The sequence below is a fragment of the Tardiphaga sp. 862_B3_N4_1 genome, from assembly GCF_051811085.1.
Lineage (GTDB): Bacteria > Pseudomonadota > Alphaproteobacteria > Rhizobiales > Xanthobacteraceae > Tardiphaga > Tardiphaga robiniae.
Map to the genome: position 1 here is coordinate 856,495 of NZ_JBPWQB010000001.1, position 57,671 is coordinate 914,165.

50 protein-coding genes and 2 pseudogenes (2 of these 52 only partly in view) are annotated in these 57,671 nt (G+C 61.0%); 45 read left to right on the plus strand and 7 right to left on the minus strand.

Going from position 1 to position 57,671, the window contains the following annotated elements:
- The 11 genes from AB8B02_RS04000 to AB8B02_RS04050 form a co-directional block, all read left to right on the plus strand.
- Nucleotides 1–892, plus strand: partial view of an ABC transporter substrate-binding protein gene (locus AB8B02_RS04000; RefSeq protein WP_439063175.1) — the 3' portion only. It extends 662 nt beyond the left edge of the window; 892 of the gene's 1,554 nt are visible here — the last part of the coding sequence; its start codon lies off the left edge, out of view; its stop codon occupies nucleotides 890–892.
- A gap of 63 nt (nucleotides 893–955) precedes the next feature.
- Nucleotides 956–1,912 carry an ABC transporter permease gene (locus tag AB8B02_RS04005; RefSeq protein ID WP_068737345.1) on the plus strand — a complete coding sequence of 319 codons (957 nt, stop codon included), beginning with the start codon at nucleotides 956–958 and terminating at the stop codon, nucleotides 1,910–1,912.
- On the plus strand, nucleotides 1,909–2,784 hold the full coding sequence (locus tag AB8B02_RS04010; protein ID WP_120288836.1) for an ABC transporter permease: 876 nt from the start codon (nucleotides 1,909–1,911) through the stop codon (nucleotides 2,782–2,784). The genes AB8B02_RS04005 and AB8B02_RS04010 overlap by 4 nt, the downstream gene beginning before the upstream one ends.
- A gap of 27 nt (nucleotides 2,785–2,811) precedes the next feature.
- Nucleotides 2,812–4,527 (plus strand): AMP-binding protein, encoded by a 1,716-nt coding sequence (locus AB8B02_RS04015; RefSeq protein ID WP_439063176.1) that lies wholly within the window; start codon nucleotides 2,812–2,814, stop codon nucleotides 4,525–4,527.
- A gap of 73 nt (nucleotides 4,528–4,600) precedes the next feature.
- Nucleotides 4,601–7,912, plus strand: a complete 3,312-nt coding sequence (locus AB8B02_RS04020; RefSeq protein WP_439063177.1) for a carboxyl transferase domain-containing protein — start codon at nucleotides 4,601–4,603, stop codon at nucleotides 7,910–7,912.
- A 41-nt stretch (nucleotides 7,913–7,953) separates the two neighbouring features.
- A complete protein-coding gene (locus tag AB8B02_RS04025) occupies nucleotides 7,954–8,916 on the plus strand; it encodes a hypothetical protein (protein ID WP_439063178.1) in 963 nt (320 codons plus the stop codon).
- A gap of 146 nt (nucleotides 8,917–9,062) precedes the next feature.
- Entirely contained in the window at nucleotides 9,063–9,398 is a 336-nt protein-coding gene (locus AB8B02_RS04030) for a hypothetical protein (RefSeq protein WP_231077733.1), read from the plus strand.
- A 197-nt stretch (nucleotides 9,399–9,595) separates the two neighbouring features.
- Complete coding sequence (locus AB8B02_RS04035) at nucleotides 9,596–11,335, plus strand: adenylate/guanylate cyclase domain-containing protein (protein ID WP_231077732.1); 1,740 nt, start codon at nucleotides 9,596–9,598, stop codon at nucleotides 11,333–11,335.
- 27 nt (nucleotides 11,336–11,362) lie between these two features.
- Nucleotides 11,363–12,538 carry a phosphatase PAP2 family protein gene (locus tag AB8B02_RS04040; protein ID WP_439063179.1) on the plus strand — a complete coding sequence of 392 codons (1,176 nt, stop codon included), beginning with the start codon at nucleotides 11,363–11,365 and terminating at the stop codon, nucleotides 12,536–12,538.
- A gap of 47 nt (nucleotides 12,539–12,585) precedes the next feature.
- Nucleotides 12,586–14,580, plus strand: a complete 1,995-nt coding sequence (locus AB8B02_RS04045; protein WP_439063180.1) for a S8 family serine peptidase — start codon at nucleotides 12,586–12,588, stop codon at nucleotides 14,578–14,580.
- An 85-nt stretch (nucleotides 14,581–14,665) separates the two neighbouring features.
- A complete protein-coding gene (locus AB8B02_RS04050) occupies nucleotides 14,666–15,319 on the plus strand; it encodes a Crp/Fnr family transcriptional regulator (protein ID WP_439063181.1) in 654 nt (217 codons plus the stop codon).
- A 211-nt stretch (nucleotides 15,320–15,530) separates the two neighbouring features.
- Here AB8B02_RS04050 and nadC read toward each other — a convergent pair whose 3' ends face one another.
- From nadC to AB8B02_RS04070, 4 genes are read right to left on the minus strand one after another with little or no spacing between them, the layout of a single operon-like run.
- The gene (gene nadC / locus AB8B02_RS04055; RefSeq protein ID WP_439063182.1) at nucleotides 15,531–16,397 is read right to left on the minus strand and encodes a carboxylating nicotinate-nucleotide diphosphorylase; all 867 of its coding nucleotides are present in this window, start codon (nucleotides 16,395–16,397) and stop codon (nucleotides 15,531–15,533) included.
- A gap of 14 nt (nucleotides 16,398–16,411) precedes the next feature.
- Entirely contained in the window at nucleotides 16,412–17,941 is a 1,530-nt protein-coding gene (locus tag AB8B02_RS04060) for an L-aspartate oxidase (protein WP_439063183.1), read from the minus strand.
- A complete protein-coding gene (nadA, locus tag AB8B02_RS04065; protein ID WP_439064582.1) occupies nucleotides 17,938–18,921 on the minus strand; it encodes a quinolinate synthase NadA in 984 nt (327 codons plus the stop codon). Before nadA ends, AB8B02_RS04060 begins: the two co-directional genes overlap by 4 nt.
- Before the next feature lie 52 nt (nucleotides 18,922–18,973).
- Nucleotides 18,974–19,969, minus strand: a complete 996-nt coding sequence (locus AB8B02_RS04070; RefSeq protein WP_439063184.1) for an NUDIX hydrolase — start codon at nucleotides 19,967–19,969, stop codon at nucleotides 18,974–18,976.
- A 612-nt stretch (nucleotides 19,970–20,581) separates the two neighbouring features.
- Here AB8B02_RS04070 and AB8B02_RS04075 point away from each other — a divergent pair.
- From AB8B02_RS04075 to AB8B02_RS04165, 19 genes and pseudogenes are all read left to right on the plus strand, one after another.
- Nucleotides 20,582–21,913: a tyrosine-type recombinase/integrase gene (locus AB8B02_RS04075; RefSeq protein ID WP_175368201.1), complete on the plus strand. Its 1,332-nt coding sequence runs from the start codon at nucleotides 20,582–20,584 to the stop codon at nucleotides 21,911–21,913.
- Nucleotides 21,914–22,425: 512 nt separating this feature from the next.
- Nucleotides 22,426–22,826: pseudogene (locus tag AB8B02_RS04080) on the plus strand (DUF2840 domain-containing protein).
- Nucleotides 22,823–23,335, plus strand: coding sequence for a S26 family signal peptidase (locus AB8B02_RS04085; RefSeq protein ID WP_439063185.1), 513 nt, complete (start codon nucleotides 22,823–22,825; stop codon nucleotides 23,333–23,335). The pseudogene AB8B02_RS04080 and the gene AB8B02_RS04085 overlap by 4 nt, the downstream one beginning before the upstream one ends.
- Before the next feature lie 209 nt (nucleotides 23,336–23,544).
- Nucleotides 23,545–24,243, plus strand: a complete 699-nt coding sequence (locus AB8B02_RS04090) for a lytic transglycosylase domain-containing protein (RefSeq protein ID WP_439064583.1) — start codon at nucleotides 23,545–23,547, stop codon at nucleotides 24,241–24,243.
- A gap of 250 nt (nucleotides 24,244–24,493) precedes the next feature.
- Complete coding sequence (locus tag AB8B02_RS04095; protein ID WP_439063186.1) at nucleotides 24,494–25,339, plus strand: type IV secretory system conjugative DNA transfer family protein; 846 nt, start codon at nucleotides 24,494–24,496, stop codon at nucleotides 25,337–25,339.
- Nucleotides 25,320–25,757, plus strand: coding sequence for a type IV secretory system conjugative DNA transfer family protein (locus tag AB8B02_RS04100; protein WP_439063187.1), 438 nt, complete (start codon nucleotides 25,320–25,322; stop codon nucleotides 25,755–25,757). The genes AB8B02_RS04095 and AB8B02_RS04100 overlap by 20 nt, the downstream gene beginning before the upstream one ends.
- A gap of 4 nt (nucleotides 25,758–25,761) precedes the next feature.
- A pseudogene (locus AB8B02_RS04105) lies at nucleotides 25,762–26,089 on the plus strand (CopG family transcriptional regulator); the annotation flags it as partial.
- Between the two features lie 276 nt (nucleotides 26,090–26,365).
- Nucleotides 26,366–26,962 carry a tyrosine-type recombinase/integrase gene (locus AB8B02_RS04110; RefSeq protein ID WP_439063188.1) on the plus strand — a complete coding sequence of 199 codons (597 nt, stop codon included), beginning with the start codon at nucleotides 26,366–26,368 and terminating at the stop codon, nucleotides 26,960–26,962.
- Nucleotides 26,963–27,398: 436 nt separating this feature from the next.
- Nucleotides 27,399–28,046 (plus strand): hydrolase, encoded by a 648-nt coding sequence (locus AB8B02_RS04115; RefSeq protein ID WP_089267975.1) that lies wholly within the window; start codon nucleotides 27,399–27,401, stop codon nucleotides 28,044–28,046.
- A gap of 31 nt (nucleotides 28,047–28,077) precedes the next feature.
- The gene (locus AB8B02_RS04120; protein WP_089267974.1) at nucleotides 28,078–28,368 is read left to right on the plus strand and encodes a XapX domain-containing protein; all 291 of its coding nucleotides are present in this window, start codon (nucleotides 28,078–28,080) and stop codon (nucleotides 28,366–28,368) included.
- A gap of 63 nt (nucleotides 28,369–28,431) precedes the next feature.
- Nucleotides 28,432–30,318: an amidohydrolase gene (locus AB8B02_RS04125; protein ID WP_439063189.1), complete on the plus strand. Its 1,887-nt coding sequence runs from the start codon at nucleotides 28,432–28,434 to the stop codon at nucleotides 30,316–30,318.
- On the plus strand, nucleotides 30,315–30,737 hold the full coding sequence (locus AB8B02_RS04130; RefSeq protein WP_439062584.1) for a DoxX family protein: 423 nt from the start codon (nucleotides 30,315–30,317) through the stop codon (nucleotides 30,735–30,737). Before AB8B02_RS04125 ends, AB8B02_RS04130 begins: the two co-directional genes overlap by 4 nt.
- On the plus strand, nucleotides 30,734–32,368 hold the full coding sequence (locus AB8B02_RS04135) for an MFS transporter (protein WP_439063190.1): 1,635 nt from the start codon (nucleotides 30,734–30,736) through the stop codon (nucleotides 32,366–32,368). The genes AB8B02_RS04130 and AB8B02_RS04135 overlap by 4 nt, the downstream gene beginning before the upstream one ends.
- A gap of 20 nt (nucleotides 32,369–32,388) precedes the next feature.
- Nucleotides 32,389–33,294 (plus strand): glyoxalase, encoded by a 906-nt coding sequence (locus tag AB8B02_RS04140; protein WP_439063191.1) that lies wholly within the window; start codon nucleotides 32,389–32,391, stop codon nucleotides 33,292–33,294.
- Nucleotides 33,260–34,690, plus strand: coding sequence for an alginate export family protein (locus AB8B02_RS04145; RefSeq protein WP_439063192.1), 1,431 nt, complete (start codon nucleotides 33,260–33,262; stop codon nucleotides 34,688–34,690). The genes AB8B02_RS04140 and AB8B02_RS04145 overlap by 35 nt, the downstream gene beginning before the upstream one ends.
- A 125-nt stretch (nucleotides 34,691–34,815) precedes the next feature.
- The gene (locus AB8B02_RS04150; RefSeq protein WP_439063193.1) at nucleotides 34,816–35,970 is read left to right on the plus strand and encodes a sensor histidine kinase; all 1,155 of its coding nucleotides are present in this window, start codon (nucleotides 34,816–34,818) and stop codon (nucleotides 35,968–35,970) included.
- Nucleotides 35,967–37,109, plus strand: coding sequence for a sensor histidine kinase (locus AB8B02_RS04155; protein ID WP_439063194.1), 1,143 nt, complete (start codon nucleotides 35,967–35,969; stop codon nucleotides 37,107–37,109). Before AB8B02_RS04150 ends, AB8B02_RS04155 begins: the two co-directional genes overlap by 4 nt.
- Nucleotides 37,106–37,747 (plus strand): response regulator transcription factor, encoded by a 642-nt coding sequence (locus AB8B02_RS04160; RefSeq protein WP_439063195.1) that lies wholly within the window; start codon nucleotides 37,106–37,108, stop codon nucleotides 37,745–37,747. Before AB8B02_RS04155 ends, AB8B02_RS04160 begins: the two co-directional genes overlap by 4 nt.
- Before the next feature lie 235 nt (nucleotides 37,748–37,982).
- Nucleotides 37,983–38,933 carry a helix-turn-helix domain-containing protein gene (locus AB8B02_RS04165; RefSeq protein ID WP_439063196.1) on the plus strand — a complete coding sequence of 317 codons (951 nt, stop codon included), beginning with the start codon at nucleotides 37,983–37,985 and terminating at the stop codon, nucleotides 38,931–38,933.
- Nucleotides 38,934–39,452: 519 nt separating this feature from the next.
- Here AB8B02_RS04165 and AB8B02_RS04170 read toward each other — a convergent pair.
- Nucleotides 39,453–40,877 carry an NAD-dependent succinate-semialdehyde dehydrogenase gene (locus tag AB8B02_RS04170; protein WP_439063197.1) on the minus strand — a complete coding sequence of 475 codons (1,425 nt, stop codon included), beginning with the start codon at nucleotides 40,875–40,877 and terminating at the stop codon, nucleotides 39,453–39,455.
- A gap of 269 nt (nucleotides 40,878–41,146) precedes the next feature.
- Between AB8B02_RS04170 and AB8B02_RS04175 the strand changes: the two genes are divergently transcribed.
- The 8 genes from AB8B02_RS04175 to tcuB all read left to right on the plus strand — a co-directional run bounded on the left by AB8B02_RS04175 (nucleotide 41,147) and on the right by tcuB (nucleotide 49,028).
- Nucleotides 41,147–42,145, plus strand: a complete 999-nt coding sequence (locus AB8B02_RS04175) for a Bug family tripartite tricarboxylate transporter substrate binding protein (protein ID WP_439063198.1) — start codon at nucleotides 41,147–41,149, stop codon at nucleotides 42,143–42,145.
- Nucleotides 42,132–42,527, plus strand: coding sequence for a hypothetical protein (locus AB8B02_RS04180; protein WP_439063199.1), 396 nt, complete (start codon nucleotides 42,132–42,134; stop codon nucleotides 42,525–42,527). Before AB8B02_RS04175 ends, AB8B02_RS04180 begins: the two co-directional genes overlap by 14 nt.
- Complete coding sequence (locus tag AB8B02_RS04185) at nucleotides 42,524–43,369, plus strand: alpha/beta fold hydrolase (RefSeq protein ID WP_439063200.1); 846 nt, start codon at nucleotides 42,524–42,526, stop codon at nucleotides 43,367–43,369. Before AB8B02_RS04180 ends, AB8B02_RS04185 begins: the two co-directional genes overlap by 4 nt.
- Nucleotides 43,370–43,395: 26 nt before the next feature.
- On the plus strand, nucleotides 43,396–44,607 hold the full coding sequence (locus tag AB8B02_RS04190) for an ABC transporter substrate-binding protein (RefSeq protein WP_439063201.1): 1,212 nt from the start codon (nucleotides 43,396–43,398) through the stop codon (nucleotides 44,605–44,607).
- An 80-nt stretch (nucleotides 44,608–44,687) separates the two neighbouring features.
- Complete coding sequence (locus tag AB8B02_RS04195) at nucleotides 44,688–45,575, plus strand: NAD(P)-dependent oxidoreductase (RefSeq protein WP_439063202.1); 888 nt, start codon at nucleotides 44,688–44,690, stop codon at nucleotides 45,573–45,575.
- A gap of 12 nt (nucleotides 45,576–45,587) precedes the next feature.
- Nucleotides 45,588–46,340: an IclR family transcriptional regulator gene (locus tag AB8B02_RS04200; RefSeq protein WP_439063203.1), complete on the plus strand. Its 753-nt coding sequence runs from the start codon at nucleotides 45,588–45,590 to the stop codon at nucleotides 46,338–46,340.
- Between the two features lie 44 nt (nucleotides 46,341–46,384).
- A complete protein-coding gene (tcuA, locus tag AB8B02_RS04205; RefSeq protein ID WP_439063204.1) occupies nucleotides 46,385–47,833 on the plus strand; it encodes an FAD-dependent tricarballylate dehydrogenase TcuA in 1,449 nt (482 codons plus the stop codon).
- Nucleotides 47,817–49,028 carry a tricarballylate utilization 4Fe-4S protein TcuB gene (gene tcuB / locus AB8B02_RS04210; protein WP_439063205.1) on the plus strand — a complete coding sequence of 404 codons (1,212 nt, stop codon included), beginning with the start codon at nucleotides 47,817–47,819 and terminating at the stop codon, nucleotides 49,026–49,028. Before tcuA ends, tcuB begins: the two co-directional genes overlap by 17 nt.
- A 155-nt stretch (nucleotides 49,029–49,183) precedes the next feature.
- On the opposite strand, the gene AB8B02_RS04215 is transcribed toward tcuB, so the two are convergent.
- Together AB8B02_RS04215 and AB8B02_RS04220 are read right to left on the minus strand one after the other, a co-directional pair.
- Nucleotides 49,184–49,984, minus strand: coding sequence for an SDR family NAD(P)-dependent oxidoreductase (locus tag AB8B02_RS04215; RefSeq protein WP_439063206.1), 801 nt, complete (start codon nucleotides 49,982–49,984; stop codon nucleotides 49,184–49,186).
- Between the two features lie 44 nt (nucleotides 49,985–50,028).
- Entirely contained in the window at nucleotides 50,029–50,871 is an 843-nt protein-coding gene (locus AB8B02_RS04220) for a MurR/RpiR family transcriptional regulator (RefSeq protein ID WP_439063207.1), read from the minus strand.
- Between the two features lie 133 nt (nucleotides 50,872–51,004).
- Between AB8B02_RS04220 and AB8B02_RS04225 the strand changes: the two genes are divergently transcribed.
- The 7 genes from AB8B02_RS04225 to AB8B02_RS04255 form a co-directional block, all read left to right on the plus strand.
- The gene (locus tag AB8B02_RS04225; RefSeq protein WP_439063208.1) at nucleotides 51,005–52,300 is read left to right on the plus strand and encodes an ABC transporter substrate-binding protein; all 1,296 of its coding nucleotides are present in this window, start codon (nucleotides 51,005–51,007) and stop codon (nucleotides 52,298–52,300) included.
- Nucleotides 52,301–52,369: 69 nt separating this feature from the next.
- Nucleotides 52,370–53,296 carry a branched-chain amino acid ABC transporter permease gene (locus AB8B02_RS04230; RefSeq protein WP_439063209.1) on the plus strand — a complete coding sequence of 309 codons (927 nt, stop codon included), beginning with the start codon at nucleotides 52,370–52,372 and terminating at the stop codon, nucleotides 53,294–53,296.
- Nucleotide 53,297: 1 nt separating this feature from the next.
- Nucleotides 53,298–54,311, plus strand: a complete 1,014-nt coding sequence (locus tag AB8B02_RS04235; protein ID WP_439063210.1) for a branched-chain amino acid ABC transporter permease — start codon at nucleotides 53,298–53,300, stop codon at nucleotides 54,309–54,311.
- Between the two features lie 3 nt (nucleotides 54,312–54,314).
- Nucleotides 54,315–55,058 (plus strand): ABC transporter ATP-binding protein, encoded by a 744-nt coding sequence (locus tag AB8B02_RS04240; protein WP_439063211.1) that lies wholly within the window; start codon nucleotides 54,315–54,317, stop codon nucleotides 55,056–55,058.
- Nucleotides 55,058–55,756, plus strand: coding sequence for an ABC transporter ATP-binding protein (locus AB8B02_RS04245; RefSeq protein WP_439063212.1), 699 nt, complete (start codon nucleotides 55,058–55,060; stop codon nucleotides 55,754–55,756). The genes AB8B02_RS04240 and AB8B02_RS04245 overlap by 1 nt, the downstream gene beginning before the upstream one ends.
- Complete coding sequence (locus AB8B02_RS04250) at nucleotides 55,756–56,376, plus strand: ATP-binding cassette domain-containing protein (RefSeq protein ID WP_439063213.1); 621 nt, start codon at nucleotides 55,756–55,758, stop codon at nucleotides 56,374–56,376. The genes AB8B02_RS04245 and AB8B02_RS04250 overlap by 1 nt, the downstream gene beginning before the upstream one ends.
- Before the next feature lie 50 nt (nucleotides 56,377–56,426).
- A protein-coding gene (locus AB8B02_RS04255) for an NAD-dependent succinate-semialdehyde dehydrogenase (protein ID WP_439063214.1) crosses the window boundary here: on the plus strand, nucleotides 56,427–57,671 show its 5' portion. The gene runs 198 nt beyond the window's last position; the window shows 1,245 of its 1,443 coding nt (coding positions 1–1,245); it begins with the start codon at nucleotides 56,427–56,429; the stop codon falls past the right edge of the window.

The window sequence follows — 57,671 nt, forward strand, 5'->3', positions numbered from 1 at the left end:
CCAGGGGCGGCCCTATCTGGACGGCATCGAATTCAACATCATTCCGGAAAACGCTACCGCTTTGCGTTCGGTCGTCGCCGGCCAGAACGATATGGCGTTCCAGCTGCCGGCGCGATTGAAGCCGGTGATCGAGCGCGCCAAGAATCTGGAAACCGTCAGCTCGCCGACATTGTATTGCATTCAGGTCTACTTCAATTACGGCCGCGCGCCGCTCGACAACGTCAAGGTCCGTCAGGCGATCAACTTCGCGCTCGACCGCGATGCTTTCGTCAAGGCGGCGCTCAACGGCCTTGGCGAACCGGCGCGCATGACGCTGCCGAGCTCGCACTGGGCATTCAACAAGGACGTCGCGGGGATGTATCCCAACAATACGGAGAAAGCGAAGCAGCTGCTCGCCGAGGCCGGCTACAAGGATGGTCTCGAACTGACCATAGGCGGCTATATGGATCAGGATTCCGTGCGGCGTGGCGAGGTGATCCAGGATCAGCTCGGCAAGGCTGGTATCCGCCTGAAATTCACCCGCGGCACCATCGCCGAAATCAGCGCGCAGTTCTTTGCCACCGAGAAAAAGTTCGACCTTCTTGTCTCGGCATGGACCGGGCGTCCGGATCCGAGCATGACCTACGGGCTGAGCTTCGACAAAGGCGCTTATTACAATGCGGGCCGCAGCGGTGAGCCGGAGTTGTCGAAGTTGATCCAGGAGAGCCGTGTCAGCGAAGATCTCGCCAAGCGCGCCGATGTGTTCGCCAAGATCCAGAAATTCACGGTGGAGAACGCCCTGTCGGCACCGCTCGCATTCCAGTTTGAACTCGATGCGCTGTCCGCCAAGGTGAAGGGCTTCAAGCCCAATCTGCTCGGCAAGCCGAAATTCGAAAACATCTCGCTCGGCTAATCCGTCCGACACAGCAACCGGCGCCGCGATCATCGCGGCGTCCCTAACTGGTGTGAATTGCGCATGTTGAATTCCGGACGTCTCCGCATCATCGGTCGTCGCCTGCTGCAGGCAATCCCGGTGGTGGTGCTGTCGACCTTCATCGTGTTCGGCCTGCTCAAACTGGTGCCGGGCGATGTTGCGGTGACGCTTGCTGGCGACAATGCGTCGGAGCAGCGGATCGCCGAAATCCGCGAGCTCTATGGCCTGAACCAGCCGTTCCTGCTGCAATATGGCTCATGGCTCTGGAAGGCGGCGCATGGCGATCTCTCCAGCTCGCTGATTTCCAACGAAGCGGTGCTGACCTCGATCCAGCGCTGCCTGCCGCATACGCTGCTGATCGTCGCACTCGCGCTGTTCATGGCGATGTTGGTCGGCATCCCCCTGGGCATTGCCGCGGCAACCAAGCCCGGCTCGTGGATCGACGGCTTCGTCATGGCGATTGCCTCACTCGGTGTCGCCGTGCCGAATTTCTGGCTCGGCATGCTGCTGGTGGCGTTCTTCTCGCTGCAGCTCAATTGGCTGCCGGCCACGGGTGCGGTATCGCTCATGAAAGATCCGTGGGCGTCGCTCAGTCATGCCATCCTGCCGGCGGTAGCGCTCGCGTCCGGAGGCATTGCCGAGGTGGCGCGGCAATTGCGGTCGTCACTCGTCGAGATACTGTCGTCGCAACAGGTTCGCACGCTGCACGCCAAGGGGTTGCCGCCATCGTCGATCCTGTGGCGTCACGGCTTGAAGAATGTCAGCGTCAACCTGCTCACCGTCGTCAGCCTGCTCGCGAACCGCCTGCTCGCGGCGACCGTCGTGGTCGAGGCCGTGTTCGCGATTCCCGGCATGGGCGGGTTGATCGTCAACGGCGCGATGAACCGCGATTTCCCCGTGGTGCAGGGCGTGGTGTTCACCATGGTCCTGATTGTCGTCACGCTCAATCTGCTCACAGACATTCTGTACAGCGTCCTCGATCCGAGGATTTCATCATGACGGATGCTGTGATGGCGCCCGAGCGCCGGCCGGGACGTTTCTCGGGTTTTGTACGCTGGTTCGTCAGTGATCTACGCGGCGCTTTCAGCCTGACTTTCCTCGTCGCGCTGTTCACGATCTCGGTCCTCGGCCCGTGGATCTCGCCATACGCGCCGGCCGCACAGGATCTCGACGCGGCGTTGGCGACCATGTCGACTCAACATTGGCTGGGCGCCGACGATCTCGGTCGCGATACGCTCAGCCGCCTGATCTATGGCGGTATGGCGTCGCTCTATGCGAGCTTCCTTGCGGTCACGATCGCCGTTCTGATCGGCGTGCCTGTCGGCATTCTCGCCGGCTATCTTGGCGGCTGGGTCGATACGGTGATCAGCCGTGTTATCGACAGCTTCCTGTCGTTCCCGGCCATCGTGCTGGCGATCGCCGTGACAGGTGCGCTCGGCATCGGCCTCACGAACGGCATGATCTCGGTTGGCATCGTGTTTTCGCCGCAACTGGCGCGCCTCGTCCGGGCGCGCACGCTGGTGGTGCGCAATGAGCTTTATGTCGATGCCGCGCGTTGCTTCGGCGGATCAACGCCACGCATTCTTTGGCGTCACGTGCTGCCGAACGCGATCCAGCCCGTCATCGTGCAGGTCACGCTGTTGCTGGCCGCGGCGCTGCTGGCGGAAGCGAGCCTCAGTTTCCTCGGCCTCGGCATCCAGCCGCCGGATCCGAGCTGGGGCTCGATGCTGGCGCGCGCCTATCAGAACATGGAAATCGCGCCCGAGCAGATGTATCCGCCCGGCCTCGCCATCCTGTTCACCGCACTGGCCTTCAACACACTGGGTGAATCGCTGCGCGTAGCGCTCGACCCGACCATGAAACGTAATTGACCAAGACCAAGAACAAGGAAGACGGTGATGACCGCAAGCGCCAAAGAAACTGAATATCTCGCCATGCTGCACGAGCTGTGGGCTAAGGCCTGGCCGAAGGGCACGCCGGACAAGCCGCAATATCTGCATGGCGAGGTGGCGCTCACCGAATATTTGCGCGCGTGGGCCAAGCGTAATCCTGAAAAGCCTGCGGTGATCTTTTACGGTCACGTCACCACCTATGCCGAACTCGACGCGCAGAGTGATCGCTTCGCAGCGTTGCTGATGGAGAAGGGCGTCCGCAAGGGCGACCGTGTCGCGGTGTTCCTGCCGAACTGCCCGCAATTCCATATCGTGTTCTTCGGCATCCTCAAGCTCGGCGCCATTCATGTGCCAGTGAGCCCGCTGTCACGCGCGTTCGAATTGTCCTACGAGTTGAATGATACCGACGCCGAGGTCATCGTGGCGCTGGATCAATTGGCGCCTGTGGTCGACCAGGTGCGGAGCGAGTCCAAGCTGCGCGAAGTGATCGTTACCAGTTTTGCGGATGTGCTTCCGGCCAGGCCGACCATTCCCGTTCCAGACTCGATCAGTGCGCCGCGCATTGCCATCTCAGGTGCGACCGATCTGTTACCGGCGCTGGCTGCGCTGCCCGCGCCAAAGCCGCTGCCGCCCGCCGGGCTCGATGATATCGCTGCGCTGAATTACACCGGTGGCACCACCGGCATGCCGAAGGGCTGCGTGCACACCCAGCGCGATATGGTCTATACGGCCGCCGCCAATCACGGCATCTCTGTCGTTGCCAATGAAGATAGCGTCTTTCTGTCGTTCTTCCCGGAGTTCTGGATTGCGGGCGAGAATTTCGGCCTGATCTTCCCGATGTTTACGGGCGCAACGCTTGTCCTGCTGGCGCGCTGGGATGCGATCGGGGCACTGTCGGCAATCGATCGCTACAAGGTCAATGTCACTGCGATGCCGGTGGATGGCGCCGTCGAGCTGATGGATCATCCGCGGTTCGGGGAATTCGACCTGTCGTCGCTTAATCAGGTGCGTGTCGTATCCTTCGTGAAGAAGCTCAATCCGGCCTATCGCAAGCGCTGGAAGGATCTCACGGGCACGATCCTTACGGAGGCTTCGTGGGGAATGACGGAGACCCATACATCCAACACCCTCACGGCCGGCTTCCAGGATGATGATTTCGATCTGCTGTCGCAGCCGATCTTCGTTGGGCTCCCGGTGCCCGGCGCGGAGTTCAAGATCACCGATTTCGAGACAGGTGAACTCGTGCCGCTCGGCGGCGAGGGCGAGATTCGCGTTCGCACGCCGTCGCTGCTGAAGAGCTACTGGAATAAGCCGGAAGCAACAGCGGAGTCGTTGATCGATGGCTGGCTGCGCACCGGTGATATCGGCACCATCGATACCGACGGCTTCCTGCATTTCCTCGGTCGTCGCAAAGAGATGCTGAAGGTCAAGGGTATGAGCGTATTCCCGCCGGAGATCGAGGCGCTGCTCGGTCAGCATCCGAAGGTTCTCGGATCGGGCGTGGTCGGTCGCGAAGACGCCAGCAAGGGGCAAGTGCCGGTCGCCTTCATCCAGCTCAAGCCAGAAGAGAGGGGCACCATTACGGCAGCCGAACTGCAGGCGTGGTGTGCCGAACGGATGGCCGTCTACAAGGTGCCTGAGATCCGCATTATCGACGCGCTGCCGATGACCGGCACCGGCAAGGTGAAGAAGCAGGAACTCGACGCCAACGCGCCGCAGTAAATCGAAACGTTACATGGCCCCGGGTGTGGATGATGCCACCCCGGATCGCGTCTATTGTTCACGGAGAGTTTTGATGCCCTTTCGCAAGTTGCTGATTGCCAATCGCGGCGAGATCGCCATTCGTATCGCGCGCGCCGCGGCGGACGCCGGCCTTGCCACCGTCGCGATGTATCCGGCCGATGACGCGCTTTCGCTGCATGTACGGATCGCTGACGAGTCCACGGAAATCCCCGGCCGTGGTGCGCGTGCTTATCTCGATATCGAAGGTGTGATTGGTGCCGCGAAAGCCACCGGCTGTGACGCGCTGCATCCGGGCTACGGCTTTCTCAGCGAGAACGCCGATCTGGCCCGCCGCTGCGCCGAAGAGGGCATTACCTTTGTCGGCCCGTCACCCGCGGCATTGCAGCTGTTCGGCGACAAGGTCGCGGCCAAGCAACTCGCCAAGCGCTGTGGTGTGCCGATCATCGCGGGCACCATGGGCCCCTCGACGCTTGATGAGGTGAAAGCGTTTTTCACATCGCTGGGTAGCAATGCCGCCGTGATGATCAAGGCGATGGCTGGCGGCGGCGGCCGCGGTATGCGCGTTGTCGAGCGCGCGGAGGATCTCGACGACGCCTATGCGCGTTGCCAGTCCGAAGCCACGGCTGCCTTCGGCAGCGACGGCGTCTATGTCGAGCGTCTCATTCGCAATGCCCGTCATATCGAAGTGCAAATCATCGGTGATCGGCACGGCGATATCAGTCAGCTCTGGGAGCGTGAATGCACCATCCAGCGCCGCAATCAGAAGCTGGTCGAAGTTGCGCCGAGTCCGTCGGTGTCACATAAATTGCGCAGCCGCATCGTTGAAGCTGCCAAAAATCTTGCGGCGGAGGCGAAGTATGACAGCCTCGGCACGTTCGAATTCCTGGTCGATGGCGAGGCTGGCGAGGGCGATGGCGCCTTCGCCTTCATCGAGGCCAATCCGCGGCTGCAAGTCGAACACACCGTGACCGAGGAAGTGCTGTCGGTCGATCTGGTGCGGTCGCAGCTCGCCGTTGCCGGTGGCGCCACGCTGGCGTCGCTCGGTCTCGATCAGGCGTCGGTGCCGAGTCCGCGCGGCTTCGCCATGCAGCTCCGCATCAATATGGAGACCATGGATGCCACCGGCGCCACCAAGCCGACCGGCGGCACGCTCGCGATTTTCGAGCCACCGTCAGGCCCGGGCGTGCGTGTCGATACGTTCGGTTATGCCGGTTACAAGACCAGTGCGGCCTTCGACTCGTTGCTGGCCAAGGTGATCGTCCACACGCCGTCGTCGAAATGGGCCGACGCCATCGCCAAGGGCACGCGGGCGTTACGCGAATTCCGCATCGAGGGCGTCGCCACCAATATCCCGTTGATGCAGGCGATCCTGGCCAACGCCGATTTCCAGGCCAATCGGATCAACACCAGCTTCATCGATCGCAACGTCTCCGATCTGGTCGCTGCCACACTGACAGCGGGCAAGCCGCTATTCGCCGCCAGCGGATCAATCGGTGATGCACGGACCTCCGCCGGCGTCGTACAGCCCGCGCCGGAAGGATCGATCCCGGTCGCGGCGCCGCTGCAGGGCACGGTCGTGTCCATTCCGGTGGCCGAAGGCGATGTTGTCAGGCCCGGCCAGCAACTCGCCATCATCGAATCCATGAAGATGGAGCATCTGGTGACTGCGGAGCAGGGCGGTCGCGTCACCCGGATCGCGGCATCCGATGGCGTCACGTTGATGCAGGGCGAGCCCATACTTTACATCGAACCGCAGGACGTGGCCGGCGACCTCGCCACGCAAGAAGCCGATATCGATCTCGACCACATTCGTCCCGACCTTGCCGAACTGATCGCTCGCCAGGGGATCACGCTCGATGAAAACCGGCCCTCTTCGGTCGAGCGCCGGCGCAAGACCAATCAGCGCACCGCGCGCGAGAATATTGCGCAACTGGTCGATGACGGCTCGTTCATGGAATATGGCAGCCTCGCCATCGCCGGCCAGCGGCGCCGCCGCGCGGTCGATGATCTCATCAAGAACACGCCGGCCGATGGTCTGGTCGCCGGCGTCGCGACCGTCAATGCCGCCAAGTTCGGCGAGCATGAGGCTCGCTGCATGGTGATTTCCTATGATTACACCGTGCTGGCGGGTACCCAGGGCCATATGAATCACAAGAAGATCGACCGCATGCTGTCGCTGGTCGAGCAGTGGAAAATGCCGCTGGTGTTCTATGCCGAAGGCGGCGGTGGTCGTCCCGGCGATACCGATCGGCTCGGCATGACGGGTCTCGACGGGCCGTCTTTCGTGCAATTCGCGAAACTTTCGGGTCTCGTCCCGGTGGTCGGCGTGGTGTCTGGCTATTGCTTCGCGGGCAATGCTGCGATGCTCGGTTGTTGTGACGTTATCATCGCCACGAAGAACGCCTCGATCGGCATGGGGGGTCCTGCGATGATCGAAGGCGGGGGTCTCGGCGTCTATCATCCGGCCGAAGTCGGACCCGTCTCTTTCCAGTCACCGAACGGCGTCATCGATATTCTCGTCGAGGACGAAGAGGAAGCGACACGGGCCGCGCAGAAATATCTGTCCTACTTCCAGGGCGCCGTCACCGAATGGCGTGCGCCTGACCAGCGCCTGCTGCGGCGTGCGATTCCGGAGAACCGGTTGCGCGTCTATGACATCCGCGTGGTGATCGATCTGATCGCTGATGAGGATTCCGTGCTCGAAATCCGGCGCGATTTCGGCGTCGGCATGATCACTGCGTTCATTCGTATCGAAGGCAAGCCATTCGGCCTGATTGCCAACAATCCGAAACATCTCGGCGGCGCCATCGACGCCGCGGCCGGCGACAAGGCCGCGCGCTTCTTGCAGCTCTGCGATGCATTCGACATTCCGATCGTGTCACTCTGCGATACGCCGGGCTTCATGGTTGGGCCGGAGGCGGAGAAGACCGCGATCGTGCGCCATGTCGCGCGTATGTTTGTCACCGGCGCGAGCATCACAGTGCCGTTGTTCGGCATCGTGCTGCGCAAGGGCTATGGGCTCGGTGCCCAGTCGATGATCGGCGGCGGTTTTCATGCCTCGTTCTTCACCGCGGCGTGGCCGACCGGCGAATTCGGCGGCATGGGGCTGGAAGGCTACGTCCGGCTCGGCTTCCGCAAGGAAATGGAGGCAATCGCCGATCCGGTGGAGCGCGAGACCTATTACAAGAACAAGGTCGCCGAACTCTATGCCAACGGGAAGGCGACCTCGATCGCCTCGGTGTTCGAGATCGACAATGTCATCGACCCCGCCGAGACGCGCCGCTGGGTGATGGCCGGCCTGCGTTCGGTGCCGAAGCCGCCGCAACGCGAGGGTCGCAAGCGCCCCTGTGTCGATACCTGGTAGCCACAACGAACCGACGGCTCGCATTCCCGGAGGAGTTTCCAATGATATCAAAAGCATTCGATACGGTGATTGAGGACGCCGGAAATGCACTGATCGGTCCGTGGCGACAGCCCCGACAGATGCTCCATGCGCAGACTTACGACTCTCACGCATCCATCCATGACGATGCCACCGCGCAGAAGCTCGGCTTCAAGGGCGGGACCATCGAGGGCCCGACCCATTTCAGCCAGTTTGCACCGCTCTGCGAACGACTGTGGGGCAAGGACTGGTTCGAGACGGGCTGTATCTCGGCGCATTATCGTGCTGCCGCCTTTGAGGGCGAGGAAGTACAGGCCATTGTCGAAAAGCCGATTGGTGACGGGCATTATTGCACGATCAGGATGGCGAAGCGTGATGGCACCGAAGTGTTGCGCGGCAGTGCATCGATCGGCAGTGACGCGCCGGCCTCCGCCCTGGATATCCGACTCACTGAGCTGAAGCCGCTGAGTGATGCCGTAATCCTGCGCGACATCAAGCTCGGCATGACCACCGCATCGCAGACGGTTCGGATGGATTTCGATCAGAATATGGGCGAGCTCTATCCATTCTCGCTTGAACAGAAGCTCAAGGTCATCACCGAGCCGTCGCCATATTACGCGCCCGAGAGCGCAGGCAATTCGCCATGGGGACGCGCGATCATTCCGATGGAAATGCTCAGCGTGTTGTTTCAGCACGGCAGCAAGAAGGATCGTCTGCCGGTCAAGGGGCCGGCAGTCGGGCTGTTCGCTGATCAGGAAATCCGGTTACTGCGAGGTCCGCTGTTCGTTGGGGAAGACTACCGCATAGACCGAAAGGTCGTCGCGATGTCCGGCAGCAAACGCACCGAGAGTCTGTGGGTGCGCACCGAAGTCTTCAATAGCTCGAACGCGCTGGTCGCGACGATGCTGCTCAATCTGGCGACGCTCAAGGAATCCTACGCCAGCTACGACCAAGAATTCGCTGCGCTTCCTCGAAGCCGCGCGTAGCTTGATACGCTATCTTTGGTTCAAGGGGCGGCCAGGCCGGGACAAAGAGCGTCGGCAATCAGAAAAAATCATCCCGGGATGTGACACTCGTCACATCCACCTCCAGCGGGACGCAGTAAGGCTATGTGCCTTATCTGGAGGCAATCATGAGTGCGTCGGAAGATAAACTGGAGCAGTCCTATCGTCGATTATACCATCGCTTGATGATCGGGGCCGGAGTGATTTGCGCCGTCCTCATGTGTGCGATCGTGGTTGGGAAAACCGCCGCAGTCCCTGCCATCATGAAGCAAATCGTTTCAGGCTTTAACGATGTACATCCGTCGTCAGGGGCGGAGGCGCCGTCGCTACGCGCAGGTCGCAGTTGCCGGCTGAAGAACTCCTGGTCTATGATCGAGATAGCACCATTCGGTCCGGCGGCAGGTATCGATGATTACGGCTGGCGTATCAAAGTCGAGTCGCGTGGCGACGTGGTTGCAATCTAGTCGTCAGGAGCGGCGTCCTGAAATCGCCGTTGTTCAAGTCTAGCTAACAAGTTCTTGGCGGGCAAAATTGAGTGTGATCCGTCCGCGATACCGAGTTTGTGCGCATTAGTGCACAAGAGTGCGGATCAGAACAGTGACCAGCGTGGCTGATGGCTAGATCAAGCGCTTCACTCGCATTCGAGAATCCGGAATGGGTGGTGCGCACACTGCTCTTCGTGGACGTGGTCGAGTCCGTGCGACTGATGGAAGAGAACGAGGCCAGCACCGTACAGCGATGGCGTAAACTCGTTAAAACGATAGATGAAGATGTCCTGCCGCGGTTCGAGGGGCGGCTTGTAAAGAGCCTTGGGGATGGGCTCCTGATGGAATTCCCTCAATCTCCCCTCGCGGTGAGAGCTGCCTTTGCAGTCCAGAATGCGTGTGCGGTTATCAATGAAGGCGTTCCGCAAGATCAGTATATCCTCGTCCGTGAAGGAGCTCACGTCGGTCATCTTCTTGCGGACGAGCACGATGTTTACGGGGCTGACGTTAACCTTGCAGCCCGGCTCACAGGTTTAGCGGGGCCAGGGGAAATTGTTGTATCGGCCGATGTTCGCGACCAACTCGTGCCTGTATTGGATGCCGACGTCGAGGATTTGGGAGCTTGTTACCTTAAACATGTGCATGAACCCGTTCGAGCGTATCGTGTCGGCCCACCAGGGCCGCGACCCGTGATCGAGCCAGGTACTGTATCAATGCCGAAGTTGCGCGCCACTGTCGCGGTCGTACCTTTTACCGGGCTGGATGATGGTCCGGAACATCGGGTCATTGGCGAAGTGCTCGCCGACGAAATCATATCCGCGCTTTCGCGTTCATCGGAGCTGAACGTCATCTCGCGCCTGTCGACGTCTGTCTTTCGCGGGCGGGATAGTTCGGTCGAGGAGATCAGTAGCTATTTGACGGCGAACTACGTTCTGTCGGGCTCTTACCGCAAGGCCGGAAGTAAGTTGCGGGTGAACCTCGAACTGGCATCGTCGTCGAATCTGACAATCGTTTGGTCTGACTCGTTCGTTTGTAGCGCGACAGCTTTGATCAGCGGAAAGGACGGTGCTGTCGCGGGTATTGTGACGGCGGTCAGCTTGGCGATCATGGCGCGCGAGCTTGAACGCGCGCAGTCGCAATCACTCCCGACCGTCGAGAGCTACACGTTGTTGATGGGGGCGATCGCGCTCATGCATCGTCTTTCGGTGCAGGATTTTGACAGGTCGCGCCAGATGCTCCAGGTCTTGACCGAGCGCATGCCCCGACAGGCCGTACCATGGGCATGGATGGCCAAGTGGCACATATTGCGGGTCCAGCAGGGATGGACCGATGACTGGAGTGCGGATACGCAACTGGCGCTCGATTGCGGGCGGCGAGCACTGAGTGCCGACCCGCGGTGTTCCCTCGCGCTGGTGGTTATGGGCTTTGCTCATACCAATCTGCTGAAACAATTTGACGTCGCGCAGGAGCAGTATGACCTCGCGCTGCGCGTCAATCCTAACGATGGGATGGCGTGGCTGCTAAAGGGAACGCTTCTCGCCTTCAAGGATGCAGGAAAGTCGGCAGTCGAACACACCGAGCACGCGCTGAAACTGTCGCCGCTCGACCCTCACAGATACTTCTACGATTCCCTGGCCGCAACGGCTGCTCTCTCCGCCGGGCAATACAAGCGCGCCATCGATCTTGCCAACCGTTCGTTGCGCGCCAATCGCACGCATACATCCACGTTTCGCGCGCTGGCGATCGCGCAATGGCAGCTCGGCCTTCAGCAAGAGGCGCGCAAGACGGTGACCGAACTGATGAAACTCGAGCCGGGCCTGACGGTCGCGAAATATCGCGAGCGTCACCCCAGTGGGGGATATGAAACTGGCCGCATTTGGTCGAGCGCATTGCAGGGAGCTGGCGTACCGAATTAGCAGAACGGGAGCAAAAACATGTGCACGATGGGTCCTGAAGGCGGCGCAGGAGGTGCGGGGGGCGCAGGCGGCGCCGGTGGTGCTGGGGGAGCGGGCGGTGCCGGAGGCGCAGGCGGTGCTGGAGCTGGGCCCTACGGCAGTTACGGGTCGCCGCTGGTTGCCGATGCACTCGTCAAGCACCGCGACGGTATCGTCGGAAGCTGGCTCGGTCAGACCGTCAATCGGTCGCCACGTGCGCTGGACGACAAGAAGAACCTCGCGCTCTGGGAGCCGTGGGTGCGGGCGGCGGTCATAGACTTCGAACTGCTGTCGCACCTCCATTTTACAAGCCACTCAGAGAAATTCAGCTACAAGCATCAGGGCAAGAACGTCTCCCGGACACCGAGCGAGAAGTCGGTCACGGTCTGGCAGTTCCACGTTCAAACCACGGCGGCCGATCCCTCTCCCAAAGCGAAATCGAGCCGGATTGCGACTTTGATCCGCCCGCCGGCCGAGACTTTCAAAGGCCAGCTGGATTTTCTGGATCAATATTCCGATCTTCGCGAGGATCGTGTTTCGGAAATCGTGACCCAGCTCGGCCCTCAATATGCGTTCTGGAGTTCGGTCGTGAACCTCCATCCGGATCGTACCAAGAAGACGATCGAGCTGCTTGATGCTGCTCTTCGGTTTGCAACCGCGGTGGAAATGCGCATCAAGCATGCTCTGGCGTGCTGGCGACCATATGAACTGTCGTCTCAGGTTCAACCGATCATTCTGACGCCAGGCCACGGGACATTTCCGAGCGGTCATTCCACCGAAAATCATATGATTGCGCGCATCCTGTGGGAGCTGTACGGGCGCGAGCCTAAACTTGGTGAGCAGTTGATGCGACAGGCGGCGCGGATCGCGGTCAACCGCACAGTGGCAGGTGTCCATTTCCCGGTCGACACTGCGGCCGGTCAGGTGCTTGGACTGTCACTTGCCCGCTATTTCATTCTGCGGGCGAAAGGTGGGCCGAGATTCAACGCCTGGCGTTTTGACGGCGGGCGATACGGAGCTACTCAGGACTTCAATTTCCATGATTTCTACAATCCAGCAAACGGACAGGAAAAGCTGAGCCCCCTGATTGATCCGCCCTATGTCGATTTTCTCGCCTCCACGCCGCCAGTTGTGTCGCCGATTGTGAAGTGGCTGTGGGATGCTGCGCTTGCAGAGGTGAAGTAGCTGCTGGGAAATGGCGGTAGGGCGATCGCATTCGCAAGGTGTGCGTTATGGCAGAACAACGGAAGCGGGTTTCACCTTATCTCGAATGGGCAGTGCTGACGGAGTTCGCTTATCTCCCGGGTGAGTGGTTCTGGGTCTTGTTGGAGCTTGATGAACCAGTGGAAGCCCTTGCCCGTTCCGTCGTGCGCTCGGGGCTGGATCAGTTCATTCGAATTCCCGCGGTCTATCAGGAGGCGCCACCCTCTCTGAGAGGTGCCGATCTAACATGCTGTATGGCGATTGCGAGACGCGAGGCTCTTTCCGCATTTGTTTCCGGCAAGGTATCGCGCGGTGACGCCAAACAGTTTGCGCCCCTGCTGTCCTCGATCAATCGAATCGAGCTTGGAACGCCGACGACGAATCTGTTCGAGAAGACTGAACCGATCGAGCAGCAGTTGCTTGCCACGAGTCCGTCGCGGCGGGCAATTGTCGCGATCATCGATGACGGATTGGCGTTCGCCCATGAGAGATTCCGCTTTCAGGATGGCCGATCGCGGGTGAAGTATTTCTGGAACCAGGACGATCACACAAATACAGGCCGGCCGGCCGGATTCGGCTGGGGGCGGGAGCTGCAGGAGAACGAGATCAATCAGCTTCTGGCGTCCTGCACGCATACTGGATTGCTGGATGAGGATGAGTTCTATCGGTTGGCCGGTCAGAAGCTGGCTGCTCGCCGCGCCAAGCACGGTACGCACGTCATGGACATTGCTTGCGGGCTCGACCCGAAACATGCGGTTCCCGAAGATCCCAACCTTCCCTATATCATCGGCGTTCAATTGCCGAAGTGGGTGACAGAGGAGACGTCGGGCGCATTCCTGACTCCGAATGTCTACGCCGCCATCTCCTATGTGCTCAGTCGTGCGGATCAGATCTCGGCCGCCGAAGGAACGGGGCCGATCCCAGTGGTCATCAATTTGAGTTATGGGACCATTGCCGGCCCGCACGATGGTACGTCACAGCTGGAAGCTGCGATCGATCAGTTGATAGCGTCACGCACCGCACCGCTCAGGGTCGTTCTGCCAGCCGGAAATCACTATCTGGCGCGATGTCATGCCTTGGTCGAACTGTCTCAGGCATCAATCCCTGGCCAATCGCCCAAGCGCTTGCGGTGGCGCGTGCAGCCCGACGATAAGGCCAACAGCTTTATGGAGCTCTGGCTGCCCAAACAGGCAACAGAGAAGTCCCAACCCGAAATCGCCATAAGGATTACCACCCCGACCAACCAGCGCAGTCCTTGGATTGGGGCTAACCAGAACTGGCAGTGGCGCATATCAGGCCAGCTCCGGTTTTTCGGGAAATACTATACTGCAGTCGGGGAGCGATCGCAGATATTCCTTGCTATGGCGCCCACGGCTGATCTCGCAATGCCCTCGCTGACTGCGCCGTCCGGGACGTGGTTGATCGAACTCAAAAACAAGGGAGCAGCCACGACAGTCGATGTCTGGGTTCAGCGCGGCGACACGCCATTTGGCTATCCGTTGTCAGGGCGGCAATCTCGGCTTGAAGACGAGAATTACGTGCGCTTCGATCTTGCCGGGCGACTGGAGCAAGATGACAAGGGCTCCAGCCCGGTCCGGCGAGAAAGTACGATCAACGCATTGGCGACAGGGACGCGCGCAATCGTCGTGGGTGCTTATCTTCGCAGCGACAAGGCCGTCAGCGAGTATTCGGGGGCCGGAGGGCGCGCGACATCAGATGGCGCATCCCCAATCCGAAGCCCCGATGTGTCGGCAGTTGGAGACGAGTCGCCAGTACACAGGAATCTGCTTGCCGCCGGTACGCGCAGCGGTTCCGTTGTGACGATGAATGGGACAAGTGTCGCGGCTCCGCAGGTGACACGATTGATCTCGGAATTGATGATCTCGCAGCTTGCTTGCGATCGTCCGGACGTACAGCGCATCGCGAAAACAGGAGACACAAAGGCGCCAGGTCCCGGCTCACCATTGGCTGTGCGGATCGGGGCTGGCCGGCTGGATCGGTGCGGACGTCCAAACAGACCTTGATTTGGGACCGGTGCGGAGCACAGGGAACATCGCGGTGTCGAAAGCGAAGCCAGCGAGATCAGCGGGCCGTCAGGCGGCCATACGTATGAACGCGATCTTCAGCGACCTCGCGCCCGAGACGGTTGCCCAGCTGTTTCATCGCGCGTCTTTTCAGACCTTCGAACGGGGAGACTACATTTTTCGACGCGGAGACCCTGGGACGTGCCTGTTCGGAGTTGTGGAAGGCTCGGTGAGGATGTGTGCATCCTCCCCTGACGGTAAGAGCGCGGTGTTAAATCTGATCAGTGCCGGTCAGACATTTGGCGAGATTGCTGTTTTGGATGGCCTCGACCGAACAACGGATGCAATCGCGAATAGCGATTGTGAGATCTGGGGAATTGCGCGGCGCGATCTGATCCCCCTGGTTAGAACCGAGCCGGCTTTGGCTGCAAAGTTCATTGACTTGTTATGCGCGCGCCTGAGATGGACGAGCGAGCATCTGGAAGAGGTGATCCTTCACGGTCTCGAGGCTCGTCTTGCCCATATCATCGTAAAATTTGCGGAGCCGAATCTGCGAATGGGTGGATCCCCTGTGGTGAATATGACGCAACAGAGTGTTAGCGAGATGGTAGGCATTTCGCGGGAGCGCGCAAATAAAATCATATCCGCTTGGGCCGAGCGCGGCTGGGTTCTGGTCAAGAATCGTACACTTGTCCTTCTCGATGCTCAGGCGTTGAGAAACATCGCCACGCGAAGTTAGTACGTGACGGTGCTTTACCGATCGGATGTGCATTTTTGCGCCGACCAGTGAAAAGATCTGATGCTTTCGATCTCCCGAGAGAAGCGGGCTAGAGGACGAAGATCGCGCGACGCGGGATCGACGAAGCTACTGGTACAAAGTTGCAATCGGGATAATTGCTGAGGCGTTCTGTTGATATTGAGTTCGATCACAACAACATCAATAGCCTGACTCACATCTTCAAATCGTCCGGTTTGAAATCGAGCCCGATGTCGAGAACGCCGACGCTATGGGTGAGCCATCCGATTGAGATCAGATCGACGCCGGTCGCAGCGATGCGTGGCGCTGTCGCGGGCGTGATGCGGCCGGAGGCTTCGGTTACCGCCCGACCTGCGACCATCGCGACAGCTTCCGTGAGCGTCGCTGCATCCATATTGTCGAGAAGCACGGCGTCTACACCGTGATCGAGCGCTTCGCGCAGCTGATCGAGCGTATCGACTTCGAGTTCGATCTTGACCAGATGCCCGACACCGGTTTTCGCCCGCTTCAACGCCTCGGTTACGCTGCCGGCGATGGCGACGTGATTGTCCTTGATGAGCACGGCATCGTCGAGGCCGAACCGATGATTGCTGCCACCGCCAACGCGGATCGCATATTTTTCGATGGCGCGCAGCCCTGGCGTTGTCTTGCGCGTGCAGACAATTTTCGTCTGGTAGTCTCGGACCGCTGCAACCACAGATGCCGTTGCCGTCGCGATTCCGCTCAGGCGGCACAGGAAATTCAAAGCAACCCGTTCAGCGGTCAAAATACCTCGCGCCGGGCCGGTGATTGTGGCGATCACGTCGCCGGGCGCCAGGACTGCGCCGTCGCTGCGCTCGATATGCACCTCGATCGCAGGATCGATCAGTTGAAAGGCGAGTCGAGCGAGGTCGAGCCCGGCCACCACGCCGGGCTGGCGCGCAACAAGAAGTGTTGTGGCGCGTCGGTCGGCTGGCACGATCGCATCGGTCGTGAGATCGCCGGCTCGTCCGAGATCTTCGAGCAATGCCATGCGAACCAATGGCTCGATCATGACATGGGGGAGCGGTGAGGGCGTCATGGCGATCCTTTGGGTTAGGCGACGAGTTCCGGGATGTCGTCTCGCGCGGCTTGAAGCGCGTCATCAAGGCGCAGCGTCGAACGCTGTGCCAGACTTATGTGCTTCGGGAAGTCCGTGCGTGCATGCGCGCCGCGGCTTTCCTGGCGGCGCAAGGCAGCGATCACGATCATCAGGCCGACAATTGCGGGGTCGCTTGCAGCTTGCTGCGAGATCGCGAGGGGATAGAGCGCGCGGGCGGCGGCACGCAGGCCTTCGCCATCGCGTAATACGCCTGCGGCATGCGACAGAATAGGGCGCACCAAACTTGGGTCGCTGTCTGTTACTCCACCGGGCAACATTGGCTGCCGCCGCCGGATGGAGGTCGTTGCGGCAATATTCTGGGCAACCCAGCCGCCACACACGGCCGCCTCGAGGAGTGAATTACTGGCAAGCCGGTTTGCACCATGCAGGCCGGTGCAGGCAGCTTCGCCGCAGGCCCACAGACCGTCGACGGAGGTCCGCCCGGTCCGGTCAACCAGTATGCCGCCCATGTGGTAGTGCGCAGCGGGACGGACTGGGATTGGCTGCGTAACCGGATCGATTCCTGCATCGCGACAAAGTGCCGTGATGGCCGGGAACCGCCGCGCAAAGTCGAGTCCCTTCACGCCCCTTGCGTCGAGAAAAACTCGATGCCCCGCCGCCATGTGCCGCCAGACGGCACGTGCCACGACATCGCGGGACGCAAGCTCGGCGCCTGGGACACCGGCCATGAAGCGATCGCCATTCCCATCGACCAGGATCGCGCCTTCTCCGCGTACGGCCTCACTAATGAGCTTCAGTGGAGAGGACTTGCTGTCGAGCGCCGTCGGATGAAATTGGATAAATTCAAGATCGGCCATGACGGCGCCGGCGCGTGCTGCGAGCGCGAGGCCCTGGCCAAAGGATCCAGCCGGATTTGTCCCATGCAGAAACAGACCTCCGATGCCACCGGTCGCGATGACGACACGATCGGTGGCAAAGAGCACGGGTCCCGGGCCGGTATGGCCGAGAAGACCCACCACTGCATTGTCTTCGACGACCAGGCGCCGTGCCGTGGCTCCCTCGATCACCGTGATCGCAGGCGTCTCGCGGACCTTGCGGACCAGGGCTCGAATAACGTCCCGGCCTGTTGCATCACCCCCGGCATGGACGATCCGGCGGCGCGAATGCGCGGCCTCGAGGCCGAGGATGATCTTGCCGCAGGCATCCCGATCGAAAAGGACGCCGAGCCGCGCCAACTGTTCGATCGCGGCGGGCGCTGCGGCGAGGATTGAGGCCGCGATGGTTTTGTCGCACAAACCGTCACCGGCGGCGAGTGTGTCTGCCAGATGCAGCGAAGCACTATCATCCGCCCCGATACTGGCAGCGATACCACCTTGCGCAAGCGCACTCGACGATTCCGAGCCGAGCGGCGCGCCGGTCAGGAGCAGCACCGGTTGCGGTGCTAGCGCCAGAGCAGTCATGAGGCCGGCGATGCCGCCGCCGATGATGACGGGAGCGCCGTTCGTATCGTGCAACGCTGTCATGTGACGGCCAGCATTCGTTCGACCGCGAGGCGTGCGCGCGCTGCGACACTGTCGTCGATCGTGACCTCGTGCTGCATCGTCTCCAACGCGTGACGGATGTTGCCGAGCGTGATCGTCTTCATGTGCGGACAAAGATTGCACGGACGAATGAATTCGAGGTCCGGGTATTGGATGGCGACATTGTCGCTCATCGAGCATTCCGTCAGAAGCACGACTCGCGGTGGTCGTTTGCTTGCGACGTAGGACGACATGGCGGCCGTCGAGCCGGCGAAATCGGCCTCCGCCAGGACGTCCGGCGGGCATTCCGGGTGCGCCAGTACGACGACACCAGGGTGGTTCTCGCGCAATTGGCGCACCTCTTCGGCGCTGAAGCGCTCGTGCACCTCGCAATGACCGGTCCAGGTAATCACTTTAACCTTGGTCTCGGCGGCGATGTTCCTGGCCAGATATTCGTCCGGCAGCATGATCACGCGTTCAACGCTAAGCGACTCGATCACCGCCTTGGCATTGCCTGAGGTGCAGCAGATATCCGACTCGGCTTTCACCGCTGCCGAGGTGTTCACATAAGTCACGATCGGGACGCCAGGATACTTTTGCCGCAACAGCCTCACGTCCTCAGGCGTGATGGAGTCGGCTAGCGAGCAGCCGGCACCGCGATCGGGAATCAGCACGGTCTTCGACGGATTGAGTAATTTGGCCGTCTCGGCCATGAAGTGAACACCGGCGAGAACGATGACGTCGGCTTCCACGTGCATGGCTTCACGCGCCAAAGCGAGGCTGTCGCCGACAATGTCCGCGACGCAGTGGAAGATGTCCGGTGTCTGATAATTGTGGGCAAGGATGACGGCGTTGCGGCTTTTCTTCAACGCGATGATAGCGTCGATATCTTTTGACAGCATCGACCATTCGATCGCGGGAATCGCGTGGCGCACTTTCGCATAGAGATGTTCCGAAGGACGCAGTTCGGGTATCGACAACATGATATATACTCTCGTTGAGCATATGTTATACTGTAATCGAGTATAAGGCTTGTCAAGCCCCCGAGACGGGAAGTTTGGTTCCGGCAATGGCGCGTTCCGCAAGGACGGCACGGCGAAAGCGGAAGAGCTTTGCAGGACGTCCGCCGGTGTCCTGGCTGGTTTCGCCAGTTTCCTCAACGAGTTCCTGCTGCTCGATCAGGCGGCGGAAATTCGGCTTGTGCACTTGCCGTCCCGCCAGCGCCTCAACACAGCGTTGCAATTGCAGCAGCGTGAATGTGTCCGGCATCAATTCAAATACGACAGGATGGTATTTGATCTTGGCCCTGAGTCTTGCAATTCCGGTGGCCAGAATCCGGCGATGGTCCAGGATCATGGGGTGACCCGGCGTGTTCGATAAAGCCGCACGGGTCGACGTGGATGTCGAGGAATTTCCGCGTGTCGCCTCCGGGATCAGTCTCGCCTCATATAATAATTCGTATCGCTGCAGAACCAGTTCCTCGTTCCAGCCGTGCTCTTCGAAACCGAAGAGCATGGCGGCGCGCTGCCGACGAGCGCGCTGTGCCGCCCGATCGGAAGCTGCAGAAGCCCAGGCTTTGAGCCCCGGCTGCAGAGCTTTCTCCATCAGCGGCGGCGGGCCGTCACGATGATCCTCCCAGGGGAAGTAATCATACCAGCCGCGCCATCTGGCCTCGTGTTCGCCGAATGCCGGTTGTTCTCGTGTCAGGCCAAGATAGCTGATCGAGATGACATGCTGGCCGGTGGCGCCAGCACGATCACGATCCGCAAAGGTGTAGAGTTGTTCGACATAACCGAGCGGCAGCCGTGTCTGCCGTTCGACCCAGGCCCGTAGCCCCGATTGCAGCGAACGATGGGCGAGTTCGAAAGGCCCGGAGGGCAGGGCGCGCTGGTCCTGGATCGTTAGAACGCGAGGCTCGCCCGAGGTCACGGATACCAGCACGGCAACGAGATCAGCCGCAATTCCTTGCGGTGATGACTGCGTTGCCAGACGCGCGTCTGTCCTGGAATTGGGGCTGTCAAGCGGGTCCATGAGCTCGTCTGCTTAAGTGTTCATAGGGGGCAGGGTGAAAGGCTGCATCGCGAATCCACGTTGATATTTTAACATGAGGCTGCAACGCGACGCGCACGGCAAGGGCGGGCGCCCTTCACGCTGACCATTTGCTAATTCATGTCGGAATGCAGTCTGACCACAACACCGACTTGCCTGAGCCCGAAAGCGGCAGTTGGGTGGGCGCGGTGGCCGAGTCATTTTTGGCAACCGTGTCGTACCAATGTGCCGCACTGTGCCCCCGCTCTTCTGGGGCACACCGCAAGGGAATTGGACCGTTAAGTCATTGAATTCGACGAAGACATGGTGGGCGCACAAGGGATCGAACCTTGGACCTCTCCCGTGTGAACCACAATCTGTAGGCCCTGGCCAGCCAGACCTAACCATAGTAAATTTGCATAATGGCCTGTTAATTATGGTGTTTTTGTAGTGTGTGACCATAGTTGACCATGGTGGGCCATAGCACATCTTGTGTGCCCCTGTTGTGCCCCCCGCGAATTTTCCCTTGGGGCACACAGTCGAGGGAAGGTCTGAGACCCGGTTCTTGCCGGTCCGATCATTCCCGCGTGGGCACAAGACGGAAGGGCAGGGACCGTGGGAGAGCCGATCAACTATTTGACACTGACCGACACGGTCATCCGCGACACGACAATGCCACCGGGCAAGGCGCAGCATTACCTCCACGACGACAAGCTGCCCGGTCTGGCGCTGCGCATGCGCGCGACGGGCGGCCGGACCTGGGTTTACCTGTTCACCAAGCCGGGAGTGAGAGGCACTCAGCGCAAGACCCTCGGGGCCTGGCCAAGGTTCAATGAGCGGGCGGCTCGGAAGGCCGCCACCATCGCCGCTAGTGAGGTGGTCACAGGGGTCGATCCGAACGACGCCAAACGAGAAGCCAAGCGCCGGCAACTGGCCGAGATGCAGCGCACTACGCTGGTGGCCTTGATCAGTGAAGACGGCCCTTATCAGACATCCCTGACCGGACGCCAAGTCGTGAACTGGAGGCCTGCGATGTCGGCGCTGCGGCGCGGTCTCAAGGATCATTTCGATCTCGCCATCGGCGAATTGACGCGCCGGCAAATCATGGCGGCAGTGGACAAGACCGCCAAGACCGGTAAGCGCGGTGCAGCCAGGGACTTGCGCAAGCACACCCACACATTCCTCGAGTGGTGTGTCGGCGAAGGTTACGTCGAGCACAACGTGCTTGCCGGCTATCGCGCGCCGAAAGAGACCCGTGCGCAGAGGGTCGGGCGCCGAACGAAGGGCCGCGCGCTGATGGATGAGGAGATCATCAAGGTCTGGCACGCATCCGGCAAGCTCGGGGCTTTTGGACAATTAGCACGCATGTGCCTGCTCGGCGGTCCGCGCCGCAGCGAGCCAACCATCATTGAGTGGCGAAAGCACATCATGGATGACCGCATCACCTTCGATGCGGCGTGGACCAAGATGGGCCTGCATCACGACGTGCCGCGCACTCATCTCGTTGACGAGGTGCTCACAGCTGCGAAGCATTTCCAGCGCGCAACGTCCGACTACGTCTTCCCGTCACCAAAGACCGGCGGCCAGTTGTCGGGCTTCACCAAGATGGTGAACCGTTTGGTTAAGGAAGCGGGTGTCGCCAGGTTCACCATGCACGATTTGAGGCGCAGCTTGCGCACCGTTATGTCACGGTGCGGCTACGACAACGAAATCCAGCGGTTATGTGTCGGGCAAAAGCCGCGCGGAATCGATCAGGTCTACAATCACGACGAACAGTGGATCATCCGCAAGATGGCGTTCGAAGCTGCTCATGACTACATCGCGCAGTTGGTCGGTGCGCAACGGGTCGGAGGGGTCGTGCGCCTGCAACGGACGAATCCACTTGACCCCATCAAGGCTGAGCTGCTCGGTCGTCTTCGCGAGCATTATGCGGCGGAGGCGTCTTAGTGGCTTTATCGCATCTGGCTAGATAGTCGCGCACCGCATCGACCCGATAGAGCGGGCGACCATCGACATGGCGCCATTTCAGGGGATGGTTCCGATCGCGCCGCCACTGCTCCAGCGCTCCGGGCGTGCGCCGGATGACCGCGGCCGCTTCCAATGCCGTCAAATTCGAGCTGCCCGGCAGCGTATCGATATCGAACGTCGCTGGCGGCGGCATGCCACGTTTCTTGCGAGGGCGCTTCGTGGCACGCGGCATTTTCCCCCTACCTGGCGACGCAAATGCCTCGATCCGAGTCTTTTCGTTCTTGCCGCCCATGCCTCCGCCCCGAACCACCATCGGTCTCAGACAATAAGATCGTAGGCTTCTCCAGCAAAGAAATATAAAGCGCTGGTATGGCTGCTGTGTAGTTGTGGCGTACAAATAGGACGAATCGCCCCCTTTTGCCGCGAAGTTGACGAGCAACTGTGAATCGTAGGGGGCGATCGGCATCCTAATTGTCTGATGGACCTGGCATCTGTGGGGGCACTGTTCGGAGCCGATCCTAGATCGCCGTCGGCGCGTTGTGTCGTTCACACCCGGCAGCTCTTCGCGTTCGTCCGCTGGACCTCAAATGACTTTGGCACGGTCATCTCGCGGATCGACATCTTGCGGGCAGTCGCGGCCGGTCAGCGTTGCACCACGGTGCCCTATGTGACGCCCGGCGGCGATATTCTGTTGCGGTTGTCGGGCTGGCCCAAGGTCGAGCGAGTGCTGCAACTGATCGATGCGATCGAAGCGCTTGGCATCGATCCCGCGGACGCTGCACTTGATTGTTGGCATCACGTCCATAACCGCCTCTCCGTTAATGAAGCTCCGCGAACCTACACCAAGTCGCGTCACCAAGCTTGGCTTCACAGGCGGAGGATTATGCCATGAATGGCCGGTTCTCGACGCTCGCAGTCATGCTTGTTGGGGTCGCCGTTCTCGTTGCACCGGTCGTCGCGGAGCCGGTTCCACTCTACCTGTGGAATGCTTCCGAAAGTGTACCGCTTGGCCTCTATCGCTTACGGCCCGCAGACAGACTGTTTGTCACCGAACTCGTCGCCATCAAGCCACCAGAGCCGCTGGCGAGTTTTCTTAACATGAACGGCTATCTGCCGGTCGGCATTCCCATGTTGAAGCGCGTGCTGGCGCTGCCCAGGCAAACGGTTTGCAGAAGCGGACACACTATCTCGGTCGATGCGATCGACATGGGAGAGGCGCGCGAGCGAGACAGTCGCGGCCGGCCGCTGCCAGTCTGGCACGGCTGTCGTGTTGTCGGCGAAGACGAACTCTTTCTCATGAACTGGCAGTCCAGGGACTCGCTGGACGGTCGCTACTTCGGGCCGATCGCGGCATCCGCAGTTGTTGGCCGTGCATTCCCTGTCTGGACCAAGGAGGAGTGATGGTGCGCATCTCTCTTTCTCGATCTGCCATTCCTCTGTTCGACCGGATGCTGCACCATTCCTCCGTCCCGACCAACATTCGCAAAGCCGCCGGGCGCGGCGGCGGTCCAGGGCGGCCGCAAGGCCGGCGCGAAGCAGCTTTACCCTGGACGGGCGTGAGCACGGCGGCATGCTTGGGTCGTTTAAAGACGGCAGCTTGTACCGTCGTAATGGTGTTGTCGTTTGCGATCGTGCTGGTGCATGCCGCACAAGCTGATAACGCATCAACCGGACGTCCGCCGAGCGCACGGCCTGCCGGGTCGTTTGCGATTCTCATCGAAGAGGCCTCACGTCGCTTCGGCGTGCCGGCGCGTTGGATACGCACCGTCATGACCCTCGAAAGTGCAGGTGACGTGTGGGCCAGATCGCCAAAAGGTGCGATGGGGTTGATGCAGATCATGCCCGCGACCTGGGCAGACCTGCGCATACGTCATCGCTTTGGCGACAATCCATACGATCCGCGCGACAACATTCTGGCAGGCGCAGCGTATCTCCACGAACTACACGACCGCTATGGCTCGCCCGGTTTCCTTGCGGCGTATAACGCGGGACCAGGCCGCTACGAACAGTATCTCGCGGGCCGTCCATTGCCGGCCGAGACCCGCGCTTATGCGGCAACGCTTGCTCCCCTGTTCGGTGGCGCCGAACTCGCCAGTCCGCTCTCCGTCGCAGTAGTTCACGCGAAGTCATGGACCGAGGCGCCGTTGTTCATCGCGCGACCCGAACGCGCAACCGCTGCCGATCAGGTGTCGGCTGAGCGTCGATCGAACCGCGCTTCGGCGAGCGATCTGTCGCGCAATATCTCTGCGTTCGTGCCGCAAGCGGGCAGTCTGTTCGTTGCACGATCCAGTGCGGGAGACCTGCAATGACGGGATGTGCAGTCTGGCGTGCCATGGCGTGCTCCGGGATAGAATGGCTGGGAAGGCCAAGGCAACGGGGAAACACGACAGCGGGACGGCGAGATAAAAGCGGCTCGCCGCTCGAACCACAAGCCATTGGAATGGCTAGGGTTCGGCCGTGCCGGTCGGTCGGGGCGCGTGCCGCGCCTCAGGCTTTCGCCAATGAACTCAAGAATGTTTTCGGCACTGTCCGTTCTTGCTTGCTCGCGGAGCCATTGCAGTGAGCGCAGGCGACAGCGATTTACGAGTCCGGCCTGGCCGCATCCGCGGCACGCGAGCGCCAAAGCCCAAGAGCTTCATCAACCGGGTGCTGCGCGCGGCGAAGAAGGCCGGTCACAGCTCCAGTCTTGCAGCTGCGGGCAAGCGTTCCTCGAGCTACGGGCGCTCGACCTTCGGGCGCGGCCGGATCAGGTTTAGCCGCAGCCGCCTGTTCAGCCCGGCGCGGCGCGTGGTGGTGAAGGCGCGCGTCGTTCGTCACCAGGGACGATCCTTCCGTTCCGCGCCGCTGACCGCTCATCTCTCGTACCTCAAACGCGACGGCGTCACCCGTAACAGCGAGAAGGCGGTGATGTTCGATGCCGGCAGTGACCGCGCTGACGATGCCGCCTTCGCGGATCGCTGCAAGGACGACCGGCATCATTTCCGCTTCATCGCCTGGCCCGAGGACGCCGGCGAGATGACCGATCTCAAAGCCTTCACGCGCGATCTCGCCCGGCAAATGGAAGTCGATCTCGGCACCCGGCTCGCGCTCGGCCGGCTCGACTTCTTAGAATCCGCGCTGGCCTTCATGGCAGGTTACGGCATCAAAAGCCTCCTGATCGCGCAGTCGCTGAATCAGATCGAGAAAGCCTACGGGCCCAACAACGCGATCCTCGACAACTGCCATGGACGAGCGCACGGCGAAGCGTGTCTCCGATGCGCTGAGGACAGCAACCGAGATGCGCGCCATGAAGAACTATGCCGGTCACCGGCTGAATCCGTGGCTTGGTCACCTCATGGTCTCGCGGCAGGAGACGGCAAGGCCGCTGCTCACGCCGGGCGAGGTGATGCAGCTCCCGCCCACTGACGAGATCGTCATGGTTGCCGGCACGCCCCCGATCCGGGCGAAGAAAGCTCGCTATTACGAGGATCACCGTTTCACCGAACGGGTGCTGACGCCGCCCGATCCGGCGAAGTCTGGCCGGTCGTCACGGACGGATGGGTGGTCAGCTCTAACGCCGCAGGCACCGGACGCCGTGTTGCTTGGTGAGATCCAGAAGGCGGAACAGGATGCCGCCAATAGCGGCTTGCGTCGCGAACCCGAGCTTCCCGACCATGTCGCCATTGCCAAGGAGGCGACTGATCCGAGGCCTGCGGAAGAGTTCGCCGCTGTGCTCGACGACGAGTCGGACGATGCAGCCCGTCAGGCTCGCATCCTGCACCAGCAGATGCGTGGCATCGCCCGCCAGGTCTCGCTCGACCCGAATGACGGTATGGAGTTGTGAGACCATGCGCGACCGGATGAACGTGTATTTCCCGCCGGACCTTCTGAAGCAGATCGCCGATCTTGCCGACCGCAAGAAGCTTTCCCGATCGGCGATCGTGGAAGCGGCGGTCACCTCGTTTCTGTCTCCGGATGGGGAGGATCGGCGCGAGGCGGCGTTCGCGCGCCGTCTCGACCGGCTGTCGCGCCAAGTCCAACGTCTCGAACGCGATCTTGGGGTTACCCGCGGAAACGCTGGCCCTGTTCGTCCGCTTCTGGCTGACGATCACGCCGCCCTTGCCGAACGATGCGCAGGCTGCCGCCCAGATCAAGGGCCGCGAGCGGTTTGGCGGCACCTGCTTTTAAAGAGTCTTTTTGTAGTAACGTTGCACAGATAGCGGCTGCCACGCCGAGACGATCTGACCAAAATAGCGGTTCCGTCTTCCGGAGGCATTCGTAACGGGGGACAGACACCGAAAGAACTCACGGCCCGCTTATATCTCGTCAATCGGAGAATTACATACACTTGGCGGCCGCTTATGGCGCTAAGGCGCCATTTAGCCCTATAGCGTAGATTCCTCTTGCTCGATGGGAGTGGTGGGGCTGGGACGGGTGGCATGGAGTCTTGCTATGCCTGTCTGGAATAAGGGGCAGATCGTTGGTCAAAAACTTCCGTTAAAACCGAAAGAAGTCTGGGGAATACGAACCAGATTGGAGGTTGCCTCGAATCTCCGAGAGCTTGCTCTCTTCAACCTTGCGATCGACAGTAAGCTTCGCGCTTGCGATTTGACGTCGATCAAAGTGAGCAATTTGACGATATCGGGCGTCCTACGCGATCGGGCGACGGTCATCCAAAGAAAGACCGGACGGCCGGTCCAGTTCGAGCTCTCCGAGCACACAAGGTCCGCATTGGAGAAATGGATCGTTGAACGAGAACTGACATCGGCAGACCACCTGTTTCCGAGTCGGATGTGCTCAAAACTTCATTTGTCCGCCCGACAATACGGGAGAATCGTAGATCGATGGGTCACCAGTATCGGGTTGGACCGAAGACGCTATGGGACGCATTCGATGCGTCGGACAAAAGCATCTCAGATTTATAAGAAAACCGGAAATCTTCGAGCGGTGCAATTGCTCTTAGGCCACACAAAACTCGAAAGTACGGTGCGGTATCTTGGAATTGAGGTAGATGATGCACTTGTCATGTCTGAGCAGGTGGACCTCTAAAGCGATCTAAGGCGCATCATGCAGTGACGCGCTTTTTTTGGCGCGAAGCAGCCACTACGAAATAGTCGCTTGTGAATCAAGACGGGGATGCAGCTCAATCCGTCTTGAATTCATTTGAAAGGAAGCGGAGGCCTCGGCGCGAGGTTCGAGCTATCCTGGAGTTGGCACAACTTTGGTCGGTAATTGTTCGCGCGGTTTGGCGAGACACGATAGACCGCAGTAAGTCACCTACGACATAGTGCCGTGACCGATCATTCAAAGTCGATGACTTCCAGACAAGACGCTGTCCGCCATTCTCGCGCACATAGCGTGGAGACTTCGCGGTCCAGACCGGTCGCTCGTAAAACCAGAAGTAGCGCCCGTCATCAGCTGAAGAAAATTCGCCTGCGGCGTGCGCGAGTTTGAAATCGTCACAATCCTTTCACGGAGAACCAGAATGTCATTTCAGGAAATGCTGACCCCGCAGAATAGCGCCATCGCGCTGATCGATTTTCAGCCTGCGATGTTCCAGGGCGTCCAGTCGCACGATCGCCTTGTCACATTGAACAACGTCCAGATTCTTGCAAAAGCCGCGAAGCTCTTCAAGATTCCGACCGTTCTGACAACCGTTGCGGCAGAGTCGTTTTCCGGCCCGTTCATCCCCGAGGTGGTGTCGCTGTTTCCAGGACAGGAGATCATTGATCGCACCTCAATGAATTCGTGGCTCGATCCGAACTTCCGCAAAGCCGTCGCCGCCACCGGCCGCAAGAAATTCGTGATCGCCGGTCTGTGGACCGAAGCCTGTGTGATCTTCCCGACCCTAGACATGCTGCGCGAAGGCTTTGAAATCTACATTGCTGCCGACGCCTGCGGCGATCTCTCGCCGGAAGCGCATGAGCGTGCCATGCAGCGCGCCATCCAGGCTGGCGCGGTGCCGATCACGTCCTCGCAATATGCGTATGAGCTGCAGCAGGATTGGGCGCGCAGCGAGACCTATGAGGGCATGATGGACATCCAGCGCGCGCATTCGCCTTACGGCATCCAGATCCGCTTCTCGAAGTGGGCGCTCGGCGAGCACGCTTCCGAAGGCGGCCCGGCCAAGTAGGCCGTCACGTCACACAACCGAGGACAACGACATGAAAGCGCACATGATCTCCCTTGGCGCAGGCCTGCTGGTGGGCGTCATCTACAGTCTGATCAATGTGCGCTCTCCGGCGCCACCGGTGGTGGCGCTGGTCGGCCTGCTCGGCATTCTCGTCGGCGAGCAATTGCCGCCGTTGGTACGCAGCCTCTGGCAGAAGGAGCCGGTGGTGCAGTCCTGGCTCGAACAGGTGAAGCCACACATGTTCGGCCATCTGCCGAAGGGCCAGCGCTCCGATACGCGTGTCGTGGCCGAGAAGGCGCCGCAGCCGCCCGCCGGCGGTTAGTCTCCGGCACCCGCCTCACGATCACATTGCCTGTTCAATTCACTATCGCCGAAGGAACTCCCCATGACCGAGCCGCAGACCTCCGATCTCATTCTCCATCGTGGCCTGTTCACGACGCTCGATCGCTCCAATCCCGTCGCCAGCGCGGTGGCCATCAAGGATGGTCGCTTCACCCATGTCGGCCATAACGCGGACATTCTGCCCCTGGCGGGACCGAAGACGAAGGTCGTCGACCTCAAGGGCAAGCGCGTGCTGCCCGGCCTGATCGACAATCACTTGCACATCATTCGCGGCGGCCTGAACTTCAACATGGAGCTACGCTGGGATGGCGTGCGCTCGCTTTCCGACGCCATGAACATGCTGAAACGTCAGGTCGCCATCACCCCGCCGCCGCAATGGGTGCGCGTTGTCGGTGGCTTCACCGAGCATCAGTTCGTCGAGAAGCGGTTGCCGACAATCGATGAGTTGAATGCCGTCGCGCCGGATACACCGGTATTCCTGCTGCATCTCTATGATCGCGCACTGCTCAATGGCGCCGCGCTGCGCGCCGTCGGCTATACGAAGGACACGCCAAACCCGCCAGGCGGTGAGATCATTCGCGACGCTAACGGCAATCCGAACGGGCTGCTGCTGGCCAAGCCCAATGCCGGCATTCTCTATGCGACGCTGGCCAAGGGGCCGAAGCTGCCATTCGACTATCAGGTCAACTCCACCCGCCATTTCATGCGCGAGCTCAACCGCCTCGGTGTCACCGGCGCCATCGATGCCGGCGGCGGTTTCCAGAACTATCCCGAGGATTATGCCGTCATCCAGAAGCTGCATGACGAGAATCAGTTGACGATCCGTCTCGCCTATAACCTCTTCACCCAAAAGCCGAAGGGCGAGAAGGACGACTTCCTGAACTGGACCAAGACGTCCAAATACAAGCAGGGCGACGACTATTTCCGCCATAACGGCGCTGGCGAAATGCTGGTGTTCTCTGCTGCCGATTTCGAGGATTTCCGCCAGCCGCGCCCGGATATGGAGCCGGAAATGGAAGGCGAGCTCGAGGATGTTGTGCGCGTTCTGGTCCAGAACAAATGGCCGTGGCGTATGCACGCGACCTATGACGAGACCATCAGCCGTGCGCTGGATGTGTTCGAGCGCGTCAATCAGGAGATGCCGCTGGAAGGGCTAAACTGGTTCTTCGACCACGCTGAAACGATTTCGGATCAGTCGATCGACCGTATCGCCGCCCTTGGTGGCGGCATCGCCGTGCAGCACCGCATGGCCTATCAGGGCGAATATTTCGTCGAGCGCTACGGCCATGGCGCCGCAGAAGCGACGCCCCCGGTGTCGAAGATGCTCGCCAAGGGCGTCAAGGTTTCCGCCGGCACTGATGCCACGCGCGTGGCCTCCTATAATCCGTGGGTGTCGCTGTCCTGGCTGGTCACCGGCCGTACCGTCGGCGGCATGCAGCTCTATCCGCAGCGCAACTGCCTCGACCGCGAAACGGCGTTGCGCATGTGGACCGAAAACGTAACGTGGTTCTCGAACGAAGAAGGCAAGAAGGGCCGCATCCAGGTTGGCCAGCTCGCCGATATCGTCGTACCCGATCGTGACTTCTTCTCCTGCGCGGAGAACGAGATTGCCGACACGAGCGCAGTGCTGACAATCGTCGGCGGAAAGGTTGTCTATGCCGTCGGTGATTTCGCCAAGCTCGACGAGAATGCGCCGCCGCCGGCGATGCCGGACTGGTCACCTGTACGCACCTTCGGCGGCTACGGCGCATGGGCTGCACCCGATGCGAATGGACAGGTCGTCGCGCAGAAGATGGCGATGACCTGCGGCTGCGCCAATTCCTGCGGCGTGCACGGCCACGATCACGCGACAGCGTGGTCCAGCAGGCTGCCCATCGCCGATCTCAAAAGCTTCTGGGGCGCAATCGGCTGCGCGTGCTGGGCGGTATGATCACGAATCTCGCACGTCGCGTGATCGGGGCACCCGTTATGCATTGGCTGGGTTTGCTCTGCCTGTGTGCGGCCTATCTGCAGGGCGGGCTCGTCAAGGCGTTCGACCTTCCGGGGGCGATTGCCGAGATGAACCATTTCGGACTGCAGCCGGCGGCGCCCTTCGCGCTGGCGACGATTGGGCTCGAACTGGTTGCCTCGCTATTGATTCTTGGTGGCGTGTGGCGCTGGCTCGGTGCACTCTCGCTGGCAGGCTTTACGCTGATGGCGACATTTCTGGCGAATCGGTTCTGGGAGCTGGCTCCGCCAGAGCGCTTTATGAGCGCCAATTCGTTTTTCGAACATATCGGCCTGTGCGGCGGCTTCCTGCTCGTCGCATGGCATGACCTTAATGACCGGGCCAGGAAGGCAAAACCATGAGCGGAGCCGCCGAGCCGGCCAAGGCAACCAGCGCCTTCGCGCCATTCCGCCAATCCATCTTCGCGGTGATCTGGGTCGCGACGGTGATGGGCAATACCGGCAGCTTCATGCGCGACGTGGCGAGCTCCTGGCTCGTCACAGACCTGTCGGCGGCGCCCGCAGCGGTCACCATGATCCAGGCCGCGGGCACGCTTCCGATCTTCCTGTTTGCGATCCCCGCCGGGGTGCTGTCCGATATTCTCGATCGCCGCAAATTCCTGATCGCGGTGCAGGTGCTGCTCGCCTTGGTGAGCGCGACGCTGATGATGCTGTCTTATTACGGGCTGCTGACGGTCAATCTGCTGATCGGGCTGACCTTCATCGGCGGCATCGGCGCCGCACTGGTCGGGCCGACATGGCAGGCGATCGTGCCGGAGCTCGTGCCGCGGCAGGACATCAAGAGCGCGGTCGCGCTGAATTCACTGGGCATCAATGTCTCGCGCTCGATCGGCCCGGCCGCCGGCGGCATCCTGCTGGCGACATTCGGCGCCGCCGTCACCTATGGCGCCGATGTCATCAGCTACATGTTCGTCATCGCAGCACTGCTGTGGTGGCCACGCGCCAAGGCCGAGAATGACGTGTTGTCAGAGAAGTTCTTCGGCGCGTTCCGGGCCGGATTGCGCTACACCCGCTCTAGCCGTGAACTGCACATCGTGCTGCTGCGGGCAACGATCTTCTTTGCATTCTCCAGCTCGATCTGGGCTCTGCTGCCGCTGGTGGCGCGTAATCTGCTGGGTGGCGATGCCAGTTTTTACGGCGTGCTGCTTGGTGCGGTTGGTGCAGGCGCGATCGGTGGCGCGCTGGTGCTGCCGCGGCTCCGCGCGAAGCTCGACTCCGACGCGCTGCTGCTGATCGCCGCGCTGTTGTCGGCGTGTGTGATGGCTGTACTGTCCTTCGCGCCGCCGAAATGGGTTGCGCTGCCGGTTCTGCTGCTGCTCGGTTCTGCGTGGATCACGGCGCTGACGACGTTCAGTGGCGTCGCGCAGGCGGTGCTGCCGAACTGGGTGCGTGGTCGCGGTCTCGCTGTCTATCTGATGGTGTTCAACGGTGCCATGGCTGCTGGAAGCCTCGGCTGGGGCGCGGTGGCCCAAGCGCTGAGCCTGCCGGCGACGCTGCTGGTTAGCGCATGCGGTCTCGCCGTCGCCGCCTTCATCATGCACCGGGTGAAGCTGCCGACAGGCGAAGCCGATCTCACGCCGTCCAATTACTGGCCGGAGCCGCTGACGTCGGACGAGGTCGAACATGACCGGGGGCCCGTCCTGATCCTGATTGAATATCGAATCGCGCGTCAAAACCGCGCGCCGTTCTTCACCGGGCTCAAGCGCCTCTCCGAAGCGCGTCGTCGCGATGGCGCTTATGGCTGGGGCATCACCGAGGATGCCGCCGATCCGGAGAAGATCGTCGAATGGTTCCTGGTGGAATCATGGGCGGAGCATCTGCGGCAGCATCACCGCGTCTCGAAGGCTGATGCCGATGTGCAGCGCGAGATGACGCAATATCACATCGGGCCCGACGCCCCCGTGGTCCGGCATTTTCTGACGCTGGATCTGAAAAACCCGACGTCGAAGCCCGAACTGGTCAATCAGCACTAGTCGCCACAAGGACTGCCATGATGCGTTTGTTCAAATTCACCGCCGCCATTCTTTCCATCGCGTTGCTATCGGCCGCGCCGCAAGATGCATGGTCGCGCGAGGCGCCGGCGAAGGTCGGCTTTGCCGTCGGCGCGCAATATGACACGACGCACGTCTATGTTGCGCCGGACGAGGTCGATCGCTTTGTCGAAAGCTTCATCGCGACTTTTGGTGGCAAGAGCACCAAACAGGTAGTTGCGACAATGACGCCGACGCCGAGCAGCACGACGTCGCAGCTTCTGCTGACCCCGGCAGGGTCGGTCTCGGTGTTTGGCTTCAAGACTCCGATTCCCTATCCATTCGGCCATGAGCGCACCGGCTATCTCGTTACAGATATCGATGCCGCCGTCAGAGCCGCGCAAGGCGCGGGCGCCGACGTGCTGGTCAAGACGTTTCCCGATCCGATCGGCCGCGACGTCGTTGTGCAATGGCCGGGCGGCATCAACATGCAGCTCTATTGGCACACGACGGCGCCGTCCTATCCGGAACTGCAGACGGTCCCGGAAAACCGCGTCTACGTTCCGGCCGGCCGGGCCGATCAGTTCGTGAAGAGCTTTGTCGCTTTCTCGAAAGGCAACGTTGTCTCCGACACGGCGAAGGCGCCGGGCATCGAGATCGGCCGACCCAACGATACCTACCGTCGGGTTCGCATCACGTCGAAGTTCGGCAAGATGACTGTGCTGGTGACCGACGGCGTGCTTCCTTATCCTTATGGCCATGAGCTGACCGGCTATGAAGTGCCGTCGCTCGACGAGACGCTGGCCAAGGCGAAGACGGTCGGTGCCACGGTGCTGGTCGAGCCCTATGTCGCGGATGCGCGCCGCGCAGCGCTGGTAAAATTCCCCGGAGGCTATGTTGCCGAGATTCACTCTGCCGTCGGCAAGTAAGGCTTGGATAGCCGCGACCGCGCTGGCCTTTAGCGCGGTCCTGCTGCCGCCTGCGCATGCGGACGATTCAGCGCTAACGCCAGCGCGCCCGAAGCTTCTAACCAATCGCTGGCAGGAAGACTGGTCTGCGCTCGCCACTTCGGCGTTGCGCACCGAGCCATTCGACGCTCTGAAATATATCCCGCTCTTTGTCACCGATCCGAAAAGCTATATCTCGCTAGGTGCTAGTCTGCGCGAGCGATTTGAGTTCAACGACGCTCCGAATTTCGGCGTCGGCAATACGCGCGGCGATTCCTATCTGCTGCAACGGCTGCAGATGCATGTCGACATCCGGCTGAACGAGAACTGGCAGATCTTCACGCAGCTGGAGGATGTCCGCACCATTGACAAGGCGAGCGTCTCGCCGGTCGACCAGAACCAGCTCGATCTGAGACTGGCATTTATCGCCTATAGCGGTGCGCTGGGTGATGGCATCTTCAAGGCGCGCGTCGGCCGGCAGGATTTTGCCTTCGATCTGCAACGCTTTGTGTCCTCGCGCGACGGGCCGAATGTGCGGCAGTCCTTCGATGCGGTGTGGGCGGATTACGAGACCGGGTTGTGGCGTTTCATCGGCTTTGTCAGCCAGCCGGTGCAATATCGCTTTGGCGATGTGTTCGACGACTTCTCCGGCCAGAATTTCCGCTTCAGCACTGCGCGTATCGAACGCAAGGTGTTCGGCGACAACGAACTCTCCGGCTACTACTCCCTGTTCGAGCGGTCGTCTGCGCGTTATCTCGACGCCCTGGGCGAAGAGACGCGGCACATCTTCGACGTCCGCTTTGCCGGTAATGCCAATGGCTTCGATTGGGATCTCGAGGCGATGGGGCAGACAGGGCATGTCGGGCCTAAGGAGATCGAGGCCTGGGCACTGGGCGGCCGCACCGGTTACACATTCTCTAACGCCGCATGGACGCCAAGGATCGGCTTGCAGGCGGATGCGGCGTCAGGTGACGGGCGTGCGGGTGACAACACGATCGCTACGTTCAATCCGCTGTTCCCGAACGGCTACTATTTCTCGCTGGCAGGCTATACCGGCTACGCCAACCTGATCCATCTCAAGCCGACACTGACGGTGAAGCCCATTGCCAATCTGACGGTGACCGCCGGGCTCGGCATGCAGTGGCGCCAGACGGTTGCCGATGCCGTTTATGTTCAGCCCAACGTTGCCGTCGCGGGCACGGCTGGGCAGGGCAGCCGCTGGACGGGGGTCTATTCGCAGCTTCGAGCGGATTACGTCTTCAACGCCAACCTGACCGGAGCCGTCGAGGCGGTGCATTACGCCATTGGCGACACGGTGCGGAACGCCGGCGGGCACGACAGCAATTATCTGGGTTTGGAGCTCAAATATGGGTGGTAACCGGACGTCCGGAGGCCATGAGGCGTGGTTTCATTTTGTGCCGCGGCGGAATAGGTTACACGCTCGCCCGCCATCGGTCCCGTTTTGGCGTGATGGTTCGGATGATGCCGACATAAGTGCCTGACATGTGGAATGAACGCGATCGCATCGCGGCCTTGCATCGATACGATATTCTCGATTCTGCATCTGATGTGGATTTCGCAGACTTCGTGCAGATCGCGTCGGATATCTGCGATGCGCCGATCGCGGCCATCAATCTGATAGATGGCGACCGGCACTGGACCCTTACCGGTATCGGGCACGGCGATCGGGAACTGCCGCTCGATCATTCGATCTGCGCGCAGGCGATCCGCCAGACGGATCTTTTCGTGATCCCCGATCTGTCTTCGGATACACGCTTCCAGCATAATCCATTGGTGAGCGGGGGTCCCAGGCTCCGCTTTTATGCCAGCGCGCTGCTGGAAACACAGAACGGACTGCCGATCGGTACCGTTTGTGTGTTGGATCACACGCCGCGCCCGGATGGTCTGTCGACACGCCAGCGCTTCACGCTGCAGGCGCTCGCGCGGCAGATCATGAACCAGCTCGAGCTCCGCCGCGCGATGATGGACATCACAACCGGAAACGCTGCACGGGAAAGACTGGAAGCATCGCTGAACGAAAAGGAAGCGCTGCTCAAGGAAGTGCATCACCGCGTCAAGAACAACCTGCAGCTTATCAGTAGTCTCCTGAACCTGCAGGCGTCGCGCATCACCGACCCGATCACCGCGGCGCTGTTTGCGGATAGCCGCAACCGTGTGCGGTCGATGGCGCTGGTGCATGAAAATCTGTATCGCGCCGGCAACTTCGCTGAGATCCAGATGCAGACCCATGTGCTCAGTCTGTGCACGCATCTGCGCCGCGCCTATGGGCGGGTTCGCGTCGAGATCACGGCCGAAAGCGATGACGTCACGCTTGATATGGATCGCGCTGTCTCCTGCGGCCTCATCATCAACGAGCTCGTATCCAATGCGTTCAAACACGCCTTTCCCGGCAAACGCAGCGGATATATCAAGGTCAGGTTCGGCCGCAGCGCGAACGGGACATGTATTCTGACCGTCGCGGATGACGGCATCGGGATGCCGGAGCAGTTCGACTTCATCGAAACCAGATCACTCGGTCTGCAGCTGGTGCGCGATCTCGTCGAGCAGTTGCATGGGACGTTCTCTGTCGATCGCACCGGCGGCACCACTTGCACCCTTACATTCCAGGCTGGCCGTAGCGCGAGGCTTGCGCCATGACAACGCGCGCTCGCGTGATGGTGGTTGAGGACGATCGCATCGTTGCCCGCGATATCAGCGAGCAACTCGGCCGGATCGGTCATTCCGTGATCGGGGTGACGGCCCGCGGCGAGGCGGCCGTTGAGCTTGCGATCAGCAATCGCCCCGATCTGGTGCTGATGGACATCCGTCTGGAAGGCGATATAGACGGCATCGATGCCGCCCGACAGATCCGCGGCAGATGCCAAATTCCGGTAGTGTTCCTCACGGCCTATGCCGATGACGAGACGGTCAGGCGCGCCAGTCAAGCCGAGCCATTCGGCTATCTGCTCAAGCCGTTCGAGGATCTGCAACTGCGCACCGTGATCGAAATGGCCCTGTACAAGGACCGCGCCGACCGCAAGCTGCGCGAGAGCACGGCGGCGCTTCAGGTGGCGCATGCGGAGCTGGCGCGCATGTCGCGGATCACCACGATGGGGCAGCTCACCGCGTCCATTGCGCATGAAGTCAATCAGCCGCTGATGGCCGTTGTCATGAATGCCGAGGCCTGCGTGCAATGGCTCAAGGGCGAGAAGGCCAATGTCGGCGAGGCCCGCGCCGCCGCGGAGCGAGCCATCGCGGAGGGGCATCGCGCCGGAGCGATCATCCAGCGCGTCCGCGCGATTGCGCGCAACGCGCCGGTGGTGTTCGAAGAGCTCGCCCTGAACGATATGATCGAAAGCGTCCTCTCCATCGTGCAGCCGGAACTGTCGCGGCAGGGGATTGCGCTGGAAGTCAATCTTCAGCCCGACCAGCCATCGATCGGTGGTGATCGGGTGCAGTTGCAACAGGTGATGTTGAACCTGGTGTCCAACGCGGCCGATGCCATCAATTCATCGGAGAATCAACAACGGCGTGTGACTGTCGTGTCGGCGATGGATCCGTTGGGAGAGGTCTGCGTCACCGTCGAAGATGCGGGGGTGGGTATCGATCCCGATCACCTCGATATGATCTTCAATCCGTTCTTCACGACCAAACGGGATGGCATTGGCATGGGGCTGTCGATCTGCCGTTCCATCATCGATGCCCATGGCGGAAGGCTCTGGGCGGAGCCACGCGTGCCTACCGGCACGCGCTTTCGCTTCACGCTGCCGCCACGTACGCTGCAGGTGACACCGTGATCGCAACTTCGGAGCCAGTTACCGCAGTTGTCGCCGTCATTGACGATGACAAGGGTATTCGCGAGGCCCTGGATGGCATGCTGCGCTCTGTCGGTCTTCAGGTCGAGTGCTTTGCCTCGGCGCAGGAGTTCCTAGCCAAAGACGACCGGGACAAATTTGGCTGTATCGTTCTCGATGTGCATCTGCCCGGTCGTAACGGTCTCGATTTTCTCGATGATCTGGCTGCCCTGCATGTCACAACGCCGGTGATCGTCATCAGTGGCTTTGCCGATGTGCCGATGTCGGTGCGGGCAATGAAGGCCGGCGCCATCGAATTCCTGACCAAGCCCGTTCGCGCGATGGATCTTCTTGCTGCGGTTGAGGCGGCCGTGAAACGCGACCGTGTGACGAAGCAGGCGGCCGAGAAAATCGCTGGCCTCAAGGCGGATTTCGACACCTTGACGGTCAGGGAGCGCGAGGTGTTCGCGTATGTCGCCGCCGGCTTGATGAACAAGCAGATTGCGGCTGCGCTGGACCTGAGCGAGGCCACGATCAAGCTCCATCGCGGCACGATGATGCGCAAGATGCGGGCGAACTCGCTCGCTGACATCGTGCGGATGGCCGACCAGTTGGGATATGAGCCGCCGTCGCTCGCCTAGACCAAGGTCTAGTCAGCCTCCACCATGCTCCAATTGTCTGTCCGCATAAAATTCCGCATTCTGGAAATTATTGAGCCGCAGCCATGTGCAACCATGTGCGTGGCAAAACTGAAATCTGAGGTAGTTCGTTGGGACGTATGAGAACGTCCGGGCGATCTGCAGCGTGCAGCGATGGGGGTGTATGATGGCGGGTACTCGAATTCCCGATGGTGCATCATATGCGGGACCGGTCCACATGCTTGAACCGTTGCCTGTTTCGCCGATGCCGAAATCGAAGATCGATGTGTTCGGCTGTCCCGCCAGCAAACTCCACCAGGATCAGGAGCTGCGCGGCGCCGGGATCAAGTTTTTCCGCAAAGGGAGCGACTATCCGCATCTCGGGCAGGTCGCGACCGCAGCCGACGATCGCGGTTTCCTGATCGGCATCTCGCAAGGTCGTGGTCATCGGCGGCGTGTTTTTCACGAGCATCACGCCACGGGCCAGGAGTTCGAGGAAGGCTCGATTTATATCCGAAACCTAGCGGATGATTATCGTGCCGATCTGCGCGGCGCGTTCGATTTTCTCCTGATGGAGGTGTCGCGGCCGTTCTTGATCGAACTGGCGCAGGAGCATGGGTGGCGCGGCGCGGTCGACCTAGCGTGCCACGCCGGTGACACTGATCCGGTCTTGTTGCGACTCGTCAGCGTGGTCGAGCCCTTTCTGCAGAAGAGTAGCGAGGCGAGTCCGTTGTTCCTCGACCAGCTTGGAACGACGATCGGTATTCATCTGATCGAGCGATACAACAATGCGACCAGTCTCGAACCCACGTCGCAAGGCGCGGCGTTATCGCGGCCACAACTGGCGCTCGCCATCGAAATGCTGAGCAACAACGCTGCCAGTAATGTGCGCGTTGCTGATGTTGCCCAGGCCTGCGGCTTGTCGCGCGGCTATTTCATTCGCGGCTTCAAGAAAGCGACGGGCAAGGCGCCTCACCAGTGGATACTGTCCCAGCGCGTCGAGCAGGCCCGAGGTCTTCTGATGAAGACCGATACGCCGTTGGCCGATGTCGCACTGGCCTGTGGCTTTGCCGATCAAAGCCACTTCACCCGCGTCTTTTCCGCCGCGACTGGACTGCCGCCGGGGGCATGGCGCCGCGCAACTGGCAATGCAGGTTCTCCAGTGCGATTTTCTGAATGTAAGAAATAGTTTGAGTGAGGTGGCGTGCCGCGCGTCCATGTTACGCGCTACCGACAATGTCAGCTCCTGGCGCAAAGCGGACATGGATGAGTTTTTCGGAAGTTCCGCTTGGGGGGCGGTGCGGAGGCGTGGATGCTCTTAAACCTGCTTCTTTATCTGGTTGTCGCGAGCGCCACGATCGTCGGGGGCGGCGCGTAGGCATCAAGATCCGGAAGGATGGCCGCGGCCGGCGTGTCACCTGCACGCGCGGCCGTAGCGTTCTACAGGTCTACGATCTCGGTGCGAGCTCAGGCGCGCAGGCTGGGGTGACCTTTCCCCACTCGCAGGCCCGGCGCTCGCCGAAGCTTCCGTTTGCATGACAACTTCTCGCCACTGATCCACTTCGCGGACGATGTATTTTTGGGAGCGGTACCGTCGCTTAAACCAATCGCACGAGAGCAGATCGTGTCGGTAGATTGCACCCGTGCGACTCTGGTTCTTCAAAAGTCGTTTGAAGAACCAGAGTGCTTCCCAGCCTCCACGAATGTCTCACGCAAATTTATGCGACACGTTCTTCGTCACCGTGTAGCAGGCGAGGCCCTCGGTACCGCCTTCGCGGCCATAGCCTGAGTCCTTGACGCCGCCGAACGGCGTCTCCGCTGTGGATGCGACGAAGTGGTTGATGGTGAGGTTACCGGTTTCCACGTCGTTGGAGATCCGCTGCACGTTGTCGGCTGACTTCGTGAAGGCATAGGCGGCAAGGCCGAACGGCAATGCATTGGCCTTGGCGATGCCTTCGTCGAGATCGCGCACCGGATTGACGAGAGCGAGCGGACCGAACGGCTCCTCGTTCATCGCCAATGCATCGTCCGGCACGTCCGCCAGCACGGTCAGCGGGAAGTAATAGCCGCGATTGCCGACGCGCTGGCCGCCGGCGAGTACGCGGGCTCCGCGCGCCGTCGCATCCGACACCAGCCGCTCCATCGCCTCGATACGACGGCCATTCGCCAGCGGACCGAGTTGGGTCGACGGATCCATGCCGTTGCCGATCTTCAGCTTGGCAGCGCCTTCGGCAAGACTCTTTGCGAAGATCTCGTAGTTCTTCTCGTGCACGAAGAAGCGCGTCGGCGCGACGCAGACCTGGCCCGCATTGCGCGACTTGGTGACGACCGATGCTGCTGCGGTAGTCACCGGATCGGCGTCGTCGCAGATGATGACCGGGCCGTGGCCGCCGAGCTCCATGATCGCCGGCTTCATGTGCTGACCGGCCATGGCGGCCAGATGTTTGCCGACTGGCACCGAGCCGGTGAAGGTGATAAGCCGGATCGCCTGATGCGGCACCAGATAGCCGGAGATTTCGGCGGGATCGCCGAACACCAGATTGAGCACGCCCGCGGGCAGGCCTGCATCATGGAACGCGCGCACCAGCTGCACCGCGCCGGCCGGGGTTTCTTCCGATGCTTTCAGGATGATCGAGCAGCCGGACGCCAGCGCGCCGGCAACCTTGCGCGCCGGTGAGCTCATTGGGAAATTCCACGGCGAGAATGCTGCAACGGGGCCGATCGGCTGGCGATACACGGTGTGTTGCAGACCGGGACCGGCCGGGATCACGCGGCCATACATGCGCATGCCTTCGGTTGCATCCCATTCGATGATCTCGCAGCCGCGCAGGATTTCGAGCTTCGCCTGATCGAGCGGCTTGCCTTGTTCGAGCACCATCGCCGTCGCCATCTCGTCGACGCGCGAGCGGATTAACGCCGCAGCCTTCAGAATGATTTGCGCGCGCCCGTTCGGTGCCGTCTTGCGCCAGACATTGAAGCCGCGCACCGCCGCATCCAGTGCGTCATCGAGATCGGCTCTGGTCGCGTGCGGCACGGTGCCGAGCACGCTCTCATCGGCGGGATTGATGATCGGTGCGCCGGGAGCCCGGCGCCACTGTCCGTCCACGTAAAGCTCGATGTTGGGATAGGCCATGTCGAAGTCCACTTTCTTGGTCGTCGGAAGCGGTTGACTCCGCCTCACTTGCGCGGCATCCAATCATATGTTGATATAATAGAACAACTGTTCTGTCAGACAGAACGTGCTGCAATTGGATGAGATCGAAGATGCGTACGATTGGATGCCACGAGATGGCGGTGAACGCAGCGGCAGATGCCGCGGCGCGCGCCACTTGCGTGTCGGTGATCATGCGTCGGGCGCGCTGAACAACAAAATCATCAAGAATATCGATTGGGAGTTGAAACATGAGAGAGCAGTGGGCTGCGGCGTGGTCGCTCACGCGGCGCGTCGCGATGGCAGGCATGCTGGCGGTGACGACAGCGGTGTTCACACCGGCGCAGGCGCAGGACGCCTATCCGAGCAAGATGATCCGGTTGCTGGTGCCGTTCCCGGCCGGGAGCGCCACCGACGTGGAAGCGCGCTTCCTCGCCGAAAAAGTCGGCGCAGTGCTGGGCCAGAAGATCCTCGTCGACAACAAGCCGGGCGCCAATGCCAATATCGGCGCGGCCGAAGTCGCGCGCGCGCCGGGCGACGGCTATACGCTGTATCTCGCGACCAATTCGACCCATTCGGCCAATGTGCATCTCTACAACAAGATGCCATTCGATCCCGTCGCCGACTTCACGCCAATCGCGCGGTTGACGCGCAATCCACTGGTGATGGTGGTTGCCAAGGATTTTCCGGCGAAGGACCTCAAGGAATTCATCGCTTACGCCAAGGCCAATCCAGGCAAGCTGAGCTATGGCAGCGGCAATACCGGCAGTATGGCGGCGGCGCAGCTCGTGAGATCCATGGCGAGCATCGACGCGGTACGCATCTCCTATCCCGGCACGCCGCAGGCGATCACCGATCTGCTCGGAGGCCGCATCGAATTCATCATTACCGACGTGGCCGTGACGCGTGAGTTCATCAACAATGGCAGCCTCCGCGCGCTCGGCGTGACGACACCGCAGAAGGTCGCGTCGCTACCGGAGGTGGCACCGATGGCCACGGTCGGTCTGCCCGGCTACGACTTCGCTGCCTGGAGCGGATTGTTCGCGCCGAAGAATGTGCCGGCCGACATCGTGCAGAAGCTCAACAAGGCTTTCCTGCAGGTCATGGCGACCGACGAGGCGAAAAAATTCTTCGCCGATATCGGTCTCGAGCCGGATACCAGCACGCCGGAAGGTCTTGCCGACCACGTTAGCAAGCAGACGGAACTGTGGGGCCGCATCATCAAGGAGTCCGGTCTTGAAAAGATCTGATCCGGTCAGCGAGGCATTCTCGCAAATTCCGGCGTTGCTCGAACGCGACGCTGCGCTGATCCAGCGCGGGCGCTTCCTCGACGTCGATTGTCTGCTCGGTTCGACCACGCAGGCGTTCCACGTAGCCATTCGCGCCGGCCGCATCATCGACATGGTGTCGGCGCCGGTGCTGATGCGGTCGTGGACTTTCGGCTATCGCGCGACGCCTGACGCCTGGACCGCATTCTGGCAGCCGATGCCGAAGGCGGGGTGGCACGATCTTCTGTCGCTGACCAAGCGCGGCGAAGCCAAGCTCGAAGGTGACATCAAGCCCTTCATGACCAATTTGCAGTATTTCAAGGATCTGCTGGCACTGCCGCGCAAGTCGGGAGCTGCATCATGACCGGATATATCGAACCCATGATCGGGCGTTACGTGCATGTCGATATCGACGGCACCACGCACCGGATCTATTTCGAGGAAGCCGGCCAAGGCATTCCGCTGGTCTGCCTGCACACCGCCGGCTCGGACAACCGGCAATGGCGCTATCTCCTTGCGGATGAACAGTTCACCAAACACTTCCGCATCATTGCCTTCGACATGCCCTGGCATGGCAAGTCGAATCCGCCAGCGAATTGGGACGGCAGCGAATATCAGCTCACCACCGCGCGCTATACGCAGACGATCCGCGCATTCAGTGCGGCGCTCGATCTCGACAAGCCCGTCGTGATGGGCTGTTCGATCGGCGGCCGGATCGTGCTCAATCTCGCCATCGATCACGCCAGCGAATTCCGCGCCCTGATCGGCCTCGAAGCCGCGGACTTCCAGGCGCCGTGGTACGACACCACCTGGCTTAATCGGCCGGATATCCATGGCGGCGAAGTCTGTGCCGCGCTGGTATCCGGTCTCGTTGCGCCGCAGTCTCCTGCGGAGGCGCGGATGGAGACCCTGTGGGCCTACAAGCAGGGCGGCCCCGGCGTGTTCAAGGGCGATCTGTATTTCTATCGCGTCGACGGCGACCTGCGCGGTCGCACCAAGGCGATCGATACCAAGATCTGTCCGCTCTATCTGCTCACCGGCGAGTACGACTTCTCCTGCATGCCCGAAGACACCGTGCAAACGGCCTCCGGCATCGCGGGCGCGGAAGTCACCGTAATGGAGCAGCTGGGCCATTTCCCGATGAGCGAGAATCCCGCGCAATTCCGGCGTTACATCGCGCCGGTGCTTGAGAAAATCCAACAATAACAGAAAATCTGAGGAGAGGGCATCACATGACAACCAGGGCATTCACGAAAAGTCTTTATCTATCCGCCGCACTCTTGCTGTCGGCGCAGGTCGCCAGCGCTGCCGAGACCATCAAGATCGGCGTGCTGAACGACCAGTCAGGCGTGTTCGCCGACAATGGCGGCGTCGGCTCGGTGGCGGCTGCCAAGCTCGCGGCCGAGGATTTCGGCGGCGAGATTCTCGGGCAGAAGATCGAGGTGGTCACCGCCGATCACCAGAACAAGCCGGACGTCGCTGCGGCCACCGCGCGCCGCTGGTTCGATACCGAAAACGTCGACATGATCGCCGACGGTGCCGCATCGTCGGCCGGCTTCGCCATCCTCGAAGTGGCAAAGCAGAAGGGCAAGATCTTCATCATCAGCGGCCCGGGATCGTCGGACTTCACCGGCAAGGCCTGCTCGCCGGTGAGCTTCCATTTCAACTACGACACCTATGCGCTGTCGAAGCTGACCTCTGAGGCCATCACCAAGGCCGGTGGCAACACCTGGTACTTCATCTCGGCCGACTATGCTTTCGGCCATGCCTTGCAGCGTGATGCGACGAAGTTCATCGAGGGCGCCGGCGGCAAGGTGATCGGTTCCTCCGCACATCCGCTGGGGACCACCGACATGGCCTCGTTCCTGCTGCAAGCGCAGGGCTCCAAGGCCAAGGTCGTCGGTCTCGCCACCTCGGGGGCCGACGTGCAGACCGCGATCAAGCAGGCCGGCGAGTTCGGCATCGTCGAGAGCGGCCAGCAGCTTGCTGGTCTCCTCGTGTTCATCACCGACGTCAATGCGCTCGGTCTCAAGGCGACGCAGGGCCTTCAGGTCACGACCTCGTTCTACTGGGACCTCAATGACGAGACCCGCGCCTGGACAAAGCGCTATTTCGCGATGACCAACAACAGGGTCCCCAGCATGGTGCAGGCCGGTGTGTATAGCGGCGTGCATCACTATCTCGCCGCCGTGAAGGCCGCGGGCACCAAGGACCCGGCCGTGGTCGCCAAGATGATGCACGAGATGAAGGTCAACGACATGTACAACAAGAACGTCACTGTGCGTCCCGATGGCCGCGTGTTGCACAACATGTATCTGGTGCAGGTGAAGAAGCCGGAAGAATCGAAGTACAAGTTCGATTACTACAAGGTCATCACGACGTCACCCGGCGAACAGGCGTTCCGGCCGATGAGCGAAGGCAACTGCCCGCTGGTCAAGGGCTAGGCGAACCACGACATCGCGGGTGCAGCCCTGGCTGCGCCCGCTTCTCGATCTCTCTTGGAATGAAGACGAAGGAGTCCGGCATGGTGACTGCCATTGGTTTTATCGGTCTTGGCGTGATGGGCGAGCCGATGTGCCGCAATCTGGCCCGCAAGTCGGGCGTGCCGGTTTTCGGCTTCGACCGCGCCGATGCGCCGCTGCAGCGTCTCGCGGAAGCAGGCGTCAAGCGCGCAAACTCGCTGGCCGAACTCGCCAAGCAGTGCGACGTCATCTTCATGGCGCTGCCCAGCGGCAAGCATGTGCAGGCCGTGTGCGAGGGCGATGACGGGCTGCTCGCGCGTGCCGGTGCGCGCCACACCGTCGTCGATCTCGGCACCTCGCCGGTCGAAGCCAGCCGCGAACTCGCCGAGCGCTTCGCCGCCAGGGGCGCGGCCTATGCCGATGCGCCGATCGCGCGGACGCGACAGGCCGCGGAAGAGGGCACGCTGAGCGTCATGGTCGGCGCCAGCGCGGCGATCTTCGCCAAGCTGCAGCCCCTGATCGCCACTTTCGCCACCGACATCACCCATTGCGGCGATATCGGCGCCGGCCAGGTGGTCAAGATCCTCAACAATATGGTGCTGATGGAAACCGTCGTCGCGCTCGGCGAGGCGCTGGAAACGGCCAAACGGGCCGGGCTCGATCCCAAGCTGGTGTTCGAGACGCTCTCCAAGGGCTCGGCTGACAGCTTTGCGCTGCGCAATCACGGCATGAAGGCGATGCTGCCCGACACGTTCCCGGAGCGGGCCTTCTCGACTGAATATGCTCGCAAGGACATCTCCTACGCGCTCGATCTTGCCAAGTCGGTGAACATCAAGCTGCAAGGCGCGGAACTTGCCGACAAGATCCTGGGCGAGGCGATTGACGCCGGTGATGGCGACCTCTACTGGCCGGTTTTGGCGCGCGTCATCAAGGCGTCGCGTACGGCCTGATCGGAAGCTCCCATGAAGAAGCCTGCGACCAAACCTGCAACGACGGACGTCCCGGTGCGAGAAGCCGGCGAGGGCGTCGCAGCCGTCGAGCGGGCTTTGTCCATTGTGGCGGCGCTCGAAACCGCTGACCAACCGATGATGCTGGCCGAACTCGCTGTTCGTACCGGCTTCTACAAGAGCACCATCCTGCGCCTTTTGAGCTCGCTGATCCCGACCGGTTATGTCACGCGGCTGCCGGATGGTAGCTACGACCTCGGGCCGACCGCATTTCGCCTTGGCGTCGCTTTCACCCGCAAGAATGCGCTCGGCCATCATGTGGTGCCGGCGTTGCAGGAGCTGGTCGATCGCGGCACCGAGAGCGCCTCGTTCCATGTGCGGCAGGATGCCGACAACCGCGTCTGCCTGTTTCGGGTGAATTCGCGTCACGCGACGCTCGACCGCGTCGAGGCCGGTCACAGCTATGCACTACTGCGCGGCGCGGCCGGACACATCATTCTCGCTTACGCCGGCAGCACCGGAAAACGCTATGACGCCATTCGCGCCACTGGTTTTGATGTCTCGCTCGGCGAACGCGATCCGAGCTGCGCGGCGGTGGCTGCACCTGTGTTCGGCCCGCGCGGCATGCTCGTCGGCGTGATCTCGCTGTCGGGGCCGCGCGAGCGCTTCGGCGCAGCAGAGATCGCCGAGATGAAACGCGTACTGGGCCCCATTGCCAAAAAGCTCACAATGAATCTGGGTGGCGAATGGCCGGCCTATCGACGCTGACAATTTTACACGGGGCGCGAAGCTGCGCAGGAATGGCCTGATCCATGGCAACATCTTCATCCCCATCGGACGTGCTCGTCATCGGTGGCGGCAATGCAGCTTTGTGCTCGGCGCTAATGGCGCGCGAGGCAGGCGCATCGGTGCTGATGCTGGAATCCGCGCCACAGGCGTGGCGCGGCGGCAATTCGATGCATGTGCGCAACCTGCGCTGCATGCATGACGATCCGCAGGACGTGCTGGTCGAGGCCTATCCCGAGGAAGAGTATTGGCAGGATCTCTTGAAGGTCACAGGCGGCCTGACTGACGAGCCACTGGCGCGGATGGTGATCCGCCATTCGTCGCGCTGCCGGCCATGGATGCGCAAGCACGGCGTGCATTTCCAGCCACCTTTATCCGGTGCGCTGCATGTGGCGCGTACCAATGCGTTCTTCATGGGCGGCGGCAAGGCGCTGGTGAATGCCTATTACCGATCAGCCGAGGCCCTCGGGGTCGCAATCCGTTACGACACGCCTGTGAAGAGTCTCGAGCTGAAGGATGGCCAGTTTATAGCTGCCATTACCGAGTCCGGCGAGCGCATCACTGCAAAAAGCTGTGTGCTCGGCTGCGGCGGCTTCGAGTCCAATCTGGAATGGCAGCGTGAAGCCTGGGGCCAGAATGAGCGCGGCGAATGGACCGCGGAGAACTTCTTGATCCGCGGCACTCGCTTCAATCAGGGTGTGTTGCTCAAGTTCATGATCGATGCCGGTGCCGACAGCATCGGAGATCCGACCCAGGCGCATTGCGTCGCCATCGACGCGCGCGCGCCGCTCTATGACGGCGGCATCTGCACGCGCATCGATTGCGTCTCGCTCGGTGTCGTCGTCAATCGCGAAGCCAAGCGCTTCTATGACGAGGGCGAGGATTTCTGGCCGAAGCGCTATGCGATCTGGGGCCGTCTTGTCGCGCAACAGCCGGGCCAGACCGCGTGGTCGATCATCGACCAGAAGGCGGTCGGTCGCTTCATGCCGCCGGTGTTCGATGGCACCAAGGCCAATACGCTGGACGAACTTGCCACGAAGATCGGCGTCGATCCCGCGATCTTCGTCGAGACGCTGTCAGCCTATAATGCGGCCTGCCGTCCCGGCACGTTCGATCACACCGCATTGGATGATTGCCGTACCGACGGGCTCACGCCCGCAAAGACCCACTGGGCGCGGGTGATCGACACGCCGCCGTTCTACGCCTATCCGCTCAAACCCGGCATCACTTTCACTTATCTCGGCATGAAGACCGATGCGACGGCGGCCTGCCGCTTCAACGGCGTTGCGAGCAGCAACCTGTTTGCCGCCGGCGAGATGGTGGCCGGCAATGTGCTCGGCAAGGGCTATACCGCCGGTGTCGGCATGAGCATCGGCACCGCGTTCGGCCGCATCGCCGGTGTCAATGCGGCGGCTGCGACCGGGCATCGCCACCCGACATTCCAAGAGGAGCTTCGCTATGCCGCCGGTCACTGAGTTGGAAGCGCCCGTCGCCGGCGGCGCCTGCGAAGGCGGCGTGAACTTTGCCGATGCGATGACTGTGGGCGAGGCGGAGATCGCCCGCGTCATGCAGATCTGCAACGCATGCCGTTATTGCGAAGGATTCTGCGCCGTCTTCCCGGCGATGACGCGTCGGCTCGAATTCAACGCGGCCGATACGCATTACCTTGCGAATCTCTGTCACAACTGCGGCTCGTGCCTTTATGCGTGCCAATATGCGCCGCCGCATGAGTTTGCAGTCAATGTTCCGCAGGCGATGGCGAAGGTGCGGGTGCGCACCTATCAGGACTATGCGTGGCCGCGCGCGTTCGGCCGGCTCTACGAGCGCGCCGGGCTGACGGTGGCGTTCGCGCTGTCGGGTGGTCTGGCGCTGTTCATGATCCTTGCTGTTGCGATGAACGGCCGGCTTATCCATGAGCCGCTGGCGGGCCAGTTCTATGCGATCTTCCCACACAACTTCCTGGCGCTGTTGTTCGGCACTGTGTTCCTGTTCGCAATGCTGGCGCTCGCCATCGGCGTGGTCAAATTCTGGCGCGAGGTCTCGCCGACGAAGGACGGCAATCCCGCCGACATCAAGGCGGCCGCGCAGGCGCGCGTTCCTGCGGTGGCCGAAGCCGTCCACGACGTCGCGCGGCTGAAGTATCTCGGCGGCGGCCATGGCGAGGGCTGCAACGAGGACGATGATGCCTTCACGCCGTGGCGGCGGCGCTTCCACCATTTCACGCTCTATGGCTTCCTGCTGTGCTTCGCGGCGACCTGCGTGGCGACGCTCTATCACTATCTGTGGAATCTGCACGCACCCTATGCCTTCACCAGCGCGCCGGTGATTCTCGGCTCACTCGGCGGCACCGGCCTGATCGTCGGGCCGGCCGGCCTGCTGTGGCTGAACCTGAAGCGCGATGCGCTGCGCGCCGACGTCAAACAGAACGCCATGGACCGCGGCTTCATCATGCTGCTGCTGCTAGTCAGCGCCACCGGCTTCGCGCTGCTGCTGCTGCGCGATACCCGCTTCATGGCGCTGTGGCTCGCGATCCATCTCGGCACCGTAATGGCGCTGTTCCTGACGCTGCCTTACGGCAAATTCGCCCACGGCATTTTCCGCTCCGCGGCCCTGCTCAAGTTCAACATTGAGAAGCGCATGCCAAACCGGCTGGGGCTTGGCGGAGAGTAGGCAGAATCTCTGAATGTCGGCTTCTGGCGCTAAGCGGACTCTGGTGAAAAAGGAGCCGCAGGTTTCATGGCGAGATTGCGCAGCGGCTTGCAAATAACAACGAAGAGGATTCGGTTCCTGCATTCCAAATGGTCACTGAATTGGGAGTTTGAGGCTCATGCCGGCCAGAGCTGGCTGCCGCCGTCGACGCGAAGGACCTGCCCCGATACGAACGCTCCCATAGGTCCGGCAAATAACTCAATGACGCGCGCAACCTCGTCTATGGTGGCAATCCGGTCGAGCGACCCTTCCTGAATCAGCCGCGCCGGATCGACGGTGCGTGTTGCCATAAACCGTTCCGTGCGTGTGTCGCCGGGGGCGATCGTGTTGACGGTGACATCACAGGTCCGCATCTGGTCGGCGAGACACCGCGTAAAATGCATCGCGCCGGCTTTTGCCGTTGCGTAGATCGATGAATTCGTGCGCCCTTTGAATGCCGCGACTGAGCCGATGTTGATAATGCGTCCCCGGCGCCGGTTCATCATGCCCCGCGCCACCTGCTGGCAGACGAAGATTGTGCTTAGAAGATTACGGTCGATGACGGCCCGCACATCCTCTGCCTTGATACTCACGACATCGTTCGGGTTTGGCTTTCCGCCTGCAGCCGCGATGTCGCCGCCGGCATTGTGTACGAGGATATCGATGGGGCCGAGACTGGTCTCGGTGACTTGAATGACCCGCTCGATGTCCTCCGATATAGTAAGATCGCCGAGCACCTTGAAAGTGCGGACGTCATGTTTGTCCGCTATCGATCGAGCGACATCCGTAAGCGTCTCGGTGCCACCAAATTCGGAAGGACCGTGCTCGCGCATGCCGTGAATCGCGATATGGCAACCGAGGGCTGCGAGACGTTCGGCAAAGGCGCGGCCAAGCCCGCGACCTGCACCCGTGACGAGTGCGACCTGGCCTTCCAGCATACGAGCGGACATGGCTTCATCCTGTCAGTTAATGAGAGTTGTCTTCAGTCGAGTGTAAGCGTGAGACCGACGGCCAGTGTCTGGGCGAGACACATGGGAGCAACCATCGTGCGGAGTGCGGCTTCCGGCATGTCCGGAATTTCGAAGACGACGCTGGCGCCCTCGACAATCGGGCTGAGCAAGCTGTCCGTGATCGAGATAACAGGCAAGCGGCGGGCTACGAGTTCCGGAAACAGTCGCGCTGTGTCGGGATTGTAGACCCTGAAGCTGATGGCAACGAGCGCATCGGCAGGGGTCGCCGAGGCGGCCTGGTCGCCAAGCGCGCTGCCAAGTCCGTCGAGGATAACGACGCGGCGCCCAAGTTTGCGCAGAACATAGGTCAGATGCGCTGCGACCGGGAAAGAGCCGCCGAGGCCCAGGACATAGATCGTCTCTGCGGCGCCGAGCAGTTCGATCGCGCGCGCAAGATCTGCCTGCCTGACGCGGTCCTGCAGGCTTTCTAACGAGACCATGCCTTCTGACGCGAAGCGGGTCAGAACCGCCTGTGGATTGTTCGCACCCTGAAAGCGGCCATCGCGTCGCAGCCCGGTGATGCGCTCCTTGTAGCTCGGTGGCACGCTGGCGACGAGCCTTGAACGGAACACCTGTTGCAATTCCGTGAAGCCGCCATAGCCCAGTGCGCGCGCAAATCTCACAATGGCGGACGGCTGCACCTTCGCACGCTGTGAAACTTCCGCCACGGTCCCGAGCGCCATCTCGGTGGGATGTTCGAGTGCAAACTCAGCGATCACCCGGAGACGATCTGAAAAATCCGGATGTTGGCGCGCGATCTCGTGACGGAGGTTTTCATAAGTGCCGTGCTGGGCGGCTTTGGCTTTAGTGGACATGCGGTTGGCTCGTATTTGCGGTCATCGGTTTCTCTGACTTGTATATTCCACTTTACATGGTTCGTGGAATGTTTATTCTAAGGCCATACGATGCGCGGACAATAAAAGAGCCGCCGAGTTCCAGGAGGAAACAATGAAGCGACGTAGCGATACGTCCGGGCTGTCCCGGCGTGCCCTCGTGAAGGGCGGCTTGCTGTCTGCCACAGCGACATTTTTCGGTCCATGGCAGCACACACGTGTTCTGGCGCAGGGAGAAAAGAAGCCAATCAAGTTGGGGCTCACCTGCGATGCCAGCGGCCAATATGGCAATAGCGGGCAGGACGATATGCGCGGCATCCGCCTCGCCATTGATGAGTTCAACGCGAAAGGCGGCGTTCTCGGTCGCAAGATCGAATGGACGACGGCCGACACCGAAACCAACGCGGCGACAGGGACGCGCATCGCGGAGCGTTTCATTACGCAGGAGCAGTGTGGCTTCCTGATCGGCGCCGTGCATTCGGGCGTCGCCAATGCCATCACGCAAGTCGCGAATAAATACGGCACCATCTATTTCAACACCAACTCGTCGGCGCCAAGCGAAGCAGGCGAGAACTGCTCGCGCATCAAATTTGTCTGGGATGGGAACGGAACCAATTTTTCCAAGGCCGCTGTCCAGAACGCGGTTCAGAAGATCGGCAAGAAGTGGCTATTGCTGACCAACGATTATGTGTGGGGGCATACGACATCGGCCGCGACCAAAGCCGAGGTCGAGAAGTCCGGTGGACAGATCATCGATAATCTGCTGATCCCGCAGAACACCCGCGACTTCACCTCCTATCTCCTCAAGGTGCAGCAGGCCAAGCCTGATGTGGTCGCGATGGCCGTCGGCGGCGACGACATGAAGGCGCTACGTCAGCAGATCAGTGCACTGAAGCTGGAAGAGAAAACGGCCTGGGTGAACAATCAGCAGGACTGGCCCGATATCTGGGGCGCGGAAGATACGCTGTTCGGCGTCTTCGGTACCAACTGGTATCATCTTTTGCCGCTCCCCGGCGTTGCCGAATTCGTCAAACGCTGGCAAGCGACCTATCCGCAGTCGCCGATTCCGGTGCCCGGGAATGTCTCCTACAACGGCTACATCGCGACACGCGAATTGCTGCGCGCCATCGAGCGCGCCGGTACGACCAGCAATCACGCTGTGATCAAGCAGTTGGAAGGGCACAAGATGCTCGCTGCCGACCGCATGCAGCATTTCGATGCGTATATCGATCCTGCGACGCATCAAGTGCAGCAGACGATCTATCTTGCCCGCCGCAATGCAAAACCCGCCGACAAGACGGATCTGTATGAGGTCATCAGCTGGACCAGGCCCGAAACGGCGGTGGACGATGCCTCGCTGGAAAAATGCAAGATGAAGGCGCTCGCCGACGTTCCGGTCTTCGACACATAAGGCCCAGGCGTGAGCGCCCGGAGCACGTTCCGGGCGCTCGTGCTCGCTCATTGGAATAGATGAACGCTTATGTCGCTTCTCAATCTCCTTCCGCATTTGCTGAACGGTATAGCGCTCGGCTTGCTATTTTCCCTGATTGCACTTGGCTTCATGCTGATCCTTGGATTGATGGAGCAGATCAACCTTGCTCATGGCTCGTTATTCGCTCTCGGGGCGTACTTCGCCTACGCCATTTGCCGGGCGAAGCTACCGTTGCCGCAGGATGTCCTGACCGCGTGGGCGGGCGTGCCGCTTGGCTTGCGGTTTGCCGCAGCAGTTGTGGTGGCTCCGATCCTGGTTGCGCCCTTTGGTCTTGTGCTTGAGCGACTGATGCGCCGCACCTATGGGCGCGATCCGCTCTATGGGCTTCTGCTCACCTTCGGTGTTGCTATGGTGCTGGAAGAGTTAATCCGCGTGGTGTGGGGCACGCGCGACTACATGATGCCGGTACCGCGTGACATGTCCGGCGGCTTCATCATGCTCGATCTGATCTGGTCGACCTATCGCTTCTGGGCGGCCGGCATGGCGATCATGGCCATGGGAGCCGTCTGGTTCATCGTCGAACGCACGCGCTTCGGTGCGATGGTCAAGGCTGGCGCCCATGACAGCGAAATCGTCCAGGCACTCGGCATCGATCTGACGCGGCTGCGGGTTTGGGTGTTCGTCCTTGGCACGATGCTCGCGGCTTTCGCCGGTGTGATCATGGCGCCGCTTTGGGGAATCCGGCCGCATATGGGAGTCGATGCCGTTGTGCCGGCATTCCTCATTATCGTGCTCGGTGGCGTCGGAAGCTTCTGGGGGGCTGCGTTGGGCGGGCTCCTGGTCGGCATGGTGGTCGGGCTGTCCGGTGCCTATGCCTCCGAATGGTCGATGCTGTCCATGTATCTGTTGTTAATTGTCGTCGTGACGTTCCGCGCACGAGGCCTGTTCGGCAAGAAAAGTGTGTTGGAGGCTTGATATGGCGGCAGCCCGTACGGTTCCCAGCTTCACGCCCGCGATGCTCGTTACGTGGATCCTGTTCGCAACCGTTCCGTTCTGGATCGAGCGAGTCGGTCTCTATCAGTATCTCGGGGTCGAGATCCTGATCTTTGCGCTTTATGCTCTGGCCTACAATCTGGTCCTGGGTCATGCGGGATTGCCGTCGTTCGGGCATGGCGCATTTTTCGGGATTGGTGCCTACGCATTCGGTCTGGCGCAATCGAACATCGTGCCGAACCTGTGGGTCTGTCTTGCGGTTGCGGCAGGTGCAGCCGCAATAGCGGGCGCTTTTGTGGCGCTCTTCATCTCGCACAGGCGAGGCATCTATTACGCGTTGATGACCATCGCTTTCGGGCAAATCTTCTGGTTCATCGCGATCAAGGCGCACCGCATAACTGGGGGCGAAGATGGCTTGCTCAAGATTGAGAGGCTACCCGCCTCGCTTGGCATCACCACGTTCAACCTCGGCAGCAACATAGCGCTGTATTACTTCGTGCTCGCGGTCTTCGCTGTCGTCTCGTTCCTGCTGTGGCGGCTCGTGCATTCCCCCTTTGGGCGGGTGGTTAAGGCCATAAAGCAGAACGAAACACGTGCTCGTTTCGTCGGCTACGACGTCTGGCGCTACAAGGCGGCAGTCCTGGTTGTATCCACGACCTTATCCGGACTCGCGGGCGGATTATTCGCGATGGCACAGACTTCCGCCTTCCCGGACGTGATGAGCCTGCACTATTCCGGCTATGTCGTCATGATGACACTGGTGGGCGGCGGACTTGTCTCGTTCTGGGGGCCCGTCATCGGTGCCGTGGCCTTCTTTCTTGCACGCGACGTCATCGGATCATTCACCACAGGGTGGATGCTGTGGTTCGGCCTGTCGTTTGTTGTCCTCGTGCTTTTCAAGCCGGAGGGGATCGCCGGCATATTTGCCGGCGTCATGAACGGACGAGACAAGATCGTTCCGCGCCCTGCCGCCGCACCGCAATCGCAGGCGAGGTGAGCCATGCCACTGTTTGAAGCCAAAGATCTGCATCTGCGATTCGGCGATCGCGTCGTGCTCGAGAGCGTCTCGCTTGCATTTGAAGCCGGCCAGTTGTCCGGCATCATGGGGCCGAACGGCGCCGGCAAGACGACCTGTTTCAACGTGCTGACCGGCCGCTACAAGCCCAATCGCGGGCAGGTATTGTGGCAGGGAGACGACATCACCGGGAAAAGTCCCCAGGATATCGCACGGCTCGGCATCGCAAGGTCGTTCCAGCTGATGAACCTGTTCGACGAGTTCACGGTGTTCGAGAACATAGCCATTGCGCTTCCGGCTACGCGCCGGCGCGGACATGACATGATTGCTCAGGCATATGCCGACACCGCGCTGGTCGACGAAGCTCACGGCATTCTCGAAAAGGTGGGTCTCGCAGGACGCGCCGACGATGAAGCCAAGTCGCTCTCTTATGGCGCACGCCGCGCGCTCGAAATCGGCGTCGCGCTGGCCTGTCGTCCTAAGCTGCTTTTTCTCGATGAACCGACCGCGGGTCTGGGTAGCGACGGGCGCGCCCGACTTGCCGATCTTATCCTTCAGCTCAAAGGCGATCTGACCATCGTCATCATCGAACATGATATGGAATTCCTGTTCTCGCTGGCCGATGAGATATCCGTCATTCATTGGGGGCAGGTGATCGCGCGCGGCGCGCCGGCCGCGCTCAAGACGAATCCCTGGGTCGAGGCTTCCAACCTGGGGCGGCTCAACTGATGCTCGATGTATCCAGTATCGATTCTTTCTATGGCGAGACGCAGGCGCTGTTTTCGGTCTCGTTGTCCGTGCGCGCAGGCGAGGTGCTTGCCCTGCTCGGCGCCAACGGAGCGGGCAAAACCACGGTGCTTCGCTCCATCCTAGGTCTCACGCGCGCGCGCCGGGGCGACATCCGTTTTCAGGGAAAATCGATCGCGGCCAGCGCGACGCATCATATCGCATGTGCGGGCATCGGCTGGGTGCCGGACGACCGTCGCCTCTGTCCGACACTCACCGTGGCGAAAAATCTGTCGTTGGGCGAAAAGCGCACGACTTTTCGAGGATGGTCTCTCGGAGAAGTCACCGAGATTTTCACACCGCTCAAATATCTGATGGCGCGTGAGGCCGAGACTTTGTCCGGCGGCGAGATGCAGATGGTGGCCATCGCCCGCGCGTTGCTCGGTTCACCCGGTCTCGTGCTGTTCGACGAGCCGAGCCAGGGCCTTGCACCGAAAATCGTCGACGACGTGATGGCTGTCATCCGGCGCCTCAGGCAGGCCGGCATTGCCAGTATCGTGGTCGAACAGAATGCCGATGTCGCGCTGGGCGTCGCCGATCGGGTTGTTGTGCTTTCGCAGGGACATGTTGCCTGGGCAGGGGACGCGGCTGCACTGACTGCAGATCCCGGACTCAAGCGCAAGCTTCTGGGAGGGCTGTAATGAGCGAGACGCCGCTACTTGCGCTGGAGAGCGTGAACAAGATCTATCGCCGCGGCTTGCTTGACCGGGAGCCCGCGTTTCAACTGCATGTGGATCGCGCCTTCATGCAGCCCGAGATTGTGGGCGTCATGGGGCCAAACGGCGCCGGCAAGACCACGCTATTCGAGATGATCGCGGGATCGAACGTGCCGTCGGCAGGGCGTGTGATGGTTGCCGGTCAGGACATGCAAAGCGTTCGCTATCTTCAGCGCGATCGTCTCGCGATTCATTACCATCAGTCCTATCAGGTCCGTCAGTTCAGAAAGACCAGGCCGTCCTTCACGATGGAGCAGGCTGCAAGCGCCTATCCGCTCGTTCATCTGTTCGACGAACCGCAGTTCAATACCCAGGATGGCTATATCGGCTTCATGCTGGATTTCTTCCGCAAGCTGCGCAGTGAGAAGCGGCTCGTTTTCATCTGCCTGCACCCGACGGCGACGTTTCAGCTGACGATCCTCAAGGAGATCTGCGAGCGTTTCCTGTTCGTCAGTGGTGGAGCCGTCACCAATTATGCTCATTTTGATGACCTCACGAGCCAGCCTGATGTCCGCCAGTACCTCGGTGTGTTGGCCCCTGAATAGACTTGCAACTCAATTCACAACAAACCGAAATCTGGAACAGGATTTAGTCCATGCAGCCACAATATCTCGATACGCTCCCGCATTATATCAACGGTGCATGGGCCCAGCCGACTTCGGGCGATTACCAGGACGTGATTAATCCATCCACGAATATGCCCATCGGCAAACTCGGGCATGCGTCAAAGGCCGATCTCGACAAGGCGATCGCCGCTGCTCGATCCGGCTTCAACACCTGGCGACGCGTCTCCGCCTTCGAGCGCAGCAAGATCCTGCGCAAGGCGGCCGATCTGGTGCGCGCGCGGGTCGAGCAGATCGCCACCATTCTCACCTTTGAGCAAGGCAAGCTCCTGGCTGAGGCGAAGCTCGAAGTCATGGGCTCGGCCGACGTCATCGAATGGTTCGCCGAGGAAGGCCGCCGCGCCTATGGCCGCATCATTCCGGCGCGCGCCGACGACGTCCGCAACATGGTGATGATGGAGCCGGTCGGTCCGGTGGCGGGCTTCTCACCCTGGAATTTTCCTGTGCTGCAGGCTGCTCGGAAGATCTCCGGTGCGCTTGCCGCCGGTTGCTCGATCATCATCAAATGCCCCGAGGAAACACCGGGTTCGCCGATCGAGTTCGTGAAATGTTTCGAAGAGGCCGGCGTGTCCGCCGGCGTGATCAATCTGGTTTACGGCGTTCCGGCCGTGATCTCGGAATATCTCATCAGTTCGCCGGCGATCCGCAAGATATCGTTCACGGGGTCTGTCCCGGTCGGCAAACATCTGGCCTCGCTTGCCGGACAGCATATGAAGCGCACGACCATGGAGCTTGGCGGCCACGCGCCCGTGCTGGTTTTTGACGATGCCGAGACCGATGGCGTTGCCACGCTTCTGGCCGGCATGAAATATCGCAACGCGGGCCAGGTCTGTGTTTCGCCGACGCGCTTCTTTGTTCAGGAAAAGTCCTACGACAAGTTTGTTGCCAAATTCACGGACCTTGCGCGCGGTACTACGGTCGGAGACGGTTTCGATCCTAACAGCAAAATGGGACCGCTCGCCAATCCGCGGCGAGTCAATGCGATGGAAGCGACTCTGCTCGATGCCCAGGAGAAGGGCGCTAAAGTCGAAACGGGCGGCAAGCGCGTTGGCAATTCCGGCAACTTCTTCGAGCCGACTGTACTGACGAATGTCCCCGCCGATGCGCGAATTATGCACGAGGAGCCATTTGGCCCGATCGCGGTGATGTTACGCTTCAAGGATGCCGATGAAGTGCTGGAACGCGCCAATAGCCTGCCGTTCGGTCTTGCGAGCTAT

Bases quoted from the DNA above. Each gene is read 5' to 3' on its own strand.
- AB8B02_RS04045 (WP_439063180.1), top strand. From the start codon at position 12,586: ATGGCAGAACAACGGAAGCGGGTTTCACCTTATCTCGAATGGGCAGTG.
- AB8B02_RS04225 (WP_439063208.1), top strand. From the start codon at position 51,005: ATGAAGCGACGTAGCGATACGTCCGGGCTGTCCCGGCGTGCCCTCGTG.
- AB8B02_RS04050 (WP_439063181.1), top strand. From the start codon at position 14,666: ATGAACGCGATCTTCAGCGACCTCGCGCCCGAGACGGTTGCCCAGCTG.
- AB8B02_RS04140 (WP_439063191.1), top strand. From the start codon at position 32,389: ATGCGTTTGTTCAAATTCACCGCCGCCATTCTTTCCATCGCGTTGCTA.
- AB8B02_RS04115 (WP_089267975.1), top strand. From the start codon at position 27,399: ATGTCATTTCAGGAAATGCTGACCCCGCAGAATAGCGCCATCGCGCTG.
- tcuB (WP_439063205.1), top strand. From the start codon at position 47,817: ATGCCGCCGGTCACTGAGTTGGAAGCGCCCGTCGCCGGCGGCGCCTGC.
- AB8B02_RS04100 (WP_439063187.1), top strand. From the start codon at position 25,320: ATGCAGCTCCCGCCCACTGACGAGATCGTCATGGTTGCCGGCACGCCC.
- AB8B02_RS04030 (WP_231077733.1), top strand. From the start codon at position 9,063: ATGAGTGCGTCGGAAGATAAACTGGAGCAGTCCTATCGTCGATTATAC.
- tcuA (WP_439063204.1), top strand. From the start codon at position 46,385: ATGGCAACATCTTCATCCCCATCGGACGTGCTCGTCATCGGTGGCGGC.
- AB8B02_RS04240 (WP_439063211.1), top strand. From the start codon at position 54,315: ATGCCACTGTTTGAAGCCAAAGATCTGCATCTGCGATTCGGCGATCGC.
- AB8B02_RS04155 (WP_439063194.1), top strand. From the start codon at position 35,967: ATGACAACGCGCGCTCGCGTGATGGTGGTTGAGGACGATCGCATCGTT.
- AB8B02_RS04015 (WP_439063176.1), top strand. From the start codon at position 2,812: ATGACCGCAAGCGCCAAAGAAACTGAATATCTCGCCATGCTGCACGAG.
- AB8B02_RS04230 (WP_439063209.1), top strand. From the start codon at position 52,370: ATGTCGCTTCTCAATCTCCTTCCGCATTTGCTGAACGGTATAGCGCTC.
- AB8B02_RS04165 (WP_439063196.1), top strand. From the start codon at position 37,983: ATGCTTGAACCGTTGCCTGTTTCGCCGATGCCGAAATCGAAGATCGAT.
- AB8B02_RS04010 (WP_120288836.1), top strand. From the start codon at position 1,909: ATGACGGATGCTGTGATGGCGCCCGAGCGCCGGCCGGGACGTTTCTCG.
- AB8B02_RS04170 (WP_439063197.1), bottom strand. From the start codon at position 40,877: ATGGCCTATCCCAACATCGAGCTTTACGTGGACGGACAGTGGCGCCGG.
- nadA (WP_439064582.1), bottom strand. From the start codon at position 18,921: ATGTTGTCGATACCCGAACTGCGTCCTTCGGAACATCTCTATGCGAAA.
- AB8B02_RS04235 (WP_439063210.1), top strand. From the start codon at position 53,298: ATGGCGGCAGCCCGTACGGTTCCCAGCTTCACGCCCGCGATGCTCGTT.
- AB8B02_RS04195 (WP_439063202.1), top strand. From the start codon at position 44,688: ATGGTGACTGCCATTGGTTTTATCGGTCTTGGCGTGATGGGCGAGCCG.
- AB8B02_RS04215 (WP_439063206.1), bottom strand. From the start codon at position 49,984: ATGCTGGAAGGCCAGGTCGCACTCGTCACGGGTGCAGGTCGCGGGCTT.
- AB8B02_RS04125 (WP_439063189.1), top strand. From the start codon at position 28,432: ATGACCGAGCCGCAGACCTCCGATCTCATTCTCCATCGTGGCCTGTTC.
- AB8B02_RS04135 (WP_439063190.1), top strand. From the start codon at position 30,734: ATGAGCGGAGCCGCCGAGCCGGCCAAGGCAACCAGCGCCTTCGCGCCA.
- AB8B02_RS04200 (WP_439063203.1), top strand. From the start codon at position 45,588: ATGAAGAAGCCTGCGACCAAACCTGCAACGACGGACGTCCCGGTGCGA.
- AB8B02_RS04090 (WP_439064583.1), top strand. From the start codon at position 23,545: ATGGTGTTGTCGTTTGCGATCGTGCTGGTGCATGCCGCACAAGCTGAT.
- AB8B02_RS04145 (WP_439063192.1), top strand. From the start codon at position 33,260: ATGTTGCCGAGATTCACTCTGCCGTCGGCAAGTAAGGCTTGGATAGCC.
- AB8B02_RS04110 (WP_439063188.1), top strand. From the start codon at position 26,366: ATGCCTGTCTGGAATAAGGGGCAGATCGTTGGTCAAAAACTTCCGTTA.
- AB8B02_RS04025 (WP_439063178.1), top strand. From the start codon at position 7,954: ATGATATCAAAAGCATTCGATACGGTGATTGAGGACGCCGGAAATGCA.
- AB8B02_RS04020 (WP_439063177.1), top strand. From the start codon at position 4,601: ATGCCCTTTCGCAAGTTGCTGATTGCCAATCGCGGCGAGATCGCCATT.
- AB8B02_RS04120 (WP_089267974.1), top strand. From the start codon at position 28,078: ATGAAAGCGCACATGATCTCCCTTGGCGCAGGCCTGCTGGTGGGCGTC.
- AB8B02_RS04130 (WP_439062584.1), top strand. From the start codon at position 30,315: ATGATCACGAATCTCGCACGTCGCGTGATCGGGGCACCCGTTATGCAT.
- AB8B02_RS04185 (WP_439063200.1), top strand. From the start codon at position 42,524: ATGACCGGATATATCGAACCCATGATCGGGCGTTACGTGCATGTCGAT.
- AB8B02_RS04040 (WP_439063179.1), top strand. From the start codon at position 11,363: ATGGGTCCTGAAGGCGGCGCAGGAGGTGCGGGGGGCGCAGGCGGCGCC.
- AB8B02_RS04070 (WP_439063184.1), bottom strand. From the start codon at position 19,969: ATGGACCCGCTTGACAGCCCCAATTCCAGGACAGACGCGCGTCTGGCA.
- AB8B02_RS04060 (WP_439063183.1), bottom strand. From the start codon at position 17,941: ATGACAGCGTTGCACGATACGAACGGCGCTCCCGTCATCATCGGCGGC.
- AB8B02_RS04150 (WP_439063193.1), top strand. From the start codon at position 34,816: ATGTGGAATGAACGCGATCGCATCGCGGCCTTGCATCGATACGATATT.
- AB8B02_RS04190 (WP_439063201.1), top strand. From the start codon at position 43,396: ATGACAACCAGGGCATTCACGAAAAGTCTTTATCTATCCGCCGCACTC.
- nadC (WP_439063182.1), bottom strand. From the start codon at position 16,397: ATGACGCCCTCACCGCTCCCCCATGTCATGATCGAGCCATTGGTTCGC.
- AB8B02_RS04250 (WP_439063213.1), top strand. From the start codon at position 55,756: ATGAGCGAGACGCCGCTACTTGCGCTGGAGAGCGTGAACAAGATCTAT.
- AB8B02_RS04085 (WP_439063185.1), top strand. From the start codon at position 22,823: ATGAATGGCCGGTTCTCGACGCTCGCAGTCATGCTTGTTGGGGTCGCC.
- AB8B02_RS04175 (WP_439063198.1), top strand. From the start codon at position 41,147: ATGAGAGAGCAGTGGGCTGCGGCGTGGTCGCTCACGCGGCGCGTCGCG.
- AB8B02_RS04220 (WP_439063207.1), bottom strand. From the start codon at position 50,871: ATGTCCACTAAAGCCAAAGCCGCCCAGCACGGCACTTATGAAAACCTC.
- AB8B02_RS04245 (WP_439063212.1), top strand. From the start codon at position 55,058: ATGCTCGATGTATCCAGTATCGATTCTTTCTATGGCGAGACGCAGGCG.
- AB8B02_RS04005 (WP_068737345.1), top strand. From the start codon at position 956: ATGTTGAATTCCGGACGTCTCCGCATCATCGGTCGTCGCCTGCTGCAG.